Genomic DNA, 56,271 nt, shown 5'->3' with positions numbered 1-56,271 from the left:
CAAGCAATGTAGCGGGAGCTCTTCAGGGCGGCGGCGGAACAAATCCACCGATATCCATTTATAGGGCCACCGGAAACAATGTGCTTGAACTGGATAATATCGCTTCAACTAAAATCTCGCGAGATATGTATTTTGCCCATGCCAATCTGATTGTCATAGGTGAGGAACTAGCAAAAGAAGAGGGCCTCAACGATATTTTCGACGCATTTGAGCGCTCACCGGAATTCAGGGCAACTACGAGGGTGGTGATTGCCCGGGGTGTGAAAGCAAGGGATATTGTCGAAACGTTAACCGCAATCGATAAGGTATCTGCTGAGAAAGTCATTAAAACGATTGAAACCACTGAAAAAACCCAGGGGAAAAATATTAGCATCAATCTCCAAGAAGTGATCAAGAATCTGCTTAGTACCGGAAAAGAACCGATAATAAGTGGTTTTACCGTGAAAGGAAACACAGGTAAAGAAGATAAAATGGAGAATACCATGTCCTCTGATATTGAGGCAAACCCTAATGCAGTAGGGATAGGTGTTTTTAAAGATGGCAAATTGATTGACTGGCTGGATGGCGCTAAGGCAATAGGGTCAATGTGGGTATTGGATAGGATTGAAAATACCCATTTAAACATTGATTGGGAGGGTAAAAAAGACGCAGTCACCTATTCGGTTATTCGCCAAAAAACCAACGTCGGAGCAAAATTGGTAAACGGCAAACCGAAAATATCGATAAAGGTCCGTGCAGAAGGAGATATCCGGGAGGTGAATGTTCCTGTGAATCTAACCGATACGCATGTTCTGATAGATATTGAAAAGAAGTTAGCGAAAGAATTGAAGAAGGAGATGGAAGATGCGATCGTCCGTGCACAAAAAAATAAATCCGATATTTTTGGCTTTGGTGAACTCATGCACGAATCCCACCCGAAAGAATGGAAAAAAATCGAAAAGAACTGGGATGATGATGCTTTTCCCAAGCTTGAAGTGGATGTGCAGGTAGAGACTTTCATTCGCCGTACCGGATTACGTAATAAGCCATTTCTTTCAAATTTAAAAAAGAAAGATCAATAATGGAAAGGAAGTGGCATCCTCATGGAAAAGGCAAAAATCAGCGGTTACCAGCTGTTCGTTCTTATTTTCCTGTTTGAAATGGGCAGTGCACTTTTAGTTCCGCTTGCAGGTGAAGCCAAGCAGGCTGCTTGGCTAGTCATCCTTATTGCGATGATAGGCGGATTTTTATTATTTTTCATTTATTATGGCCTTTGTCGATACTACCCTGAGCAGCTGTTAACAGAGTTTGTAAAACATATATTGGGGAATTTTCTAGGCAGGATCGTAGCTTTTCTATACATCCTTTATTTCATCTATCTTGCTGCAAGGGTGCTGAGGGATTTCGGAGATACACTGCTTACTTTTGCCTATCCTCATATTCCGTTATTTGTTGCGAACGCTGCATTCATTTTAGTCGTGGTGTATACGGTCCGTAAAGGGATAGAAGTATTGGTGAGGACGGGGGAACTATTCTTTGTCTTGGAGAATTTACTTTTAATGACCTTCATGCTTCTGATTATTGCTTCAGGCATGATCCATTTAAACAACTTAAAACCCATTTTTGAAATCAGCGGGACAGAGATGATGAAAATGGGTTTCACTAAAACCGTTTTCTTTCCATTTGGCGAGATCATAGTGTTTTTAATGATTTTTCCTTATTTGAACGAACCTCAGCGACTGAAAAAAATTGGGATAGGGGGCTTGGCGACAAGCGGTATTTTTCTCGCGATAATAATGGCTGTGAATATTGCTGTACTTGGGGTGGACCTTACGACACGTTCGCAATACCCTCTTCTTACCCTCATTCAGTCAATAGAGGTCGCTGGCTTTCTTGAACGTCTCGATGTGTACTTCTTGTTTTTGTTGATGATTGGCGGGTTCATCAAGATAAGTGTATTTACTTATGTTGCGGTAACGGGTACGGCGAATGTTTTCAATGTTAAACAGCCCTCCAGACTTGCATACCCTGTTGGCATGGTCATTTTATTGATTTCGATTATTATGGCAAGCAGCTATACGGAACATATCTATGAAGGGCTAGATGCCGTACCAAATTACATCCATCTGCCATTTCAGGTGATCATCCCGTTGCTTCTCTTGATCATTGCCTTTTTTAAGAATCGAAAAAAAAGGAAGACAAGCACCAAAAAAAGTTCCTAAAAGGTGGAATTGATGAGAAATGAAAATGTTTGGTATTACAGTTTTGATCCTAGCCCCTTTAGTGGTCATATCTTTAGGTATGGATATATTATTGGGATTTGATTTGGATAATTCAATAAAGCATGCCTTTAACCCATTTTTGGTGAAGGACCCCGCTGAACTTATCCTTTTTCTCATTCTTCTTGCATTCCTTGTGTTCAGCTTCTTTTATCGAAAAAAAAAGAAAGGCAATACCAAAGGACAACAATGATGGTGCAAATTCCCCTTGCTGAAATAGAGATGAACTCCGAATATGGGAGTTTGTCTTTTTGCTTTTTTACAACCCCGTAAACCCATTTCATAGTATGATGATAAAATGAGCTTACTTTTCAGCGGAATGTAAAATCACTCAACAACAATACCTCGGGAGGAGGACGGCAATTTGGATATCAAGTTGAATCAAAAAATCATAAAAGACATGTGCGGGGCCGTCTCCTTCAAAAGAGGGGAAGCTTTTCATCGTGCCAATAAAGTGACATTTGAAAGTTACCGACCTGATGGTTGTGAAGCAACGGTTAAAGGAAAGGAAGACTTCCATGTCAAGATCGAAGTGGATGCTGTCGGCGGATTTCAGACGAAATGCAGCTGTCCTACGCTAGCTTCCTTCCAAAGGGATTGCCAGCATATTGCAGCCGTCCTGCTGTCGGTTTACGACCATCAGCGAGATGGAACGATAAATGTACCTCGTTCTGATGCTTCAGCCAATGATAAATTGTCAGAGGGCTTGCTGACCCTTTTCAATAATCAGCCTGTACGCAAAAGCGTTCATCAGCGCCACTTTGAAAAAAGAAAGATGATTGATGCAGAATTTACGTGTAAACCTGTAAGGATAGGCACGGATCAATATATGTTAGGAATGGAAATGAAAATCGGTTCTTTCAATGTGGCGAATGTCCGGGATTTCCTGAAGCGAGTTAAAGAAGGAAAGCCTGCCCAAGTTTCCCTTGCATTTATATATGATCCGGTATTGCATTGTTTTCAGAATGAAAATGATTCCGTGCTTCAGGAGCTCATTACAGTAGTATCGGATGAAAAAGTCTATGTTGACGCCCTGAAGGATAAATCTGAATATACATTGAATAATCAATTATTACTTTTGCCTCCATCTTCTTTTCGAAGGCTTGTACCCATCCTTGAAAGAGCACCATTGGTAAAGCTATCCCATGGGAGCCATACATTCAATGGTTTTCGTTTATCCAGCGGACCGCTTCCTTTACAGTTTGACTTTACCCAAAGCGAGGGAAAGGGTTATCAACTGAATATTAAAGGGTTGAATGAGATGATCGTCATGAATGCATATAAAATGGTTCTATTCGAAGGGAATTTGGTTCAGCTCGAAAACGAGGATTGCCAACGCCTTTCAGAATTGAAGCAAATGCTGGAGAATTCGGGCATGAATCGAATTCCAATCCATCATGACCAACTGGAATTATTCCTCGACAAAGTGGTGCCAGGTTTGAAAAGACTAGGTGAAGTCCGTATAGCAAGGTCCATCACCGAACTGTTTTTGAAGACACCGCTGGTTGCAAAGCTATTCTTGGATCGAGTGAAAAACAGGCTGCTTGCGGGGCTGGAATTCCACTATGAAAATATCGTGATCAACCCTTTGGAAAAACAGGAATCCAAGGCAGTCTCCATGCTCATAAGGGATGTGGAGAAGGAAGCTGAGATACTAAAGCTTATGGAGGATAGCCTGTTTGCCAAGACTGATGGCGGCTATGTCTTGCATAACGAAGAGTTGGAGTATGAGTTTTTGTACCATATCGTTCCGAAACTTCAAAAGCTGGTACAAATCTATGCCACGACCGCTGTAAGAAACCGGATTTCCCGTGGGAATGCTGCACCGCGCATTAGGGTGAAAATCAAAAAAGAACGGACTGATTGGCTGGAATTCAAATTTGAAATGGATGCGATTCCCGATAAACAAATTCGCGAGGTCTTAGCAGCGCTTGAAGAAAAAAGGAAGTATTATCGTTTAAGGAATGGATCGCTGCTTTCCCTTGAAACAAGGGAGTTCGAGGAAATCAATCGGTTTCTGAATGCACTTCCCGTTCAGGATGAAAACCTGGAAAGCAGTCTGAACATGCCAATCGTAAAAGGGCTGCAACTCCTTGATTCCGTGAATGATAGTCAGACATTCACAATGGAGGAATCATTCCGTCAGTTTTTGGATAACATCAGGAATCCGGGTGCCTTGGAGTTCGAGGTGCCAAATAGTCTGGGACCGATCTTGCGCGATTATCAAAAAAACGGCTACAAATGGATGAAAATACTTGCCCAATACGGTTTTGGCGGGATACTTGCTGATGATATGGGACTGGGAAAAACACTGCAAAGCATCACGTTCATTTTATCGGAGCTGCCTGACATCAGGAAGAAAAGGGTTCCTGCGCTTATTATCTGCCCATCATCATTAACCTATAATTGGCTGAGTGAATTCACTAAATTCGCTCCTGAAATACAAGCCGTCGTCGTGGATGGCCACAAATCGGAAAGGTCGAAGCTGCTTAAGGAAGTAATGGACGTGGATGTAGTGATCACCTCTTATCCATTGCTCCGGAAGGACATCACCTTGTTTGAAAAAGAGGAATTCCATACGGTGTTTTTCGATGAGGCACAGGCCTTTAAGAACCCGGGGACACAAACTGCACGAGCGGCCAAGAAGATAAAAGCGGACCATCGCTTCGCGTTGACCGGTACGCCCATCGAGAATTCACTAGAAGAGCTCTGGTCCCTTTTTCACGTGGTATTCCCTGAACTATTCATGGGGTTAAAGGAGTATAGTAACCTCTCAAGGAAGAAGATTTCACGTAGGATCCGTCCATTTTTGCTGCGGAGAATGAAAGAGGATGTGCTTGCGGAACTTCCAGGAAAAATCGAGTCGCTTGAATCGATGGAACTGCTTCCTGATCAGAAGAAGCTGTACGCGGCCTATCTGGCGAAGCTGCGGCATGATACACTGAAACACCTGGACAAGGATACACTCCGGAAAAATCGGATCAGGATCCTTGCTGGCCTGACCCGACTCCGGCAGATTTGCTGTCACCCCGCCTTGTTTGTGGACGGTTATAAAGGTAGCTCGGCAAAATATGAGCAGCTGATGCAAATTGTTGAGGAATCGAAGCTTTCCGGAAGACGGGTGCTGATTTTCTCGCAATTTACAAAAATGCTGCAAATTATCGGCAGGGATTTGGCTATTAAAGGACAGCCCTTTTTCTACTTGGATGGACAAACCCCATCAAAGGAACGTGTGGAAATCTGCAATCGGTTTAATGCAGGAGAACGGGATATATTCCTCATTTCATTGAAAGCGGGCGGCACGGGTCTCAATCTTACGGGGGCCGATACAGTCATTCTATACGACCTTTGGTGGAATCCCGCAGTTGAAGAACAAGCTGCGGACCGTGCCCATCGAATGGGGCAGAAGAATGTGGTTCAGGTCATCAAACTTGTTGCCCGTGGCACAATCGAAGAAAAAATGAATGAACTGCAAGAGAAAAAGAGACACCTTATTGAAGAAATCATCGACCCTGATGAAAAGTCGTCATCTGCACTAACAGAAGAGGATATCAGGGAAATCTTGATGATATAGGGATAGGGCTGCCGTTTTCCTACAACTTTAAAAGATTGGGTAGCATATTGCCAGCCCAAGAAGGCCGCCAACTAATTGGCGGCCTATTATATAGAAGGGTAGCATGAATTCATATATCCGGGCAAACCAACAACTAAATCGATTTCTTCATGCCGCACTCCCTGCATTTACGAATATATACATAATCCTTGACCGAACTCTCGAACTGGGCTTTCCCGCAATTGTCACACCGTCCACTAACGATGTCAGGATGGTCATTGTAATCATAAATGATTGTGGTGTCATATTCCTTTTTTTCTTCTGGAATTTCTTCAGACAAAGTAAAATCACCTTCACTAATTTATTTAACTCATGTATCATACCAAAAATTCAATGGAGCAGGTAGGTGGTTTGCAATAAAACGGGAATTCAGTGGGGGCGGTCACCTATGAAACCAGTTTTAATCCCACTGCCGCACCTAGGACCATGGCAATAAAAACGACCCTTCTCCAATCTTTGGATTCCCCATATAAGAGCATCCCGATAATCGCTCCGCCAGATGCGCCGATCCCTGTCCAGATTGCGTAAGCCGTCCCCATCGGCAAGGTTTGCATAGCATAAGCAAGAAATAGAAAACTTACTCCAAATCCGATGAATAACAGCATTAAGGATTGCCAATTTCGGTCTTTATGCAATTTATTTATCATCGCAACCCCGAACATTTCGAATAGTCCCGCTAAAATTAAAGAGATCCAAGCCATTAGGATTCATCCCCTTCCTCGACCTTATCGTCAGTCACTAGTTTCAACCCGATTACCCCTGATAATAATAGGAGGATCAATAGCGTTTTGCTCAGTTTGAAAGATTCTCCGAAGAAAATGATTTCGGAAAGAACGGTTCCGGCCGTTCCCATACCTACAAAAACGGCATATACCGTTCCGACAGGGAGCCTCCTGCCAGCCATTATCATCATATAAAAACTGATGATGATGGAAATGACCGTTCCAGTCCACGTCCAAAAATCATCTGCATGTTTTAAGCCAATCACCCAAAAAACTTCAAAAAAAGCTGCAATGAAAACTTTAATCCAATTTGCACTCATGAAAAATAACACCTCCAATTTTATTCTTTACAAAAAAAACAAAAAAAGCCAAAGAGATAACCGTTAAACAGTTTTCTCCCAGGCTTTTATCCTTCCGTGACACAGCAAGCTGTGAGTTTTCTCTCGGACCAGACCAGTAATTGGATATACTGCGGAACCCTAGAAAACATTTGAATTATGCAATTTACATTTCATTATACATACTTTTTGAATTAACTCAAGGTAAAAGTTTTGTCAACTCGAAAGCCCTTGATCCATCCATTCACCTTTTTGAGTCATGCCCAATTTGCCTAATATTCGCATTCGTCTTGTAACGTTTCCACTATGGATGACTTAATATATCCCAAGGTTTTTAGTTTAGATGGAATGAGGGCAAATCATGGCTCCTGAATATAACATCAGAAAAAATGCACAACATCTTTCTGAAAAGGAAAAAAGGAACTATATCAATGCGGTTTTGGAGTTAAAAGAAAAAGGTATATATGATCGGTACGTAGCGTGGCATGCTGCCGCAGGAAGGGTTCAAACCCCTCCCGTAAAGCGCCCGATAGCAGGGAACGCTCCAACAGAATCGACCCGCAGTAATAATGACCTGTCAATGGAAAAAAGAACCTAGTCTATACCAATAAAGGTACAGATTAGGTTCTTTTTTGACTTGCTATTCAGGCACTCACTGTCCGTTTCCGGGATGGACCTTCTTTTTTATGTGATACATAGCTATGCAGGATCATTCCTATGATAACTACAAAGATGCCGAACCACGATAACGGAGAAGGGATCGGTAAAGATAGGAATAGTAATTCGCCAGCCAGGGCAAAAAGGACCTCCATCGACTGTGTAGCTTCGACTGAAGCTAATTTCTGCATATTTCCACTTACCAAATCGGTCGCTTTGAAAAAAAGGACCGTGGCAATGACACCTGAAAATAGTGCTACCAAAAGGGATTGGAAACTCTGCATCTTCGTCGGTGCCCCTACTGTGAAGAAACCGTACAATGAAAGCAGGAACCAGAATGGCAGGCTCGCCAAAGTCATTCCCAATACACGCTGGTAAGCATCTAAACGTCCTTCGGATACTTCCATCATTTTGCGATTCCCCAGGGGGTATGCAAACGAGGCGATGACGATGGGAATCACTCCCAACCAAAGATTGGCCATTGAAATGTGCTTGGTGTGTTCCAATTGCATCAGGATGATCCCAAGCAGAATGATCATCGACATGAGGAGGCCTTTCACAGATACCTTTCCTCTTTGCCTTTCGAGCCCATCTTTCGTTTGGACATTTTCAAAAAATAGCGGGGCAAGTAAAGCACCCGAAATGATCGTGATCTGCCAAGTGCCGGCGATTAGCCAGCCAGGTGAGTAGGCGGAAGCAAAGCATAAAGGAGCATAAAACAACCCGAATCCGACAAAACTCCAGAGCAACCAAGGCCCCGGCCGTTCTTTCATCACTCGTAAAAGGGGACGCAGGTTTTTTCTGCTTAATACGATACACAACAGGAAAGGCACCATAAAGATGTAACGCAGCGAAGCACTCCATATCCAACTTCCACCAGACAACTCCATGGCCTGATTTAAAACAAACGTAAACGCAAAAAAGAAAGCAGAACAAATACCTAATATAATCGGACGCAATTGACTCACCTCAATCTGTTTTATGAGCCAGTAATTAGCCAAACTCTGGAAGTGTGGCAATCGTTTCGGCTTTCCAAGTATTAAAAAAGTTTAAAATACACTCACGTTCAACTGCGTCAAAGGCAGAAGAATGAATTTTCGAAATATAATAAGCCATCAGTTTTAATATTCCTTCAAATGTAAAAGAAAATCAACTGGATTCTTTTAGACTATTGAAATTCCATCTCCATCATTCGACATGGTATCGAAAGAATGGTTGTGGAAAATAAAATGGAAACGTTGTCATTTTCATGATCAAATTAACAATAAGTTCCATTAGATTAATCGAGAAACCGCGGTATGACGCGTTTTATAAAGGGTTTACTGTGAATTTATATAAAAATCATATAAAGGCAGATAATATATGAGGATACGAGAATTGACGAAAATGGTAGGGAGTGGTATCTTTATAGAAGTGCAAATAATGTCGAATGGTGACGAAATATATAGATGCAACATTCGAAAGAAAAATAGTGGGGTAAATTAAATGAAATCTACAGGTATTGTACGTAAAGTTGACGAATTAGGACGGGTAGTCATTCCAATTGAATTACGCCGTACATTAGGAATTAATGAGAAAGACGCCTTGGAGATCTATGTAGAACAAGAGCGCATCATTCTTCAAAAATATAAACCGAACATGACTTGTCAGGTAACAGGTGAAGTGTCAGATGACAATATGAAACTTGCTGCCGGAAAATTAATACTTAGCCCTGAAGGTGCCGAACTTCTAATTAAAGAAATTCAAGCCAGCATGGAAACTGTTTAATAAAATCATCCGGAGTGTAGGGAAAAGAAAATTTTCCCTGCACCTTTTTTAATTAAATGGCGAAATGATAAAAATGGTTCGATTCACGGAAGAAACCAATTCTTTCGTAAAGTTTTTGTGCTTTTACATTATCTTTACCTGTCTCGAGCGAAACCCCTTTGGCACCTGTTTCCCGAGCAAAAGCGATGGCTGCGTTCAACAACTCCTCGCCAAATCCCTTTTTGCGGGCGGACTCCTTCACGAATAAATCATTCAATATCCATGAACGCATCATACTCACAGATGAAAAAGAAGGATATAATTGCACAAAACCAATAGGATTCCCTTCATCAAAGGCCATAAAAACGACAGACTCTCCATTTGTCAGCCTTTCTCTTAAAAATTCCCTTGCACGATCAGGATCAGATGTTTGCTCATAAAACACTCTGTATAAATCAAAAAGTTCTGTCAGAGATTCGAGTTCAAGTAATGTCGCTTTCTGAATGCTCATATTTGGAAACCCCCATTTTTAGAATACTCTTAATTTACCATTTGTTTCTGTTTAATGATATATTCAGAACCCAATTTTAGCGCCAAAATTCAGGATGGAGCCTCTAAAAGGATCCATCCTGAATTTTTTTATAATTAAGAGGGCTTTTAAACACAACTCGAGCAGTAAACTTGGGGGATATAAGCGTTACTCGTGAGTTTATAGCAAATACTCGTAAGTCTGGTCGATTTACTCGTGAATTTATAGCAAATACTCGTGAGTTTGTTCGATTTACTCGTGAAATTGGAGCAAATACTCATGAATTTGGTTGATTTACTCGTGAAATTGGAGCAAATACTCGTGAATTTGGTTGATTTACTCGTGAAATTGGAGCAAATACTCGTGAATTTGGTCGATTTACTCGTGAATTGAGAGCAAATACTCGTGAATTTGGTTGATTTACTCGTGAATTTGGAACAAATACTCGTGAATATAGTCAATTTACTCGTGAAATGAGCAGTACTCTTAGAATTAAGCAGCAAACTCATGAGATATGAGCATTTACTCGTGAGTTTATAGCAAATACTCGTAAGTTTGGTTGATTTACACGTGAATTGAGAGCAAATACTCGTGAGTTTGGTCGATTTACTCGTGAATTGAGCATTTACAAATAAACAGGCTTTCAATCACCAATCCTTTTTTTTCCTTACTGTAATGGTTTAGCTTCTAAACCGCCTGTGTTAAGGATATGTACCTTTACGTTTATATCATGTATCGAATCCTTATCCAGGAAATCAGTCGGTTCTTTAATATGATTTTCTTGCCAGTATTTTGTCTCTTTGATATAAAGGATCTTGCCTAAGCTAAGTGGGTCTGCGTTCTTTTGAATTCCGGTTTGGAAGGTTGCTTGGATTTCTTTTTTTATTTGACTTTCGAATTTTCGTTTTATTTTATCGATATCCATTTGGGTATCAAGCCCAAGTATTCTACCTGATACGTCAACTTCAATATCGAATTTGTACTTTCCATCCTTGAGAACAGGTTTTATTTTATGGTGTGGATGGGAGAACGATGCATAGATGTCTTGCTTATTCATGATAATGTTTACGGGAGTTTTGTTGGTCCTTTTGGTGAGCCAGCGTACACCGCTCAGTTCCTTTTCAGAGAACCAGGGTTGGGACACTTTATAGTAAATGACAAATGCGCCATCCATATAGAGGCTCTTTCGATTTTTATCTTTTTCTTTCCAAACTTTATCGTTCCAGGATATGGAGGGTAAGATGGTTGTAGATGCTTTTTCCCTCTGGTTAGAATAATACCTTTGGACCGTAATGGGTTCGATGAATGATCTGCTCCGATAGACATCTTCTGGTAAATATAATGTTGTGTATAAAGGCGACAAATTAAAATAACCATTAATGGAGAAGAGCTCATCCATGGAACTTTTTGTGCCAAAGATATTGGCTGAGTACCTAAGTAATTGGTTTCTGTATATATAATCCACAATTTCTGTGCTTTGCTGCTTTAAAACATTTTCACTGATGACAAATGTGGAAACATGGCCTATATAAAGAGACTGTTGAGTATCGCGCATTAGTTTATTAATGGCGATTGAGATGGAACCGCCTTTTTGTTTCCCTACATATACGGGGGGACTTTGCGTAGGCTTGGCCTCCGTTTTAGCTACCGCAGCGAAGTCTACAAGTTGCGTATAAACAATGTACTCCCCATCCTTGAAATCAATCCCGATGGCCGTTATATAATGAAAGTCCTGAATCGTTTTTTCATCCCAACAGCCTGAAAGTAAAAGGATTAAAGGTAGGGTCAAGCAAATTTTACAGATGCGGAACATGCCTTACTGCCCCTTTCTGGTCTTATCATCTGCTGCCAAGGATCGTTTGCTTATGGAATTCCATGGCCTCTTTATGAATGAATCCAGGATTTTTGTGAATTTTGGTGGGTTCATTCCGCCAATATATGAAACCCCGAATGAATCAAGCCTGGATAGTAAAGTGACAATGGAAAGGAAACCGATTATCAAGCCGTAGATTCCATAAATGCAGCTAAGTAACAACACAAACATACGCAAAATCGTTACGGCGCCTGTTAAAGACTGGTTTACAAGGGTATAGGATGCGACAGAGGTCACTGCTGTTACCACAAGCATGGTTTGTGAGGTCAGCCCTGCTCTTATTGCGGCATCACCGACAATGAGACCACCTACAACTGCAACTGTCTGTCCAACCGCTTTAGGTAACCTGACTCCGGATTCACGGAATAATTCAAATAAAATGAGCATGAGAATGAATTCCATGGTGGCAGATAAGGGGAGCCCTAGCCTAGAAAGGGTTATGGTAGCTAGTAACGGAAACGGCACTTGTTCAATATTGAAAGCGGAAATGGATATCCAAAACCCCGGCAATAAAATCGTTATTCCAATCCCCAAAAAACGAAGAAGTCTCTCAAGGCTTACAAATAGATAAGGGAGATTCGAATCTTCTGCGGTTTTTATTTGCAATAGTAATGTAGAAGGAGCTACGATTATCGTTGGCATCCCGTCCACGATCAGAATGAATCTTCCTTGATTGAGTGCTTCCACTACAAAATCAGGACGACTCGTATAATGAGTTAGTGGAAAAATACTATATTTACTGTTTGTGATCAATTCCTCCAATTGTTGGCTGCTAACCAATATATCAATATCAATGTTATTAATTTTCGACCTTACATTTTTAACCAGTTCCTTATTGATGATGTCATCCATATACATCAGTGCGACTTTCGTTTGACTGCGCCTGCCGACGATAAAGTCTTCATAGGCAAGCGATTTGGTTTTTAGCCGCTTTCTGATTAAAGCGGTATTGATGGATATGTCCTCGACAAATCCATCTCTTGGACCTCTTACCGAGACCTCGAAGGAAGACTCCTCAGGCTGCCGGTTCGGAACATTGGACAAATTTATTGAAAATAAACCTTGGGTTGATGGTATGAATAATAAGGCATACCCAGAGAAAATCAGCTGTTGGACGTTATTGAATTCGCTATCAATGGTTACTTTCGTCAGATCTATCAAGGGTTTTAGCTTGTTTATAGCTTCTTCTTCATCGATTTTCTCATCCAATTCCATCATCTTGTTTAACTTTTCCAAAATTCCCTCGTTCAATAAGCTGATATCGGCCATACCCGAGCAATAAAAAATAAGGACAGGAATGCTTCTTTCGGTTTCTCCGATATAAATCGTGTCAAACATAATATCTGAGCTTGAACTGAATAACTCCCGAAATGTCTCCTCCCTTAATTCAGGCGGGTGTGGTTCATTTTTGGATCGTTTCATTCGCATGTCGTTTACCCTCCTTAGAACTGATGAAAGTGCCGATAAACAAAAAGGTGGACAAAAGTAACAGGAAATAAAAAGCGCCAGGATAGTAGAATGTCTGACTTACATGCAAGAACTTGAAATTACTGTAGGGTACGATGGAGATGACGACCATGAGAAAGCCTACAGCGAAAAGGATTCCGAGCTTCATATTATTAGTTTTTCCTTTAAAGACTTCCGTTATTAAGAATAACGCCAGTGAAACACGGATATAGGCTCCTGCAAGCCATTGATAAATGGAAAAGAAGTCTGTATGTTCGATATATTTTCCAATTGTCAGCAGGCGCCACTGTTCATAGGCGGGGTACCTCATGGCTTCTGCTAAGGTGGGTCCGAACTCGGCGATAGCAGCTGTTAGTGGGCCCAAAAGTAGAAACACTAAACCGAGACATAAGAAAACCAAAGATTTCCGACTGAACTTATCCGAAAGTTTTTCTTGAAAAAAGGCGATTAAAATCAGTTCGGCAAGACCATAACCAGTATATTGAAAGGTTTTAACGCCATGGAAATAGCCATTCTCGAAAAGGGGAAGGAGGTGGCTGTAGTCTTTTGTCGGTATATTTCCGGTCGCAACGAAAATCCCAAGAATGACGACTATTGGTAATAATACAGAAGAGCAAATGGCGATGGAGCGCATACCTGAATGGGCAAGGAAGATGCATAGCAGTGTAAACGGAATGATAATGGCTAAACTTGGGGTTTCAAAAAGAAAGCTTGTAGTGATCCAATCAATCGTTTCCTTGGTCGTTGCCAATACAAGGCTGATCAAATAAATCACAATAAAGAATAAAGCGATATTTTTAATAGGTTTCCCAAATCTATTTTCAAGCCAATCCGTCAAGGATTGATTATTCATATTCTTGATTATCCTCGATAATATGTAGACCCAAATCGGTATCATTCCAATAGTAAGGATGGAAAAAAACCAAGCGTCCCTTCCGCCGGTGGATAGGAGGAAAGGGATCAAAATAACGTGATCAAGAAGGCCGATTGATAAAAAGAAGATGCTAAGGGTTTGTATCGAACTAATTTTCTTCAAGATGATCCTATCCCCATTTCCATTGTTTAAAGATTGGATTGATGCACATGGCATTCTTTTGTTATGGTTGCTAAATGTGGAAATAGTATACATGCTAATGATGTGGATTAATATTCCTGAGGATCAATGAAAACAGGATTGCAAAGCCAAGAATTGCCGGTAAAAAAGGTTTGTCTCAATCGATAAAGAATATATAATGGATGCTATTTTTATCGAACATCAAGGGGGAATGAAGATGGATTTAAGATACCCGATAGGAAAGTTTCAGTTTGACGGGGAAATTACTAATCTTGTGGCCGAGGGATGGATCAGGGAGATTGAAGCTTTGCCAGGGATGCTGCGGGAGACAGTGGGTAACATGGATGATGAGCAGCTTGATACGGCTTATCGACCTGGAGGATGGACGGTCCGCCAAGTGGTGCATCATGTTGCTGATAGTCATATGAATGCGTATATTCGCTTTAAATTGGCCCTTACGGAAGAAAGTCCGGTCATTAAGCCGTACGAAGAGGGGCAATGGGCAGAGATGTCTGATTATGATTTGCCGATTGAAATTTCTCTATCACTGCTCGAAGCCGTACATATCCGAATGTGCAAACTTTTATCGGGTCTTCATGCAGACGACCTAAGCCGAACATTCATCCATCCTGATTCGGGAGAGGTGACGGTAGGTGAAAATATAGGCATTTATGCATGGCATGGACGCCATCATCTTGCTCATATTACTTCTTTATCAAAGCGCCAGGGATGGTGAATATAACTGTATCTCCTGAAAGGTTGTGATTACTGTGAATGCAGATGTGAAAGTCGAACAATTAACATCAATCGAATACCATCTTAATGAACTTTCCGACCTTTTGGTCCAAGTTGTTAATGATGGCGCGTCAATTGGTTTTTTACCTCCCATGAAACGGTCCGAGGCCATTGACTATTGGGAGAGTGTCATTAATCATGATGTGATTCTGTTTGTCGCTAAATTACAGGGTGAGATAGTCGGGAGCATACAGTTACATTTATGTTCAAAGCAAAACGGCGGCCATCGGGCGGAAATCGCAAAATTAATGACGCATACTGGTTATAGGCGAAAAGGTATAGGCCGTTCACTCATGCACCAGTCTGAGGAGAGAGCCAAGCAGGAGCGGCGGACATTATTGGTCCTTGATACAAGAGAAGGGGATCCTTCTAATTTCCTGTATAATTCATTGGGATATATTCAGGCAGGGAGCATTCCTGATTTTGCGAAATCTGCAAATGGTGAATTCCATCCGACCATTTTTTATTATAAAAATATGATTGGGTAACGAAATTGAATGGGGGAATCTAGGTGCAAGCAGTAATCGAAAAAGAAGGTAAAGGAATCATCGCAAGATTCGATCGCCAGCTTCATCATTCGGTGGAAAAGGTATGGGGTGCTTTAACGGAGAATGATAAGGTGGAAAAGTGGATGTCCAACCTGGAAATGAAGGACCTTCGAAAAGGCGGGACGATAAAATTCAATTTCAATAATGGGTCAGGGGAATCTTTTGATATGAAGATAAGGGATTTTCGGGAATCTGCCGTTTTAGATTTTGAATGGGGGGAAGGCTGGGTTCGTTTCGAGGTATCCCCTGAAAAGGATGGATGCTCATTAGTATTGAAAGAATCCATCACGCCGGTTAATGATCATACATCAAAAGATTTGGCAGGCTGGCATGTTTGCCTCGATATGTTAAGTGATTTACTGGATGGTCAATATCAGGACTTTCCAATGGATGAATGGGAAAAATGGCATAAGGAATATATCGTCGCCGTTAAACGTATTGGTGGATGAATGACATGCAGTTGGTTACATAAGACGGCCTTAAACCGAAGTGATGCTTCTGCTATGAAGGAAGTTTTTTATTGTTATTCCAGTTGGTGACATGTTAATATTATTTTAACTTTTAAGAAATGGAGGTTTTCCTTGTGACATTTATCAGACTGCGTTTCCTATCTTTGAACCGTTAATTGAATACGTTCAAGGGCTCTGCATGTCCGCAGGGTAAATGGGAATGGTCTGTCTATTTTTAAGGAAACCTCATTTTACGATTTGTGAAAAAAGTTGGGACGATTCTATCCTCTTTTTTTGCTGTCCAGCTGAAGCATAAAACCTTTGTGGATCAAGGGCTTTCGCTATACAAGCTGGTTTTTAAAAAATAGAAAAGGATATTAAGGGGAGAAACTCCACTTATCCAAGACAGGTTATTTTGGATTCGTGTCATTTCTCCAATTAATTGACCAACCGAAGGCCAGTGAGGGATTATTGTTTTCCGTGATGATCAGTTCCTCTCAGGTTTCCGTTAGATAGGTTTTTATCCATTTACTCTAAACACAGGCAGATAGCCTGTGTTTTTTTTGGGGCATTATTAAAAATAGAATGGGGTGTTTGTAAGATGGAATCATTAAATGAACAAGTAAAGGAAAAGTGGAAAAAGAATATCATTCTCTTTCTAGGCAGTCAGACCATATCGCTCTTTGGATCGTCATTGGTTCAGTATGCCATCATGTGGTATATCACATTGAATACACAGTCGGGTGTCATGATGACGATATCCATCGTTTGTGGTTTCGTGCCTACCTTTATACTATCGCCAATCGCGGGGGTATGGGCGGATCGCTACAATCGGAAGATGCTGATCATACTTTCGGATTCATTGATTGCCTTTTCAACCCTGATATTGGCCATCTTGTTTTTAATCGGATACGATGAGCTTTGGCTGCTTTTCGTCATGTCAGCCGTCCGCGCAATCGGAACTGGAATCCAAACTCCGGCTGTCGGGGCCATTCTTCCGCAGCTTGTGCCGGAGGATAAGCTTACTAAGGTGAACGGGACAAATGGAAGCATTCAAGCGCTCGTGATGCTCGTCTCCCCCATGGTGAGCGGAGCGCTGCTTACGATGGCTTCAATCGAAACCATTTTCTTCATAGATGTGATCACTGCTGCAATTGCCATCTTCACATTACTGGCATTTTTGAAAATTCCAGCCCATGCGAAGGCATTACAAAAGCAAACAACCAGCTATTTCACCGATTTGAAAGAAGGATTCAGTTATATCAGAAATCACGACTTTCTTAAGAAGTTTTTTGTTTTTTTCGCATTTTTCTTTGTGCTAGCCGCACCTGTTGCATTTCTTACACCGCTACAGGTCACACGCTCTTTCGGGAATGATGTTTGGCGGTTGACTGCGATAGAAATCACCTTTGCCATCGGTATGATGATAGGCGGGATTTTCATGGCTTCCTGGGGAGGCTTTAAAAATAAGATCCATACGATGACACTTGCGAGCCTTATGATCGGGGCCTGTACATTCGCGCTTGGAATCATCCCCGTTTTCTGGATTTACTTAATCATCATGGGAGTAGTCGGATTGGCGATGCCCATCTTTAATACGCCGTCCATGGTCTTATTACAGGAGAAAGTCGAGGAGGATCTTCTCGGGAGGGTTTTCGGTGTTTTAGGGATGATCTCGACTTCGATGATGCCGCTGGGCATGCTTGTATTCGGACCGGTATCCGATATCATTAAAATTGAATGGCTGCTTATAGGAACTGGTGTATTGTTGTTCATTCAAGGTTTTTTCTTACTGGGAAGCAAAGTGTTGATCGAAGCTGGAAAACCGATTACGAAAGATTCCCCCGAGTAAAGGGTACACAGAACGCCTATCAGGATGAAGGACATCGGGATTAGAGGGTTAGCTGAAAAGGACTTGTCTTAATGGGATGTTGTGAATATAAAAGGTTATTAGATAGTTGGCAGTGCTCTTGTGGAAAGGTAATTGGCGGATCGAGGTGGAATCTGCATGAAAATCAACATTAGACCGGTAAGGGGGAAAAGATGAATTTTTTGGGGAAATTATTTAATTGGATGGTAGTTATCGGAATGATTCTGCTAATAGGGCGACTGGTTACGGTGGTGTTTTTATTTCTGGACATCCCATTCACGACTTTTTTTAAGGACTACAGTCTCATTTCGATCATCATTTTAATAATAGGTGCAATTGGTCAGCAATTCACCAAGCCGGATAAAAAGTAAAAGGAGTTATCACCTTTCCTTCTCACGGAAATGATCAGCTTCGAGTTCAAAAGACGGCATATTCTATTGTCGGTCCCAGAATGCAGTCAAACTCGATGAAATCGAGTCTTACTGCATTTTTTCATTTGGAAAACGTTTCAATTGTTTTCAGAAATCCGCTCCCTTTCGCCGATTGTCTGCCAAGCCTCCTCGCCGCAAGCGGCTAGCCAGTTATTCGGCAGGAGTGTCGCAAATTTCTTCAATTTAAAAGAAAAACAAAGTTGATTGGAAAGGGTATGCGAGACTCCCACGGAAACCAATCACGTTTAAAATGTACTTCATTTTCTCGGATCATTTTCACTGGCATGCATTTCATGCATAATTTCATTCTGTTTTTCGCAGCTTACACAGTTAATAAATGATTTGGAGCATACGCTGGGGGAATTCCAGGTAAAGAACTAGGGGATAACATAAGCGCTGCAAAAGGGGAGGCCACTAAAGTGGTTTCCCCTTTTTTGTTGTATGGCCATTTTATCATTCTGCAGGCACTTATCCCTGATTCGCTGAACGTTGCATTTCTCTTTAGTGGATAAAATCACTAGAAATACAAAAGTACAATTTAGAGGGACTGGTCAAGTATCCATGCTTTTTTTACGAAGGGGAATAATATATAGGAATCGGACATGTAGGGTCCAATGGCTCAAGACCCAAAAAGCGGGACTATTTTTGGGTTTGTCATGACAAGGAGAGTCATACCAATAACATATTAAAGCGGTGTATATGCCATAGATTCATAGAAATGTGGGGAAGGCCATTTAAGCTTTCCCCTTGTTTACTTTTGCTAGATGAGGGGTGATACCAATGGATTCGGGTTCCTGATCAAGTATCCATCGCCTTCGTAATCAATTTCCGTTTGATCTGTAAAATGGGAGTCCGATGGATCTATCAACATTTTTATATCATGTAAAATCAGTATTTCCTCGTGATCCTTTTTAGAGATTGCCAAACTTAATGTGTAGTTCATCTGGTTACAGCAAGGTCTGTTTATGCCAAACCTCACATACGTTTCCCCTCCAAAACTATGTTGCATATCTTTAATAGCCTGCTGGGCTTTCTCTGTCATTTTTATCAAGATGTTCACTCCAATATCGTTAGGCTCTTCATAGGGCACCCGTATATGTACAACTTTATCATGACCGGAAAAAAAACCGATAACATTCTTATCTTTAGATGTTTCTAATGTAACTTTACCCATATGATTGCACGATTAATAAATGAATAAATTGCGCTGTCCCATGATCTTCTTTGAATCTTCGCTTTCCAAAAGTATATCCACTATGAACCTTTTTCTATCTCCATAACCTTACATTTAAAGGATAAATGCAAACAGTGGGTATTATGGTTTGTTTTTAGGTCGTTTGATAAACGATGGTCAATTAATAGGCTAAAGGTATCGGTTTATTCACCGATAATACACTCGTGGTGAGCATTAAGGTATATTTCCATAGATTGATGATAGGGTAAAAGGTTTGTATAGAACTGGTTCAGCTTCTTATAATGGAGTATTTATTGGAAAATCGTAAATTTTAAAATATTTGAGCGTATAAAGGAAGGGTTTAAATGTTTAAAGGGAAATTAAGCGTTATAGTACTTACATTGGTATTCATGGTTAGTTTCACTTTTTTACCTGGTTTAAAGGCCGAGGCGGCAGATCGTGTGCATACTGTGATTTCTGGCGAAACGGTAGAATCGATTGCCGACACTTATGATATATCGGCGGAGCAATTAATGAAATCGAATGGTTTACCGGATGATAAGTTATTTGTGGGCCAAAAGTTGACGATCATTCTAACGGATTATACTCCTTCCATCTATCAATGGTCGGAGAGAGGAAAACAAATAGCGAACTATGCGAAATCCTTTATAGGGTTTAAAAAGACAGCTGGAGAGGAGACGCCTGAAAAAGGGTTTGATTCGAGCGGATTGATTCATTGGGTGCTTTCCCAGCAAAATGTGCCGGTCGACCGTTTGACAGTAGATGGTTTTTATAAGCAAGGGATGGATACAGCCACTCCGAAAACTGGGGATATTATATTCTTTCTGGAAAAAGACAGCTTAAAAGTCGTGACTGCGGGTATTTATGTCGGCGAAAACCAATTTGTCAATTCTGGATATGGTGCAGAAACGGTTCAGGTGAGATCCACTACAGAAGATTACTTTGCAAAATACCAAGTGGCGTACAAAACATACACGCCTAAAGGGGAGCATATCGTCCAAACGGGAGAAACGCTTAATAGTATATCGGAGCATTACAGCATTTCCATGAGTACGATCAAAAGCCGTAACGCGTTAAGAACTGATGAGTTGATGAAAGGGCAGTATCTTCAACTATACAGCAACCCGTTATATCCGTTTTATGTAAACCAGGAGGCTGCCTATGATAAAGCATATGATGTCATCAAGTATGCATATACTTTACGCGGATTCACTTATGTTTTCGGGGGAGAAGATCCGATGATAGGAATGGACTGCAGCGGGTTCATTTATTGGGTCATGAAGGAGCAGGGCCTATCAGTAAAACGAGATTCCGCAGCAGATTACTTCTCATTGGTGCCCAAAATCGAAAATCCAAAGGCAGGGGATTTAGTATTTTTTAGGGATACAGGAACTAGGCTAGGTGTGACCCATGTAGGTATTTATCTAGGTGATGGCCGTTTTCTCAATACAACGGAAAACACCGGCGTTCATATCTCCAATCTTTCGTCAGGTTATTTTGCCGAGAAATTCGAAAGCTTCGGTCAAGTTGAAAGCCTCATCGACTAAAAAGATCATTCAATCTCTTTATATGCTAGAGTCGCTTTTTCAATGGCAGTAACGAACCGTTTAAAAAGATCACAGTGATTGACCCTGTTCTTACTAGTAAAGTCATCACCTTTGAAAAAGCTTTTTCTAAGCTTTGTGGAAAGTTCCAATTGCACGCCTGCACCCGTTTTGGATGTGTTGGTGATGTTGTTTCCTTTCATGCCTGAAAGGTGCTGCGGTGCATGATCAGTTTGAAATCCAGCTTTGTTAAGGCATTGCTGAATAAGGTTCTTATAGGGTTCGTTCCTTCCGCCAATGTAAACCAGCGCATTATGTACGTCGTAGTGGCCATGGATGGATAGGGTGGTCTGTGCGTTCGCTGCCATTGAAACGCCGATCGGTTCATTGAACAAGCGGGATGTTATATGGAGGACCTGGTTGCCCCTTGGTTTAAGTCCTTCGAATAGATAGGTGCTTGCACAAAGTCTCTCTCCAAGTGCGGCTGCAATCTCGCTGGTTCCCGGTTCGATGTTCCCGCCATGTATGGCTAGAACTGCAATATCAGGGTTCCTGTGATGAACGATGATGCGGTAATCGAGGTCTTCTTGTTCATTTTTCTGCAGTTCAAAAAAATCAGTATAGTTATTTTCAATCATGGTTATCCTCCATATCTCTAGTGTATTTAATCTTCCATACCGTTGACGGCAAAAATAAAAAAAGCGGGGATGCCCCAGCTTTTTTATTCTTCGACAGTCGTATATTGTTCTATTTTCTTTTGCTCGTCGGGTGTTAAAGTTTCTGTCCATTTAAACGTATTCATGGTCACAAGCAGGGCTGCTACAAGAAGAACAGGTATAACCCAGCTTGTTATTTTTTTTACGATATTCATATTCAAAATCCCCTTATACATCGATAAAATTCATATGATATTTAGAAAAGGAGGGGCTGGATTGCACTTTTATTGCTGAGCTTTCCAGCTTCCATTTCTTCTTTTATCCCCAGCTCCGGATAATCGTCCATTTTTCTCGTTTTTAACGAGAACTTGAACCCCGCCATAATACATGGGGGAAATCTTCTGGATGACTTCATATCCTGAATCTTCCAAGTTGGATATCATTTCATCCGAAAGCCTGGATTCCGTATAAATCTTCTTTCCATCAAAGACGAACCGATTACGGTCGACGATATCCTGAAATGAGCCTTCATTCTCTGTATAAGAATAAAGGACCTGCATCAATATTTGCGGAATCCTATCACCGCCTGGTGAGCCGATCCCAATCGATTCCTGCCCTGGTTTCTTGAGAATGGTTGGTGCCGTGAACGTTCTAGACCGTTTATAGGCCTCTTGGGAATTTAAGTCGGACCCAAAATTTTTCAATTGATCGTTAAGGAAAAATCCATTCGTATAATCACCAGATCCGAAAAAGTTACTGAGCGTATTTGTTGTGGAAACGACAGTGCCATACTTGTCCATGATCACAAAGTGTGTCGTACTCTCATGTTCTTCGGAGCCATTCGATTCTTTATCTTCCCATTTTTCACTTTTGATCTTACTTTTAAGATTATCCAAGTGAATGGGGGAGAGCAATTTTTCCGCCTTAGAGTGACTTATTCTATCTCCAATGTGGTCGGACCGATCTTGATAAGCAGTATCTGTGATGCCTCCCAAGACTTTCATATAAGCTGATTTGCTTGAAGAATCACCTAGGTTCATTTCCTCGGCTAGTTTTAACATTTCAAGAACTGTGATTCCTGAAAAGGGTGGAGGGGCGGTAAAAACATCATAACCGGCAAATGTTCCTTGGACCGGCTTATGTTCTTTAACCTCATAGCGCTTTAAATCCATCAAGTCGATATCTGATTCTCTTTTAATATCTCGCGCAATTTCCCCTTTATAAAAACCATCAGGACCATCCTTTTGAATCTGCTTCAATGTTTCAGCAAGTCTTTCTTGGACGAGGGTTTTGCCTGGTTCAATGGCATCACCATCAGGATAAAAAGGTGAAGTCGCATCGGAAGATATCCTTGGCTGAGCTGCTTCTAAGCGTGATGATAACGATTCGTCGACTTCAAATCCGCCTTCAGCCAACTCTATCGCTGGCTGAAGAAGATCTGCCATTGGTACGCTCCCATACTTATCACTTATAACCTGCATGCCGGCCACTAAGCCTGGAATCCCTGTATCGTGTCTTGAACTCGGGTCTTCTGGAGAGGATTCACGATAATCGATAAAATTGGGATCGCCGGATTCCGGGGCAATCAGCATACCGCCACCGCCACCCACGCCAGATCCATAAGGTTCAACTACACCTAATACATAAGATACGGCAATGGCAGCATCCGCCGCCGTTCCGCCGTTTTCCAATATATCCATCCCGACATCTATTGCGATTGGGTTGGAAGAACTGACCCCATATGATTGAGCGTTTTTACTATCTATCGGTTCATTCGTGTCAGAAATAGGGGGTGTCTTCGAACATCCAGCAATATATATGAGCATGGTAAGGGATATAATCACTTTTCTCGTCATACGGTTAATCATCGGTTGATCCCCCTTTTCGTTGAGCTTCTAAGTTGTGTGTCTTTTTTCTTCACGTAGTAGTAACAAAGCGTTCTTTACTGAATGGGTTGTATGTTCTGTTGTTTAACTTGTGCTGCTTTTTTCTCTTGTACAGCTTTCTTTTCCATTGCTGCTTTCGCTGCTTTTTCTTCTTTCTCACGTTGTGCCTTATGGTGGATTATCTTCTTGTGATCCAAGGTAATCTCGATGCGATCCTCTTTTTTCGACCATTGGGCTTTTTCACTCGTTTCCTTCGTCAACTGACGGTAAACACGTGATTTGTCGATTGAAGAGGTAGCTGGTCTTGGTGTGGCTTCTTCAATTTGCAGTGGAACGACATCGATTGTAGCTTTACCGTCTTCAGCTAAATGGTATTGAACCATGGCTGAATCCTTTGTCCGTGTCCAGCCTTGATCGAATATGAAGTTTCCTAAGCTATAGAAAACGATTCCATCTTTATAAACATCAAACGATTGAAGTACATGGGGGTGATGGCCGATGATGATGTCAGCCCCCGCATCGATGATAGCTTTAGCCAAGTCTTTTTGCCGGGTGGTTGTAGATGTTGAATACTCTTGCCCCCAGTGCATATTCACGACAACCAAGTCTGCGTTGCCTTGCTTGGCATCACTTGCTTTTCCGATCATTTCAAATAATAAATCAGGGTTGGAGTTCAATAGGCCGGCTTGATTATGTTTTGGCACGGCATCCTTACCGTAAACATCTGTGAAGCCAAGTGTTGCGACACGAACGCCATTAACATCCGCATAGTCGATGCTAGCTTTAGCTTCTTCAGTGTTCGACCCAACACCGACATAGTGCATGCCCGCATTTTTGAATTCATCAATCGTGTCAAGGAGTCCCTGTTCTTCAAAGTCCTTCATATGGTTATTGGCCAAAGTCATCACAGAGAAGCCAGCATCTTTAACGGCTTGCACACCACTAGTATTGGAGTTTAAATGGATGGGCGTATCAGCTTCCTTGTAGTTGGCTGCCTCTTCTTTTAAAGCTGGGTGTTCATAATTCCCACTGACATAGTCTGAATCGGAAAAATAGGGCTTCATATAACGGAAAAGGTATTCATATCCGTACTTTTCCGTCACTTCTTCAACATTACGCCCCATCATTACATCACCGACCATGGTCATCGTCAATGGTTGCTCGGATTTTGAAGCGGTTGTTTTCACTTCCTCAGCCCGTCCCATCCAAGTGGTAATGACTAAAGCGATCAGTAATATAGGTAGTATGATTCCAGTGTATTTAAGATTCTTTTTCTTCGTACGTTTAATAAAGATAAGTGTTTTTTCTTTTGCATTTAAAGTCCGTTTCATTTTTTGCACCTCAGAATAGGTAGTACACGTTCATTAATCCGAAAGTCAAGCCGGATAATAAAAGCGTGCTGCCAAGTGTCAATGGCATTCCTTGTCTTTGAATGGTATTCGCTATCAAACCGGGAACGATTATACCGATTCCCCGAAACTCGAATATTTCAAATGGCATGACGGGGTAGACGAAGTCCAATAGGAGTTTCAAGCAAATCCCTGTCACCATCATGGCTGCGAATTTTCTTCTTCCATATAAAATCACCCATCTTGAAAGGCCGTGAGTGACGATTAAATAAGTTACGACACTAATGATCAGGATGGTCAGCATGATTTCCCATTGATCAAATACTAATGCCAAATAACCTGGCACAATAAGTCCTGCGGGTACGACACCCGTTTTTTCTGAAAATATAAGGCTAAGCGTTACTCCCAGCACTAGGGCTACATATAAATCCGATCCAAACATTAAGGTTCCTCCTACTTAACTCGCTTTTTGCTTTGTTTTAGATTTCATGAAGGCTTCAATTAATGGTTCCGCTGCACCGTGAATATTCCCGACACCGTAGACGATTCGATTTTTCATCAATGGGCGGAGACGTGCCACGATTTCTTCAGTTGACCAGTTTTCTAAATCCCAATATTCTTTTGTATCCAATTTACCTTGCTCGAATGCTTTTGTGATCGGTGAAGTGGTTTCACCAATGGCAATGACGATTTCAGATTTTATGTAAGGCAATACATCTCTTGCAAACTGCTCTGTACGGTCCACACGGTCGGCACGGCAGTTCATGATGACGATAGGAGGTTCTGTGCTGTATCCGAACGTATTGACGCGTTCCCAGATGTTCAGCGTCGATGATGCGTCATTTGCAGCAAACCCATTGACAAAGAAAGTTGGCTGGATGGAATCCCCGAATTTGGTGATCCTCATGGCACCTGGATCGGGATGCGCATTTAACATGCCGCGAAAAGCTGTTTTCTCATCGATGCCCAAAGCTTCTGCAACGGCCAACGCCAGTGAAGCGTTATCCGGAAATACCATATAGTCGAATTCGCGTAAGAATTCTTCCGAAATTCTTGAATTATCAGCAACGATTACTTTAGAGTTGCGTTCTTTGGCAATTTGCTTGAAAAAGTCCAAATATTCACTTTCGATGGTTATTAAGTGACCGTTATAGGGTATGGTAGCAGTGAAAGCTTCTGCAACCTCATCCAAGGTCGGTCCCATGACATCCATATGGTCTTCCAATACATTCACGATGACCCCAATGTTTGCTTGGATCATTTTATTTTGGAAGATTAGTTGATAGTCAGGCTGAACGGCCATACATTCACAAACCAGTGCTTCCGTGCCTAAATCGGCAACTTCTTTAACTACACGCCTTTGTTCTCCAATGTTGGGTCCTTCTGGGCGGCGTTTAATCGGTTTTTCTTTGTCGGTAAACCAATAGATCATTCTTGCTGATGTTCCGGTTGTTTTACCTACAGTTTTGTACTTAGCTTCCTGTATCACCCCTGTAATTAGACGCGTTACAGTTGATTTCCCTCGAATTCCATTCACATTCACACGTACCGGGATGGAGTCGAGACGCTTCTGATGGCGTTTTTGTTCGAATATGCCATAGCCAAGCAAAAAGATCGCACAAATAAATATTGGTGCCATTTTTTAACCTCTCTTTTTTTAAATATTTGATTTACTGAATACACACTACATGATTTTAAACTTAATAGGCAATAGTCAATTATTCTATTGTAATATAGTTAATGTCAGCTTTTTCAAATAAATGTATATAGAAGTGTAATAGTATCTAAAGGGATAAAATGCTTTATGAGTACAAAGAAATGGCTAAAAAACACGTAAACCTTGGAATATTTACACTAAAATATGGAAAGTGTAATAAAAGCCCATTTTGAACAGCATCAAAATAGTTTCATGAGCATTTGAACCCAATTCATTTTGGCTATATTTATATAATTATTTGTTTTTAAAAGTGAGGTTTATTACAGAATGATAATTGTTTATACCCATTTATTTGACCTAAATGTAACAATATTTATGCATCTGTCATTCAATGTAAGATATTGCACCTATCGACTCAATTAGTTGGACTCTTTTGAATATGGACAAAGATGAGTAAAAGAACACATCTCTTTTTTTTGTTATTTTTTGGTTTTTCCATTGAAAAATACCCATGGGCCTATAAAGTGATCTTTTCCTTTAACATGAAATAAACTAAAGTTCATCCAATTTTTTAAAAAAATACCTAGTTTCTTCTATTGATATAGTGTTAATAGAAGAATGAAAAATAAAAAAAGCTCAGATGTATATCTGAGCTTTCGGCTTATATATTTTAAATGAATCCGAATGGGTTATAACCCCGTTTGTGGGTTAGGAGCTACAACATTAGTGGCTGATTATGGAAGGGATCTGTTTAACTGGATTTCTTTCTATCGGAAATCTCAAGGTTGGAGCCTTTTTTACCGCCATCAATTACATAAAATCTAGGAGCTAATCTCCTTTTTCCTTGATTTTCAGGATTCATCTTCATATAATTTTCGTATTCTTTGCGAAAGAATTCTTCGGTTTCCCGTTCCATTGCTTTTCTTTCGTTAAAATCTGCGATGAATTTGAAAAAACGTTTCATATGAATTCCTCCTTATGGGGTTAAAAGGTCTTAGTTTAATAGTAACATATTGTTGGTGAAGTTTAACCTTTTTTGCGATTTTGTAGAAAAATTTATGATTTTGTGTGAATAAAGTTGTGAATGGTGTGGTTTGAATGAAAGTATGCAATGGATCCTTACTGATTATAGGTACCCGTGCATTGTGTTGAAGTGAACTGTCCGGATCAAGTGAATCCGTGTACCGGGATTTGCCGTATGCAGGTATTGGAAATGATGATTATTTCAGTTAAAATATTCCTGTAATAATATTTATTATACACTAAATATTCTGAAAACAAACGAAAATATTCACATCTAACCACTTTTGATTGATTTGTCTTTTGATGAATCATTAATGTGTATAGTGTTTTATTCCCCGAATATACGAAAACGAAACAATTCACATCATGGAGGGAAAATAAGCAATTTCCCGTATTCAAGTGACGGGAAATTGCTAGTATCATAATTTGAATTTCTTAACCTGTTCAGTCAGCAGTTCAGCTGACGATGCAAGTTCACTGGCATGGTTAGTGATTTCATCCATTGAAGAGCTGGATTGTTGGGCGGAGGCGGAGACTTGTTCGATTCCTGCCGCGGACTCTTCGGAAACGGCTGCGATATCTTCGATAGCCTGATTGATTTTTTTACTATTAGTAGAGATATATTTCAATTCATCTGTAATATGCTGTATTTTCATGCCTATATTCCCGACAGAGTGATTGATTGTTTCAAAGGTTCGTCCAGTGAGCGTAATCTGTTTCGTGCCTTCATCCACTTGTGTATAACCATCTTCCAGGGAGTGGACGACCGTTTTTGAACCTGTTTGTATAGCGGAGACAATATCGGTGATGTCCCCAACCGAGTGTGTGACCTCTTCAGCGAGTTTACGCACTTCAGCTGCGACGACGGCAAAGCCCTTGCCATGTTCACCTGCGCGTGCAGCTTCTATGGCCGCATTCAGCGCCAATAGATTGGTTTGATTGGATATATCCTTGATGACCAGCACAAGCTGCGAGATTTCCTGTGATTGAGAATCGAGTCCTTTCACTTGCTCAACGGCATTTTTGACAATCCCATCAATAATCTCCATTTGTTGGACTGAACTGCGCATTAAAGTGGTGCCCTCCTTAGTCAAGGAAAGGATCTCGGTTGAACTTTGAGATACTTCCACTCCTTCAAGATGGGCCTCCACGATCTTGCCTGTGAAATCATCCATCATGCGAACCATTTCAGCTGCCCGGTTGGCTTGTGACTCCGAACCTTCCGAAAGTTCGTACATGGTAGTCGCTATCTGCCTGTTGCCCTGTTGGACTTCATTTGCCGATTGAGTCAGATCCTCGCTTTGGCTGGAAACGGATTCGGATACAACCAGCATTTTTTCGATCGTATCACGAAGGTTTTTCTGCATTTGGTTGGCGGATACCGTTAATTCGCCTATTTCATCCTTGGACTTTTGCTCCAGGGGCTCATGATTCAGCTGCCCATCAGCTATCATTCTCATTCTGTCCCTGATTTTAAGGAGAGGGGTGGTAATGAGGTTGGCAGTCACAAGCGCGAGCAGAAGGCCGATAATGACAGCCGCAATCGAGATGATGATACTTGTCGTCTTGACCGATTTCCCACTTGCGATCACGCTTTCCCCTGAAGCGACAATCAATTCCTCACGTTCCAAAGTCAGCTCCTTGAGCCTTCCGTCACTTCATCGCCGACCGGTGCCACTTCATTTTTGAGTATTTCTTTAGCTCTTTCTTCATTTCCTTTATCATATTGAGTAAATACCCGGTCTACAATCATCGTCCTCCAATCCACGCTTTTCTCGATCAATTCCTTCGCTTTATCAGAATCGCTTATGGCCAAAAGATCCTCTTGGATGGCCTTGCTATCCTCTGTATATTGTAAAAACCTTTCTTTATAACTCTCGTCGCCATATAAAATATAGGCTCTTGCTAGTGCGGTTCTTTGTGCTAAATTATATAGTAGCTTTTCGTCTTGGATAAGAAGTGGAAGTTCCTCATCAATGATATCCTGAGACTGTTTAAGTGACTTGTTGCTGCTATAAATATTGAATGCTCCTAAGATGATACATAAAGATATGATGAGTGAAAATGCCACCAATATCTTTCCTTTAATGCTTTTCAAATTAATGGTCCCCTTTATCGATATTTTATTCACTCTTTTTTATCGGATGGATAATGGGATATTTAAGCAGAAGAGGAGATGATCAAGCTTTCCAATAGGCCTAATTTTCAATAAATATAAACATCTTGATTTCTTTTTGTTTTCAAGTTACTATTGACTTGGAAAAATATTATATTCCGCGTTAAGGCGGAAGAGGTTCTAGCTACCCTCTCAAAAAAACTAAGGAGAAACAGTGCTCTATTCTTAGGGTGCTGTTTTTTTCCGTAAAAAGGAGTTTTATAGAAATGAAGAAGAAAGAAAAGGCAGTGGTTGTGTTTAGCGGAGGGCAGGATAGTACGACATGCCTGTTCTGGGCAATGGAGAGATATGAGCAAGTGGAAGCGGTAACGTTTGATTATAATCAGCGGCACAGCCTGGAAATCGAATGCGCTCAAAAGATTGCCAATGAATTGGGCGTGCACCATCATATTCTTGACATGTCGCTGCTGAACCAACTGGCACCGAATGCGTTGACAAGAAGTGATATTGCAGTGGAGGACGGAGAAGACGGGGAATTGCCGTCGACGTTCGTACCAGGGAGGAATTTGCTGTTCCTTTCGTTTGCCGGAGTGTTGGCCAGTCAGATTGGCGCTAAACACATTGTCACCGGTGTCTGTGAAACGGATTTCAGCGGATATCCGGACTGCCGTGATGTATTCATTAAATCGTTGAACGTGACCTTGAACTTGTCGATGGACCAGTCATTCGTGATTGATACGCCGCTTATGTGGCTTAATAAAGAGGAAACATGGGAGCTTGCGGATCAGCTCGGAGCGTTCGACTTTGTTCGCGAAAAGACCCTGACATGCTATAACGGAATCATATCCGATGGCTGTGGAGATTGCCCGGCATGTAAGTTGCGGAAAAAAGGACTGGATGACTATGTAAGCAGACGGAAGGTGCTTTCATGATGTACGGTTTTACTATAGTGGATAAACTCCAAAAAATAGATGAAGATATTCAGCGCAGCCAATTGAAATATACCACCAAGAGGGTTCTGGTCAGTAAGGAGTTCACCTTTGACGCGGCGCACCACCTACATGACTATGAAGGAAAATGCAAGAACTTGCATGGCCACACGTATAAGGTCATTTTCGGCTTGAGCGGGTATACGGATTCACGTGGTTTGATGATAGATTTCGGGGACATCAAGGATATATGGAAAAATGAAATTGAAGTCCACCTTGATCATCGTTATTTGAATGAAACCTTGCCACTCATGAATACAACGGCTGAAAATATGGTTGTCTGGATTTATGAAAAAATGGCCGAAGCCCTTTCATTAAAAGATTATGAGGGTGCTAGAGTCGAATTTGTCCGACTATACGAAACGCCGACAAGTTATGCCGAAGCCAGACGGGAGTGGATGGAAAGTGAGTAAACTCCCGGTTATGGAAATCTTCGGACCGACCATCCAAGGTGAGGGAATGGTCATTGGCCAAAAAACCATGTTCGTTCGGACGGCAGGCTGCGATTATTCCTGTGCCTGGTGTGATTCCGCATTTACTTGGGATGGCACCGGTAAGGAAGATACCGTCCAAATGACTGCCGAAGAAATATGGGATGAGCTGAAGCGAATTGGGGGTTCCGGCTTTTCGTTCGTGACGATATCAGGCGGAAACCCGGCACTGCTGAAAAACCTAAATGGCTTGGTAGAAATCTTACATGAAAATAAAATGAAAATAGGTGTGGAAACACAAGGGAGCCGATGGCAGGATTGGTTTCTTGATATTGATGAACTGACCATTTCACCTAAGCCGCCGAGCTCAAGAATGAACACGGACTTTACGGTACTTGACCGAATCATATCGAACCTTGCCAATCGAAACCCTGAAAACCATGTCTCATTGAAAGTAGTCGTCTTTAACGAAGAAGATTACCAGTATGCCAAAAGTGTGCATGGCCGTTACCCGGATATTCCATTTTATCTGCAGGTCGGCAATGATGACAGCACGACGGCTGATGATAATCAATTGATCAGCGGTCTTTTGAAGAAATACGAAGAGTTAATAGATAAAGTGATAGCCGATGATGATTTGAATGATGTGAAAGTGCTGCCCCAGCTGCATACCTATATATGGGGTAACAAGCGAGGCGTGTAAAGAAAAGAGAGCAGGAGGCAGTGTGATGTGTAATCACACTGCCTTTTACATGTGGAAAGCTTCCTATACCTTTTGAAGGTGTGTAGCTTTGAAGGATGATGTGTATTTAAGGCCATACCCAAATAAGCGGTCCATTCCAATATGTGCGGTCCAAATTAAACCAATCATCATACATGCATCCGACTTTAGAAAAACGGCACGGTATAAGTGTGGAAAAAGTTATAAACTTTTGCTCCAACTCGTTCATCGATCGAATAGGTCAACATGGAAACATCAGGCAACAAAATCAATAAAAGGAAAATCCACCAGCTGAATTCAAATAACGAATAGACGTAAATCATCGCTAAAAGGACCATGAGTCCTTCGATATGAAGGAATTTCTTTACCATTTAAAAGCCTCCTGAAATTCAATTAACCATTGGTCAATGATATTCATGAAAAATTAAATAATGTTCTTGATGATATTTTTTACGTGAAAATCAGCTAAACCTTTTACATCCGGATAAGATAGATCAGAATTAATATAAAACGTTATGAATCCGTGAAGAGACAGGAAAATGGACCATATGGATGCAGGATTCAGTTTGTTGTCGGTAAGGTCTGTCAAGGACTGGATTAGCTTTTCGTAGGTCTTATTGGAATCGATTTGAAGTAAATGCTGAATTTCTTTTTCCTTGGATAAAAACATGATGGAATAATGATTCTGTTGGGTTAAACCGAACTCTATGAAGCACAATAAAATCTTCTCCATTTTTCGGGAAGGGTCATTTTCCGACATGATGATATCATCGATTAAAGTATTTAAAACGGAAAAATCCGTTTTAACCAAACTATAAAATATTTCTGCCTTATTTTTAAAGTGATAATAAATGGCTCCATGGCTGCAATCCAATGATTTAGCCAATTGTCTCATTGAGACGTTCGAATACCCTTCGGTGGCAAAAAGATGTCTAGCTTCATTCAATACCATTTCCCTGGATAATTCTTTACCTGCCGATTTCCTTGGCGACATTATAGCACCCCCTTATTTATTGACCACTGGTTAATTAGGATGATATCGTACTGATTTTCAAATGTCAAATATTAGAAATTCTTCTGAATAAATGTTTTTTTAGTGGGGACTTTTCCATTGGAAGCGACCGAAAGGAACACTTGCTGTCTTACGGTTCAAGGGGAGGATAAAGTTGCAAAGGCAGCAGTGGGCGAAGATGCAGAATCCATTTCCAGTTCCCCTAACCAGAAATTTGAATGTCCTTGTAACTGAAAAAGGGAACCCGCTATATAATATATGAGCTTGTCTTATTTTTTTAACCAGTTATATCCTTTTGTGGTAGTATAAGGTTATACGGATAGCTTGAAAGGGATGAATAAATGAAAATGAAATTCGGTATTTTGTCTTCAATTATCATAGTCTTGACTGCTTTTTTTTTATTCACTAAACCTTATAAAAATAAAACAAAACCTGTAGAAGACATTTTTGAAGTGTATCCGACAGATCAGGTAATAAAAACAAATGAAATGATATTCATAGAGGGTATTGATGAGGTCAATCCAGGGAATATCGATTTGAATGATGAAGAGGAGTTAGAAAAATTGGCAAGGAAGCAATATGAGCAAAATGAAAAGGGGGAAATAATTTTCACAGAAGAAAATCAGTGAAATCACCTGCCTGTAATGAGTAAACTAATGGGGGAGGTGGCAGTTATTGATAGTTTCGGATAGTATCTATGGGAAACACATTGTAGAGGGAGTTCTCGAAGAGCTGATAGTAAGCAAACCGCTCCAAAGATTGAAGGGGATACATCAAGGAGGGGCAAGTTATTTAGTTAATGAGAAGTGGGACGCCACACGGTTTGACCATTCAATAGGTGTGATGCTTTTAATAAAATCGCTTGGTGGGTCATTGGAGGAACAAATCGCGGGCTTGCTGCATGACGTATCCCACACTGCATTCTCACATGTAATTGATTTCGTTCTGGATTGTAAGGATGAAGATTATCATGAAAAAATATATGAACATGTCATTATGGAATCCGAAATCCCCTCGATACTGAAGAGGTATGGATATGAATGTGAAGATATTTTTCAATCAAAATGGGAATTGCTTGAACAGCCAGCACCTGAGTTATGCGCCGATCGGGTAGATTATACTCTCCGGGATATGTATCAATACGGACATATCACACTGGAATCCGTTCATGACTTTCTAGACCATGTAACCATAATTAATGGAAGGATGTATTTGGATAATATTGAATCGGCAGAATGGTTTGTAGAAACGTATTACAGCGAAGTTATTGATTTTTTCATGGACCCTCTTAATATATATGGCTATGATATCTTGGCAAAGACCTTAAAATTGGCTTTGGCTAACAACCTGATCAGCCTTGATGACTTACTAGGTACAGATGAAGAAGTCATGTCCTTATTAAGCTCCACTGAAGACCATGAAGTGCAAAATCTGATAAAACGGATCCATGGTAACGTAAAGCTGAAAGAAGATCAATTGGACTACGATATTCATCTGAAAAATAAAGTGCGGCTCATTGATCCTTCCGTTATTCAAGGAACCCATTTAGTAAGAGCTTCCAATTTATCGGAAAAAGTCCAGGACATGGGGGTTAAAGCCCATAAAAGAGCTTCGAAGGGAATGTATCTAAAAGTGATATCCGATTAAATCCCGGTCAAACCATACGGAAAGTGAAAAACTCAAGGGTGACATCCATCCTTGAGTTTTTTCTCCGTTTAATACGGAAAAATCAAGAAAATTATATCGTCTAACCAAGACTTGTAAGCCTTCTTTTTTTGAACTTCGAAGAAAAAGCCTTTATTTAGTTGGGCACGCCCAACTGCCATTGATTCTTACCAGCACCCTTTAATAACTAAAAAACTATTGATGCTCTCAAATTATTAACGCCATTTTCTAAATAACCCTTTAAACAGGTTAATGTATATACCCAACCTTCTTTTTGTCCTATCATTTTGTTTATTATTTCAGGGTCATCTTCATTCAAACCGGATTCTTTTACTTCAATAATTGTACTCGTATTATCCAACTCTTTAAGTGTGATGGTAACAACCGTTTCTTGATCATTTCCTCCCCACGAAAACACGATTTTCCTATTTTTCTCGACTTCTAAAACATGGATTACCACTTCAGCATCGTATTCGTCATATCTCAATGTAGGCGTCCGGCCTTGTTCCCATCTTTCTGAACTCGATGAGAACCAAAAATTCCCGATTTTTTCAGGGTTCACTATGGCTTCAAACACCTCATTAGTTGGCTTGACTATTTTAAATTTCGTAGTTATTTGAGTATCCATACTGAATCAACTCTCTTTCAATGTGTTTTTATCGTTCTCCACTAACAACTGATTTTCCCGATCTACATAGATTGGCGGCAAGGTCCGTCCAGTTTCAAGCAAGCTCTTCAGGTTACTTAGAATGGCAGGCCATCCATTATTTAAGCCTTTAAAGGTATTGTCATCGTATACGAAATCTGTCTCCAATAGCTCCTCATGCTTTAGCGTTAACTTCACGGTTGAACCATCCATTGGCTGTAGTTCAAAGGTGACACGTGTAGGCTGGTCGCGAGGGGGTTCGTCTCCTGCCATGTTCCATGTAAACGAGAGCAGGTGCAACGGCTCACACTTATGTACAATACCATGATCAGTAACCCGCCCATCTTGCAGCAAATATTCAACGGTTGAGCCTTCTTGCCAATCAGACTGGACTTGGCATCCGAAATGATACTTTTTCGTGAATTCACCACTCGTCAGGGCTTCCCAAAGCTTCTCTGGCGTGGTTGCGATATAAATAGGATAGACAAACGTCGTTTTTTTCATTATTCTTTTTCCTCCTCGCGTTTATACTTTTGTCATTACTCTTAAGACCGTGGCCAAATGAGTTTCTTCTTTTACAAGGAAAGACCGTAACATAACTCTATCAATGATTGTCCGCTTTTCATATAGCTGGTCAAGCAGTTTTCTGCGACAAGAATCGGCAAAAGTCCTAAAGTGATATCAAAGTGGGATGTTCGTATTAATTTCACTACGTACAAAGCTTTGGAAAAATGGATATTGACTTAACGATTCGGCAAATGAAAACCTTGGTTTCGCACCATTCCCAGCGACTAAATCGAAATCACGAAGCAACAGGGAAACTTCTTGATTTCCAATCGTTTTCAAGCTACGATAATTAAGGAAAATGATAATCCGCTCGGGCGGAAGAGGTTCTAGCTACCCTCTCAAAAAAACTAAGGGGAACGGTGCTCTTTCTTAGGGTGCTGTTTTTTCTGTATAAGGAGAATGTAAGAAATGTTAAGAGTTCTATTGTATTTAGTATCCATCGTCACGGCGAATGTGGTTACGGCAGCTTTTGAGCCATTGCACTTTGGTATGTTCATCATTCCTATGGGTACATTGCTCATCGGGGGAACCTTCATCTTTCGAGATCTGGTCCAAAATAAATTCGGCCGCGCGAAAACCTATATGTGCATCATTACCGCACTGATTTTATCTGCATGTGTATCATTTTTATTAGGAGATACATTATTGATTGTATTTGCTTCCGCATTATCTTTCGTGGTGGCAGAAACAGCGGATACTGAAATTTATACCCGGTTAAAGCTCCCGATGAGTTGGAGGGTGTTTTACAGCGGGATCGTTGGAGGATTTTTCGATTCAGTGATATTTGTCGTGATTGGCCTAAGTCCACTGGGTGCCAATATATTGCCATGGGAAGCTGTACCCGCTGCGGTTATCGGCCAAATCATCGTTAAAACAGTCATTCAGTCAATCGGTGCCACATTGTTGGGCCGAATCAACGTAAGGCTGGAGAAGCGAGTAGTCTCCGGTTGAATGCTAGGAGGGATGCACTCGATGGATGGAACCAAAAAGGAAGAAGACAAATGCTATTGCCTCGAGGCCTTTCGTGAAAAATATGGCCCGCATGTTCAAGGGGATTGTATGAAGCTCTCCTGCGCCAATTATCGGAAGCATAAAGGAATAGACAAAAAAGGACCTAATTAGGTCCTTTTTTTACGTCATCGGAGTAACTTACGAGTAAACGTATTCGCGAGTAAACAGCGCGAAATCATGGGTGCAGCACGAACTCACGAGTAAAACAGCAAAATTCACGAGTAAACGTGCGAAATTCGCGAGTAAACAGCACAAACCCAAGAGTGGCGCACGAACTCACGAGTAAACCAGCGCGAAATCATGAGTGCAGCACGAACTCACGAGTAAATAGCATGAATTCACGAGTAAATGCTCCAAACTCACGAGTAAACCAGCAAAACTCACGAGTAAACGTGTAAAATTCGCGAGTAAACAGCACAAACCCAAGAGTGCAGCACGAATTCACGAGTTAAACAGCGCGAAATCATGGGTGCAGCACGAACTCACGAGTAAATAGCATGAATTCATGGGTGCAACACGAATTCGCGAGTAAATAGCATGAATTCACGAGTAAATGCTCCAAACTCACGAGTAAACCAGCAAAACTCACGAGTAAACGTGCGAAATTCGCGAGTAAACCAGCGTGAAATCATGAGTGCAGCATGAACTCACGAGTAAATAGCACGAACTCACGAGTAAATGCTCCAAACTCACGAGTAAAACAGCAAAATTCACGAGTAAACGTACGAAATTCACGAGTAAACAGCACAAACCCAAGAGTGCAGCACGAATTCACGAGTTAAACAGCTCGAAATCATGGGTGCAGTACGAACTCACGAGTAAATAGCACGAATCTCACGAGTAAACAGCGCGAAATCATGAGTGCAGCACGAACTCACGAGTAAATGCTCCAAACTCACGAGTAAACAGCTCGAAATCATGAGTGCAGCACGAATTCACGAGTAAATAGCATGAATTCACGAGTAAATGCTCCAAACTCACGAGTAAAACAGCAAAACTCACGAGTAAACGTGCGAAATTCGCGAGTAAACAGCACAAACCCAAGAGTGCAGCACGAATTCACGAGTAAAACAGCAAAATTCACGAGTAAACGTGCGAAATTCGCGAGTAAACAGCACAAACCCAAGAGTGCAGCACGAATTCGCGAGTAAACAGCACAAACCCAAGAGTGCAGCACGAATTCGCGAGTAAACAGCACAAACCCAAGAGTGCAGCACGAATTCGCGAGTAAACAGCACAAACCCAAGAGTACAGCATGAATTCGCGAGTAAACAGCACAAACCCAAGAGTACAGCATGAATTCGCGAGTAAACAGCAAAAAAAGCTTCTTCCACCGTTCCAATAATGGGTGCGGGAAGCTTTTTATCTTGTTTTTGGTCAGAATTGCTCTGCGCTTTTCCGAACTAACTTTTCCAGGGTGAAAAAGCATTTCCGTTTCCGTTCAAGTTCGGTTTGTCCAGTTTCCGTGACATGATAATATTTCCTGCGACTTGATTCGGACTCTTTCCAATGGCCTTCTATGAATTCCTTTTTTTCCAACCGTTTAAGGGCGGGGTAGAGGGTGCCTTCACTGATTTCGTATTTGCCCATGCTCATTTCTCTCAAGATCTTTGTGATTTCATAGCCATATAGCTTTTTTTGTGAAAGAAGTGAAAGCAAAAGGAGGTCAATGCTTCCCTTCATTAGTTCTTTATCCAAATAAAATCGCCTCCTTTTCATTTTAAAAGTGTAATACTTTGTGCATCGTAACACAAGGTGCATTTTACTTTTCTTAAAAAAAATGGTTAAATGACGATTGCTAAATAGAATCAATCATAGTAAAATGTGCTTCGGAACGGATGAGTTGTAAAGCGTGTGGTAAGGATATTATATACATGATTTAATTGTTTTAATGAAAATACGGAATAGGATAGAAGAAATCCCACTCAAGGGGTATTAATTGATTTTTTTTTGAAAATCATTTAGATTCTATTTATCAACAAGAGCAGAAAGAAGGTCCTAGAAAGATGAAAGTGAAAGCACCTGAATCATTCACATATAGAGGTGGAAATAGAGCTGTTCTTTTACTTCACGGGTTTACCGGAAGTACAGGAGATATGAAGAAATTAGGGAAATACCTGCATGATCGCGACTATACTTGTCACGGGCCTCTTTATAGAGGGCACGGAGTATCAGCCGAGGAACTTGCTAAAACAGGTCCAAAGGAATGGTGGGAAGATGTAGTCAATGGCTATAAATTCCTCAAAGAGGAAGGTTACGAGGAAATTGCTGTTATGGGAATTTCTTTAGGAGGATTGTTCTCATTGAAAGTGGGAATTGAACTTCCTGTAAAAGGCGTAGTTTCAATGTGTGCCCCGACACAAGGAAAAAGTAGCGATCGACAAAAAAACCGCTTGCTCAATTATGCACAGGCCTATAAGAAGTTTGAAGGCAAAGATGCTGACCAAATTGCTGCAGAAGTGAAGCTGTTGGAAGAAGACCCGATGACTTCACTGAAAGATGTGGTGAATGTAATAAATGAGACGGGTGAAAATTTAGATCTGATTACATCACCAACTCTTGTTTTACAAGGGCGCTTGGATGATCCTGACTATACGAATAGTGCTACAGCGATTTTCAATGAAGTCGATACGCAGCATAAACACTTGATATGGTATGAAAACTCTGGTCATATAATCACATTAGGTAAAGAACGTGAGCAGGTTTATGAGGATGTGTACAAGTTCTTAAATACTCTGAATTGGTCGGAGTAATATTTTCTTGAAGGTATGAATGTGATATTATCCCCTTTTAAGTTTGAAAGTGTAAAAGCCGACATTTTATATGTAGGTGTTACACTTCCATCTTGAGGGGATTTTATTTTGGGAAAATCGGGCTGCCATTAGGGTCTGACTATAATAAGTTATACTGGTAAGCTCCAAGTATTTATTTGTAGAAAAAGACCTTTACGTTATTGTTATTATCGATGGTTGCTAATAAAATATCGTTTACATCCGCATGGTATGTTATTTTGATTTTGTTTTTCAGCCATTCTTCGTCTTTACCGCCTCGATTTAATTCTTTAAAATCAATCTTCCCCTCTTTAATGATCGTTTTAGGAAAAGTGAAGGCATTTGTTGCTAGATGCATATCTGCTGGGGTTACCGCTTCATATTGTGGATCTAAAAACAATGAAATGGTACCACCCGGTTCCCATAGTGCGAGGGACACTTTTTGAATATCTTCGACTTTTTCTTTTCTTAATTCCGATAATAAAAAATCGATGGAGATTCGGGCCCTTGCTAAGCTTTTGTAAATGATTTGTCCATTTTCGATAAGTGGAAAGGGGGCGGAGTCAAAAAACCTTCGGAGTTTGCCCCACTTAAGACCCGTAAACACACTAATTATATATAAAATCACTAAAACAAAGGTCGTAATCATTGAGCCCTTCAAACCTAACTGTTCATCAGACAAAGGGTGGGCAAGAATGTTTCCAATAATTAATGCCATTATGAAATCAAGTAATCTTAACTGGGAAATGGCTCGCTGCCCCATCAATTTAACCGAAAAAAGTAAAAAGATGAAGGCTATAATGGCTCTCAAAGTCCATTGAATTGCAGTAAGAGTTTCCTGGCTATTATAAAAATCCACCCGAAATTCACGTCCTTATTTCCTTATAATAAATGAGATGTATTATTTAGTATGAAGCATTGAATCAAGGATTATCACAACTTGGGAAGTTTAGTTGTGTTTGTTGCTTATCCTTTACCAAATTTGTGTAGCGGCAAGACCCTTAGACAACAATGTCATTGAGGAAACTTTAAATCTTGAAGTGAACTCGGCTAAAACAGGTCTATTCTTGGATAGCAACATCGCTATCATGCAGGTGTTTTTTATTGTGGATGGGTGGGACACGCCACTTCATAAGTATTACCCAACTTGGGCCCTCTGAGACTTTCCCTTTCATTTCCTAATTGTTTTCAAAAAATTTATATTAATATAACAATTGTAAAACGTATTGTAATTGAAAATAAACTGCTTTAAAATGATATCTTTCCTAGAGAAATTTATTTTAAAAAATATCCTTGTATAGTATCAGTGACAATGGTCTGATAGTTTCTACCTGGCAGCCGTAATAATGCCGGACTACAAGGAAGTATGAAAATAGAAGAGATGAACAGGTTTATGTTGGTTCAGTTAAAAAGTTTTATCCAGCATCTAGTGTTTCAATGAAGGCTCTTACTTTTTCACACTTTCTTCCTGCGGCTGAAAGTGTAAAAAGGTAAGGGCTTTTTTATATAAAGAAAATGAATGGGAAATGATATAACCAAAGGGGATGAAAGCATGTATTTCTTATTGAATATACTAGGTGTTTTAGTTGTAATGGGCATCGTTTACCTTTGTTCACCTAATAAAAGGAACGTTAAGTGGAAAGCCATTCTTACCTTGCTGGTTCTTGAATTGCTTATCACATGGTTCATGTTATCGACTAAAATAGGGGCGTGGGTCATTAATCTGATCGCTTCCTTCTTCACCTGGTTGATTGAATGTGCAAATGAAGGGATTTCTTTTGTCTTTCCTTCATTAATGGCAAATGAACAAGTGGATTTCTTTTTCAGCGCATTGATGCCAATTATTTTCATCATCACGTTTTTTGATGTTTTATCGTATTTCGGTATACTTACCTGGATCATTGACAAAGTGGGATGGCTCATCTCAAAAGTATCCGGTTTGCCAAAACTGGAGAGTTTCTTTTCGATTCAGATGATGTTCCTTGGGAATACCGAGGCACTTGCCGTTCTGCGCCTTCAACTTAGTGCGATTAAAGATCAGCGACTTTTGACATTTGGAATCATGAGCATGAGCAGCATCAGTGGTTCAATCATTGGAGCCTACTTATCAATGGTACCGGCAACCTATGTTTTTGTAGCCATACCATTGAACTGCATAAATGCCTTGCTGATCGCTAACATGCTAAATCCTGTCGATGTCAGTAAAGAAGAAGACGTCGTTTATGTACCTTCTAAAGAGGAACGTAAGGATTTCTTTTCCACCATTTCTAACAGTATGCTGGTTGGGGCCAAAATGGTCTTCGTCATCATGGCCATGGTTATCGGTTATGTGGCGTTAACGGCCAGCGTAAACGGCATTTTCGGTTTCTTTGTGGATGGCTTGACCATTCAAAAGATTTTCTCTGTCATTTTCAGTCCATTTGCATTCCTGCTTGGACTATCTGGACATGATGCCATGTACGTCGCTCAATTGATGGGAATCAAGCTTGCCACGAATGAGTTCGTTGCCTTGCTCGATTTAAAAGATAAAGTCAGTACACTGCCTCCGCATACAGTTGCTGTGGCTGTCACTTATCTGACGTCATTTGCCAACTTCAGTACAGTGGGCATGATTTATGGAACATTCAATTCCATCCTCAATGATGAGAAATCGAACATTATCGGAAGGAATGTTTGGAAACTGTTGGTTAGCGGGATGGCTGTTTCCTTGTTAAGTGCCATGGTCGTTGGATTATTCGTTTGGTGATATTTTATTAAAAACAAGAGAAAAAAAAGCTGTGCAGGATTTCCACATGCACAGCTTTTTTTGTTTATTTCCTTAAATAGTTCTCCGTATAATATGGTTTTTCTTCACCATCGAAGGCAACTCCGACACCGAGGGATTGAAAATCCTTCTGTAATTTGTTTTCCCGGTGTCCAATGGAATTCATCAGGCCTTCATGGGCAAAGATACTGCTATTTTGACCGGCAGCCAGGTTTTCCCCAGCCATTCGAAAATTGATTTTGTCATCTTCCATCCGGTCGAACGGGGATTCTCCTTCAAGGTTTGTATGGTTGAAGTATTGATTCACGGCCATATCTTTACTGTGATCCTGTGCAGTGACCTTCACTTGTTTATCCCATGAAAGCACGGAGAGATCATGATTGACCCGTGATGCATTGGTCAAATCGAATAATTGATATTCAAAGCCTTTCTTTAACCCGGGGCTGGCTTCTGCAAAATAGCTGCTCTTTTGCTTTTCGAGGTTTGCATCGATGATTTGGATTGATGTGACTGTATTTTTCTCATGTTTGTCGTAAAAAATGGTTACATAGCTCTTATCCATTTCAAACATATCGTATTCCCCATCGCTTCGAATCTGGTAATAGACGTTTCCTTTAAGCAATTTCGTAACAGGCTCCCCCAATTTCCCTGTCACACTTTCTTTAGGGGTGCCGCGTTTAATCCCTTCTTTTGAGGAAATCAAATCTTGGTTCGTATATAAACCAACAACTTTATTGTTGGTATCGTAGGCAACCATGAAAAAGTTTTGATAATTTTCGTGATAGGCGAACCAGTCCACGCCATATTCATTCCGCGTATTCCGCTTTGCTTCACCAGCGAGTTTTTCTACGGCATCCTTCGTGTCGCCTATTTCAATATTACGGACTGAAAAGGATGCATCAGCAGGTGCTTCCAGTGCTGGTTTTTTCACTTTTTCCGATTCCTGCGGTTCTTTTTCCGAAGCGGTATCCAATGTTTCCTTAAGCGAACTTATCAGGTTGCTGACTCCAGCACTCAGTTTTTCCAAGGCAGTTGAAACCTCGGGCCCGTTTATAAAGGTGCGAACATCGGATGCAAAGGAACCAACCCCCGCCTTGAATCCAGACTCCTGAATATCTTTACCATATCCATACCAAAATCCACCGAGTAGGAGTATAAGAACCACACTATTAAACAATTTCCGCAAATCGTTCACTCCTGCTCTATCTGGGATATAGAATCCCGATTATTGAAAGATCATTTGCAGCACACTTAAAACAGGTGGGGCACATAAAAAGAAGAGTGAACACATGATGAGTATTCGGGATGCCGTTTTTGGAAGCTTTTCCTTCCCTTTTCCCGAATACCAGCCACTGAACTGAAGTTTATTTCTATACCAGACAAACAATAAAATGAGTATCGCTATCGAGCCTAGCCAGCCATACTGATTCATATTAACTCCTATGTTTATATATATGCCGTTTACAATGATCGAAATGATCGATCCGGCTATCCCGAATATTAATATGATGCGTATCAATTCTAATATGACTCTCATATGTCACTCCTTGGTTTCACCATTATACTCATTCGTCTACAAAATAAAAACTTTAAGTGATCAACACTTCCTGCTTGATCAGATAAAAGAGTTTGGATATCAAATGGTATTACATATTATACCAAAAAGTAAGAAAGGAATAAAACGGGTGACTCTTACTAAAGTGAAATTTTATTTACATGCACACCAATTATATATTTGCATTTATGATAAATTAAGGCGGAATGCTTATGGATAACAAAACTCAGCTGGCTTTAATTCTTATTTTCATACCTCTCGTAGTTAAATTAGTTTAAACAAAAAAGATGATTGATGGTTCATCCAAAAAAAACGGAATCCCTTTGTGGACGCCGTTTTTTTATTTTGAATTACTTCAATTGATCATTCAATACACTTTCCTCGAGAACGGAAAACTTATCACCATACACTCTGGTAATGTGATTTTCTCCCCACGTACATAGTGCGGATAGGATGCTTTCGAGGCTTTGTCCATACTCACTTAGTTCATATTCCACTTTTGGGGGGACTTGGTTATAAACGATCCGATTGATGACACCGTCCTGTTCCAACTCCCGCAATTGTTGGGTCAACATTTTTTGGGTGATGTTTGGCATTAGGCGCTTCAATTCACTAGTCCGCTTTTTTCCGTGGGTCAAATGGCAGAGGATTACGCATTTCCACTTCCCGCCCAGTACTTCCAGTGTCGCTTCAACGGATATATTGTACTTCTTTTTTTGCATGATTTGCATACTCTCCTTATTTTATAGGAACTTTAAGGTACCTATATTACTTTAAAGTACGTACTGTTTTTTATTTGTATTATATCTCATAATAACATTTGCACACCGAATTCCACTGTACCATTTATAAAAAAAGTTGCTTAGGCAATTTCAATGATAGTACAAAACAACAAGAAGGAGAAGAGGATATGATTTCAAATAAAAATAGAAGTACATGGGCATTGCTCGCTTTAGCGATCAGCGCCTTTGCGATTGGAACCACCGAGTTCATCAGCGTGGGATTATTACCGCTCATTTCTAAAGATTTACACATTACAGTCACGACGGCGGGGTTGACGGTATCTCTATACGCCTTGGGGGTCATGTTCGGGGCACCTATCCTTACATCCCTGACATCGAATATGTCGAGAAAGACCTTATTGCTTTGGATCATGGTCGTGTTCATTGCCGGAAATGCATTGGCGGCTTCTGCGACCACGATCAGTGTATTATTGATCGCACGTGTCATTTCAGCGCTTGCACATGGTATCTTCATGTCGATCGGCGCTACGATTGCGGCTGATTTGGTCCCTGAAAACCGCAGGGCGAGTGCCATCGCCATCATGTTCACAGGTCTAACGGTGGCAACGGTGACCGGAGTTCCGTTTGGAACCTTCATCGGGCAGCAATTCGGCTGGAGATTCGCTTTCATCATCATTGTGGCAATCGGCCTGATAGCTTTCATCGGGAATGGCATCCTTGTCCCATCCGATTTAAGAAAAGCTGCACGGACCACGTTCCGTGACCAAATCAAATTGGTGACAAATGGCCGATTGCTGTTAGTATTCATCATTACAGCGTTAGGATACGGAGGTACATTCGTTGTCTTCACGTACCTGTCGCCATTACTTCAGGAAGTAACAGGGTTTAAAGAAGGAACTGTGGCCTTGATTTTGCTAGTATATGGAGTAGCCATAGCAATAGGGAATACTCTCGGCGGGAAATTGGCCAATCGCAATCCTATTAATGCCCTATTCTATATGTTTCTTATACAAGCCATTGTACTGGTGGTCTTGACCTTCACGGCACCGTTTAAGATAGCTGGTTTAATTACGATCATTTTAATGGGATTGTTTGCTTTCATGAATGTTCCAGGGCTTCAAGTCTATGTCGTCATGTTAGCGGAGCGTTTCGTGCCGAGTGCAGTGGACGTGGCGTCAGCCATCAATATTGCCGCCTTCAATGCGGGAATCGCCATTGGTGCCTACTTAGGAGGGGTGATTACGGATTCGATTGGACTGATCCATACAGCGTGGATAGGTGGAGTCATGGTGTTTGCTGCAGTGATTTTAACAGGCTGGAGCCGGGCCTTGGAAAGTAAAGACCGTACCAAGGGAACTGACAAAATAGCATAGGAATGAAGAAGTGATGCATGTTAGAAAAAGCATGTTCCATTTCTTGAAAAGCGTATAGAGTATCAAAACCCTACTATCATTGCATCCCTTCAGCGAATGATGGAAGGTTCCTTGAAGGGATGTAATGATACTGATACTTAAGCGCATTACAATCTATAAAAACAATGAAGAAAAAATTTGGAGGTAGAGTGATAATGGTGAAAAATTTACAAGATACAACAACGTTGCATAACGGCGTTAAAATGCCTTGGTTCGGATTGGGCGTATTTAAAGTGGAAGAAGGACCTGAGCTGGTAAATGCAGTTAAAGTGGCCATTAAACATGGTTATCGCAGCATCGATACGGCTGCGATTTATGAAAATGAAGAAGGGGTTGGACAAGGAATCCGTGAGGGATTGAAAGAAGCTGGAATCTCCAGGGAAGAATTATTCGTAACATCAAAAGTCTGGAATGCTGATTTGGGATATGAATCAACAATCGCGGCTTACGAAAAAAGCTTAAAGAAACTTGGCTTGGAGTACTTGGATTTATATCTTATCCATTGGCCAGTGGAAGGGAAATATAAAGAAGCTTGGAGAGCGTTGGAAACTCTTTATAAAGAAGGAAAAGTGAAAGCGATCGGTGTGAGCAATTTCCAGATTCACCATCTTGAAGATTTAATGAAAGATGCAGAAGTGAAGCCGATGGTCAATCAAGTAGAATGCCATCCGCGTTTAACTCAAAAAGAAGTTCAGGCGTTTTGTAAGGAACAAGGAATACAACTTGAAGCATGGTCTCCTTTGATGCAAGGTGAACTGCTGGATAATGAAGTATTACAAGCAATTGCGACCAACCATGGCAAGTCTGTTGCACAAGTCATTTTACGCTGGGATTTACAAAATGGGATTGTAACGATTCCAAAATCCACTAAAGAACATCGCATTGTAGAAAACTCATCTGTATTCGATTTTGAATTGACGGAAGAAGAAATGAACCAAATTGATGGATTGAATCAAAATCACCGTGTAGGTCCAGATCCTGATAATTTCGACTTTTAATCATGTAAGTAGGAGAGAGACGGGCCTATCCGTCTTTCTCCTTTTTTAATTGGATGTCGGCAACGAAGGGGATGGGCATGCAAAGCAAAAAAGGCCTCAAATTGAATGGGGCACAAAATTTCACATCATACATCGCCATTGATTCATTCATTCTCCTGGAGACCGTTTTTTGCATCCACGAATAGTTTCAGTACTGTGTCAATATCACTGTTTTTTAAGGACTTTTCCAATGTTTCATTAACGGTATCGAGGATTTCCTGAAGCCTTACCTCACCGCGGTCCGTTATGATTGCACACACTCCGCGACGGTCGTCTTCATATCCAAGCCTTTGGATGACACCGCAGCTTTTATTTTCCATTCTAACAGACAGCCTGGACATCGCACTTTGGCTTAAACCGACCAATTGCTGCAATTCGAGGAGCCTCAGTTTTTTTTCTGGTGTTTTCGATAAAAATAATAAGACATAAAATTCGTTTAAAGTCGTTTGGTGTCTTGCTTGCAGCATTCGATCAAGCTCATTGGAGAGCTCGGCATGAACACGTGTAAACGATAGCCATGTATTGATAAGGTTCTGTTCACTGGACATTTATATTCGCCTTCCTCTGCTTACTTCCATTAAATATAACACATATTAAATGAAGTGTACCAACAGACGATAGCGTTTACAATGACAGCATCGGGTGTTGGGGAATCTGATTAGTTGACACAGTATTATCCAGATGATATAAATGCATGTGCATGCATTATATAAAAAAGGAGATAAAATTATGAAAGATTTATTTTCACCTTATCGCATAAATGAACTTGAACTTAAAAATAGGATCGTCATGCCGCCGATGTGCCAATACTCCGTCGAAGCGGAAGATGGTATCCCGACAAACTGGCATCAGCAGCATTATGTAAGCAGGGCAGTTGGCGGCACGGGATTAATTATAGTGGAAATGACCGATGTAGAGCCTGATGGACGTATTTCGAATCGCGATCTTGGATTATGGTCCGACGATCAAATTGATGCTTTCTCCAAAATTGTTAAGGAAGTACATCAATACGGGTCAAAAATTGGGATACAAATTGCCCATGCAGGACGTAAAGCGCAAGATGCCGAAACTCCGGTGGCACCATCAGCCATAGCATTTGATGAAACGTTTAAAACACCAAGAGCTTTAGAAACGGAAGAAGTAAAGGAAATGGTCGATAAATTCCGTGCTTCCGTCAGAAGGGCTGTTCAAGCAGGATTTGACGTAATTGAACTTCATGGTGCACATGGGTATTTAATCCACCAATTCACATCACCGCTTACGAATAAACGTGAAGACGAATACGGAAAAGACCTGACTAAATTTGGAGTGGAAGTCATTAAAGCAGTGAAAAGCGAAATGCCTGCCGACATGCCTTTAATCATGCGCATATCTGCAAAGGAATACGTTGAAGGCGGATATGGTCTTGAAGAAAGCATTGCATTTTCAAAAGTCTTTAAAGAAGCAGGCGTGGATATGTTCCATGTAAGCTCTGGTGGAGAAGGTCCGATTGGGGCAGACGGAAGACCGGGTACGCATGCCAGCTATCAAACGCCGTTGGCCAGGGAAATTAAAAAAGCTTTGGATATTCCGGTTATTGCTGTTGGCCGATTAGATGATCCGATTCTTGCAAATTCAATCATCGGTAATGAAGAAGCCGATTTAGTAGCCGTAGGCAGAGGGATGCTGCGAAACCCTTACTGGGCACTTGAAGCGTCTAAAGCTTTGAATAAAGAAACGGAGATCCCTAAACAATATCAACTGGGATTCAAGCATTGATATAGATTCAATCCTGAAAACGTCAGCGAATAATTTTATTCGCTGGCGTATTTAGTTGGATCAAATTATCGATGGGAAATTTCATCAGGAGATCCATTAGGTGATGTTTATCTGGAAATTTTGTTATAATGAATAAGATAAATCAAACGATAATTCGAGGTGCTAATTATGGAAGATATCAAAATCATTACAACTGAAGAAGTGGAAGCCATGCTTGAGGCAGGCGAAGCGATGGAACTTGTCGATGTTCGTGAAGACGAAGAAGTGCAAGAGGGAATGATCGAAGGAGCGAAGCATATTCGCATGAATGATATCCCGGAAAATCTTGACTATTTTGATAAAGAAAAAGAATATATTTTTATCTGCCGTTCTGGACGCCGCAGTGAAAATGTATGCCATTATCTTCAGGAACAAGGATATAAAGTGGCAAACATGGTTGGCGGAATGCTTGAGTGGGACGGCGAAGTCATCGTTAAGTGAAGTTCTTTAAAAAAACCTGTTACTTTTGTAAGCGGAAATCCAAGAATGTTACGGCATATCTGAATGAAGAAAGAAAAAAGATCGCGGTTTGTTCACAATGCCGTGAATATGCGGAAAGACGCGCATTTTTGAAGGCGTGAAAAAAAGGTCCTTTCATCATGAAAGGGCTTTTTTTCATTATGGACATTTTCGATAAAACTTTCCCGTTCACCTGTACGCGTTCCATTAGGGCCCTGGAAGCAAACGTTATATGTTAAAATTAGGTTGTTGAAATCAGAAAATATAGAAAAAGGAGAGTTGAAGAATGAATGTTCATAAAATAGCGGTCATTGCGGGTGACGGTATAGGTCCTGAGGTGATTAATGAAGGTGTGAAGGTCCTTAAAGAAGTGGCTGGAATTGCCGGGGATTTTTCTTTTGAGTTCACATATTTTCCATGGGGCTGTGAATATTATCTTGAGCACGGCAAAATGCTGCCCGACGACGGACTGGAACAACTGATGAAGTTTGACGCCGTGTATCTTGGGGCGGTCGGTTATCCTGGTGTCCCTGATCATATTTCATTACGTGAACTCCTGCTGAAAATCAGAAAGCAATTTGACCAATATGTGAATGTTCGACCAGTCAAATTGCTTCAAGGTGCACCTTGTCCATTAAAAGACGTGACTCGTGACCAAATCGATATGGTTGTCATCCGTGAAAACAGTGAAGGGGAATATTCCGGTGCCGGTGATTGGCTTTTTAAAGGCAAGCCAGAAGAAGTCGTCCTGCAGACTGGGGTCTTTTCACGAAAAGGAACGGAGAGAATCATCCGTTATGCGTATGAACTGGCGCGTAAGACAGGAAGGACGCTAACGAGTATAAGCAAGGCAAACGCATTGAATTATTCAATGGTCTTTTGGGATCAGGTTTTTGAAGAAGTCGGACAGGAGTATCCGGATGTAGAAACGAATTCCTATCTGGTCGATGCAGCGAGCATGTTTTTTGTCAAACAGCCCGAACGATTTCAAATCGTTGTCACTTCCAATTTGTTTGGTGACATCATCACGGATTTAGGTGCGGCCATTGCAGGGGGGATGGGACTGGCAGCAGGAGCCAATTTAAACCCGGAACGGATTTATCCTTCGATGTTCGAACCGATTCATGGCTCAGCCCCGGATATTGCACATCAAGGCATCGCCAATCCACTTGCGGCCATATGGTCCGCCAGTCAGATTCTCGATTTCTTCGGGCATGAGGATTGGGGAGCAAAAGTGTTGGGCGTGATCGAACGGGTGATGGTCGATAAAAAGTCGCTGACACCCGATATGGGCGGGGGAGCCTCTACAGAAGAAGTCGGGGATGAAGTGGTTGCATTATTATCCACTTTACAAAAAAATCGAGTATAATCCTCATGAAAAATGGGCATCCTGCACAATAACTATCATTATAGTAAAAGGGCAGGGGAAAGCCGATGATTCAAGTTAAATTATTCGATTATGAGCATGAAAAGGATCTAGAGGATGAAATGAACGTTTTCTTGGAAGACATCCGTGATAATCAAATCGTCGATATCAAGTACAATGTCGCCACTACAGGTGAAGAGGAAGAGGAACAGATTTACTGTTTTAGTGCGATGATCATCTATAAGAAAAAATAAAGGAGGCTTTGCCCTACCTTTATCCGTACATATAATCAACATGAGACTACCTATTGCTGCAAGGCGGGCAAACCAAGGTAGTCTTTTTCCGTGAATGCCAAGAAAGTGGACTCCCAAAACCTCTTGCGTTTCAGGGAAGGGAGAATTATTCGGTGTGGAAAGTTAGGATGATGTAGCTTCCCCGCCGTTGACATGAAGTGTTTGTCCTGTCACAAAACGGGAATCATCGGAAGCGAGATAGACAAAGGTGGGAGCCAGTTCGAATGGCTGGCCTTGACGCTCCATCGGGTTCTCGACCTGTGTCACTTCGTCTGCCGAGAAACTTGCCGGGATGAGGGGTGTCCAAAACCTTCCAGGCGCAATGGCGTTCACCCGTATGCCTTGATCGACAAGACTATTTGCCAAGGCACGGGTAAAACCAATGTTGGCCCCTTTAGTCGCCGTGTAATCAATTAATTGCTTATTCCCATTAAACGTCACGACGGAGGATGTATTAATGATGGAGGAACCAGCTTTTAAATGGGGAAGGGCAGCACGGGTCGTGTAGAAGTGGGAATAGATATTCACTTTAAAGGTATCATCGAATTGCTCATCCGTAATATCAAGCAAGCTTAATTGCTGAAATTGAATACCCACATGGTTACAAAGAATATCGAGCTTCCCGAATGTTTCGATGGTGTCTTCCACGATATCGATACATTGCTGTTTATCCCTTAAGTCACCAGGCAGCAGTAAGCAACGTTGTCCAAGCTCTTCAATTCTCGTTTTAGTCCGATTGGCATCCTCATGTTCATCCAGATAAGCGATGGAGACATCTGCGCCTTCTTTAGCAAAAGCGATGGCAGCCGCCGCACCAATCCCACTGTCACCGCCAGTTATCAATGCCACCTTTCCTGTTAATTTTCCGCTTCCTCTATAATTGGGATTTTCAATGATGGGCCGGGGCACCATTAATTTTTCCACACCAGGTTGGCGGAATTGGCGTTGCTCCGGAACTGTAATGGGAACGTCTTGATAACGAGTGATCTTTCCATAATTCGGATGCATGGGATAGCCTTTTTCTGATGATTTCTTTTTCTTATCTTCTGCCATGAGGAGTCCTCCTAAAAGAATTTAGTCGGATTACTTTATGTCGATCAGGTAAGTGCCGTGCATGAAGAACATGTTTGGGTACGGGCTCGTTGCCGTGCAGTTTCGAATATGCTGTAGGGGAGAAAAAAAGTTTTTGGAGGCCTCTATATGCCCTATTATTATAGTGAAGAAGTGAAGTTGCTATTGGTCGAACAATCCGATGAAAAAGTGGAGTTGTTATATGATTCCAACCCAAATACCTTTGAATTGCCCCTCATAGGACCAAGACCGCCCTATTATTATAACCCGCGCTATGTGCCGTATTATCCTGTGATTTAAGTACGTACATCAAAAAGGAAAAAGGCATTTAAGAACGAGTCTGCTGTATTGGGCTGCCTTGGTCTTTTGATGAGTGGACTTGAAGCAGCCTCAGTTCGACTTCCCAATCAAAAAAGAGTAGGCATAAATTAGGAATAACCAATAAAATTCTTCTGTGAATTTTACAAACACAGAGATAATGGGTAAAGTTAAACATAATACATAGTGCGGACTGGTGTATTTAAAGGGGAGATTCATTTTGGATAACAATATGAGACAACTAATAGAAACTATACAGCAATCGGATGGGGGCCATATCTTATACTGTTTTAATGAATTGGAAGCCTACGTAGAAAATGAAGCAACATTCATCATTGCCGGTGTTGAACAGGGAGACCACATCCTGATTGTCGAAAATGACCGTATCTTTCCTTTGGTGTACAAAAAATTGCAGCTTCATTTAAATGAGGAGCAATTGGAGAAAGTGCATCTTATTAATAATTTTGATTTTTATTGTTTTCATGGAGACTTCCATCCTTCGACGATGGTTAATTATTTCTTGGAAAATATCGATACATACTCTAAACGGAATCAACTCGTGCGGACATGGGGACATGTTGAATGGGGCCATGACGATCAAGTCAGCGTAGCAATAGGTGAATATGAAAAAGGAATCGATAAATTGATCAAAGAACGAGGGTTGATTTCTGTTTGTGCGTATGATGACTGCAGAGTGCCTTCCGAACTAAAAGCAAACTTGATCAAGCATCATGGGGTCCTGGTAACCGATGAAAAAATTACGATATTGGCTAACGGATAGAACAAAGGGGAGAGTTATTTTGGAAAGTTTTACTGAACGGGTGATTAAAATCATTCAACATATCCCTTCCGGTAATGTGATGACATATGGTCAAATTGGACAGCTCGCCGGAAGTCCGCGCGGTGCAAGGCAGGTCGTAAGGATCCTTCATTCAAGCAGCAAAAAACATGACCTTCCCTGGCATCGGGTAATCAATGCAAAAGGAGAAATCGGTATAAAAGCGGACGGCGCCGCAGAACACCAGAAAGCGATGCTCGAGAGTGAAGGCGTCATATTCACGAAACGGAATACCATTGACCTCGAAGCTTTTCGCTATCATCCAGAACTTTTTAACGGAATGTCGGAATAAAAGAAGTGGTGGCAAGTGCGCCTACGCCGGAAATGCGAAATCACATCTAAAAGAGGCAATCCAAATGGATTAGCCTCTTTTAGAATTATGAACGGGCATATATGGCAGCATTCATTCCGGCGAGTCTTCCGGTTACTAATGCCGAGGTGATATTGTAGCCGCCTGTGTATCCGTGTATATCCAGGATTTCACCGCAGAAATACAGTCCATCCATTAGTTTGGATGCCATTTCTTTTGGGTGAATTTCTTTGACGGATACGCCGCCGCCCGTGACGAAGGCTTTTTCCAGCGGCTGGGTGCCGTGTACTCCGAATTGGAAGTCCTTGCATAGTTCAGCAAAGCGGCGGATTTTTTCATTTGATATCGTCGCTCCTTGTTCTTGAAGGTCGATGCCGCTACGCTCAAGCAGGAAGTGAAGGTATCGTTCAGGAACTAAACCTTTTAAGGTGTTCTTAATGGCTTTTTTCGGTTCGGCTTTGATTTCCTTCATGATGTCTTGAAAAACCTCTTCCTTGTTTCTGTCCGGAAGGGCATCGAGTTTCATTGGCACTTCCGATAGGTTCCATTTTTTCATCGCTTTCACGACGAATTGGCTGCATCTTAGAACAGCTGGACCGGAGACGCCAAAATGGGTGAAGAGCATATCCATTTGGTGTGTAATCAGGGCCTTGCCTTTTGGGTTAAGGACACTCAATGAAACATCCCGAAGTGCGAGACCTTGAAGCATTCGATTTTTAATGAATGTTTCATGGCTTAGTACGGGAACTTCAGTTGGGAACAGTTCGGTAATCGTATGCCCCGCCTTCTTAGCCCATGCGTATCCGTCGCCGGTTGAACCGGTGTGAGGAACTGATTTTCCACCGACTGCTATCACGACTGCATCCGTGTCAATGGTCTGTCCATCTTTTAACCGGACACCGCTTGTTTTTCCATGTTCATAGAGAACTTCCGCAACTGGGGAGTTCTTATAGATTGTTACTTTTAAATTCGACAGGCGCGTCAGTAGCGCATCCACGACACTTTGCGCTTTATCGTTGACCGGGAACATCCGCCCATGGTCCTCTTCTTTGAGGGCCACGCCCAATTTTTCAAAGAATTGAATAATGTCTTCATTATTAAACTCTGAGAAAGCACTGTATAGAAATCGCCCGTTTCCAGGGATATGCTGAATGATTTCATCGATTGAGAGCCTGTTCGTCACGTTGCAGCGTCCGCCGCCCGAGATTGCAAGTTTCCTGCCAAGCTTCTCGCCTTTATCCACTAACAATACATGGGCGCCCTTTTCCCCGGCCGCTATTGCTGCCATCAATCCGGAAGGACCACCGCCAATTACCACTACATCATATTTCAAATTGATCACCACTTTATCATTTTCAGTCCCTTCATTATATAGCAAGTGCCCGTCAGATTGCGAATGTAGAAAAAAAGGAATTATTTGTTTGTGTATTATCTTCGAAAACGATAAACTTGATTGTAGTTTTCTATAGAAAAAATACTTTAATATGATAAGATAAAGAGCGTGTGAAACGTAACTGACAGAGGCAGGAAGGGATTAGATGTCATCTAAGTTTTTAAAAGGGGCTTTTATATTAACGCTGGGAGCGATTATTTCCAAGGTACTTGGTTTATTTTACGTCATCCCATTTGAACATATGGTTGGGAATAAAGGGGCTACCCTGTATCAATATGGGTACGTTCCATATACCATTTTCATTAGCTTTGCAACGGCAGGCATGCCGCTTGCTGTTTCTAAATTCATTTCGAAGTATAATGCGCTCGAGGAATACGCCGTCGGTGAGAAGTTATTTAAATCGAGTCTGAAATTAATGGTTGTCACCGGTTTTCTCGCTTTTTTGGTTCTTTATACGATGGCACCGATGTTTACTGGAGTCTTCGGGGTCAAGAAGGAAGATGTCAGTGATGTCACGGAGATCATACGGGCAGTCAGCTTCGCCTTGATTTTTGTACCGTTCATGAGTATCATCCGCGGCTTCTTTCAAGGTCATGAAGCGATGGAACCAACGGCCATCTCTCAGGTTGTCGAACAAATTGTCCGCATTGTGTTCCTTCTGGCCGGTGTGTATGTTGTTTTAAATGTCTTGGATGGAGAGTTAGTGAAGGCCATCCAAATGGCTACATTCGCGGCGACGGTTGGGGCTGTCGGCGGTTTAGTGGTGTTATTTTGGTATTGGAAAAAACAAAAACCCCATTTGGACAGCTTGATGAAGAAAGACCGGGGGACGATGGACATTTCCCTGAAGGAAATCTATAAAGAAATATTTCTGTCGTCGATTCCTTTCATATTCGTCGGAATCGCGATGCCAATGTTTCAGTTGGCGGACTTGCTGTCTTTCAATAAGGCGATGTCGGCCATCGGGCTGCAGCATGTCGCAGAAGATGCCCTTGGGGTGTTGAATGTATATGCCCAAAAGCTTGTCTTGATTCCCATGACGCTTGCAACCGGGTTTTCAATGGCGCTTCTGCCCTCGGTGACGAAGGCTTATGTAAGCGAGGATTCGGAAGAGTTAAACCGCCAGCTGAACCAAGCCTTCCAGATTTTGTTGTTCATTACGATCCCTGCGGTCGTTGGCATGTCGGTACTGGCCGATCCAATCTATAGTGCCTTTTATAGCCATGATCCACTAGGAATCAGTGTCCTGAAGGCATATGCGCCCGTTTCCATCTTGTTTGCACTTTTTTCCGTTTCGGCGGCCGTTTTACAAGGCATCAATCAGCA

Annotated in this window: 68 protein-coding genes, 1 pseudogene and 4 riboswitches (2 of these 73 only partly in view); of the genes and pseudogenes, 33 read left to right on the top strand and 36 right to left on the bottom strand. The window is 41.3% G+C overall.

Annotation, left to right across the window (positions count from 1 at the left end):
* The 4 genes from QUF78_RS20805 to QUF78_RS20790 form a co-directional block, all read left to right on the top strand.
* Nucleotides 1–1,061 carry the 3' portion of a Ger(x)C family spore germination protein gene (locus QUF78_RS20805; protein WP_289326146.1) on the top strand. Its footprint begins 163 nt before the window's first position, so 1,061 of the gene's 1,224 nt are visible here — the last part of the coding sequence; its start codon lies beyond the left edge, outside the window; its stop codon occupies nt 1,059–1,061.
* Nucleotides 1,062–1,082: 21 nt separating this feature from the next.
* Entirely contained in the window at nt 1,083–2,201 is a 1,119-nt protein-coding gene (locus QUF78_RS20800; protein ID WP_289326145.1) for a GerAB/ArcD/ProY family transporter, read from the top strand.
* Between the two features lie 19 nt (nt 2,202–2,220).
* Nucleotides 2,221–2,451 carry a YczF family membrane protein gene (locus QUF78_RS20795; RefSeq protein ID WP_289326144.1) on the top strand — a complete coding sequence of 77 codons (231 nt, stop codon included), beginning with the start codon at nt 2,221–2,223 and terminating at the stop codon, nt 2,449–2,451.
* Between the two features lie 171 nt (nt 2,452–2,622).
* Nucleotides 2,623–5,832, top strand: a complete 3,210-nt coding sequence (locus tag QUF78_RS20790; RefSeq protein WP_289326143.1) for a DEAD/DEAH box helicase — start codon at nt 2,623–2,625, stop codon at nt 5,830–5,832.
* A 133-nt stretch (nt 5,833–5,965) separates the two neighbouring features.
* On the opposite strand, the gene QUF78_RS20785 is transcribed toward QUF78_RS20790, so the two are convergent.
* The 3 genes from QUF78_RS20785 to QUF78_RS20775 form a co-directional block, all read right to left on the bottom strand.
* Entirely contained in the window at nt 5,966–6,151 is a 186-nt protein-coding gene (locus tag QUF78_RS20785) for a DUF8096 family protein (protein ID WP_289326142.1), read from the bottom strand.
* A 106-nt stretch (nt 6,152–6,257) separates the two neighbouring features.
* Entirely contained in the window at nt 6,258–6,572 is a 315-nt protein-coding gene (locus tag QUF78_RS20780; protein WP_289326141.1) for a DMT family transporter, read from the bottom strand.
* The gene (locus tag QUF78_RS20775; protein ID WP_289326140.1) at nt 6,572–6,913 is read right to left on the bottom strand and encodes a DMT family transporter; all 342 of its coding nucleotides are present in this window, start codon (nt 6,911–6,913) and stop codon (nt 6,572–6,574) included. The genes QUF78_RS20780 and QUF78_RS20775 overlap by 1 nt, the downstream gene beginning before the upstream one ends.
* A 73-nt stretch (nt 6,914–6,986) precedes the next feature.
* Nucleotides 6,987–7,087: riboswitch (guanidine-I (ykkC/yxkD leader) on the bottom strand.
* Nucleotides 7,088–7,292: 205 nt separating this feature from the next.
* Here QUF78_RS20775 and QUF78_RS20770 point away from each other — a divergent pair.
* Nucleotides 7,293–7,529, top strand: a complete 237-nt coding sequence (locus tag QUF78_RS20770) for a hypothetical protein (RefSeq protein WP_289326139.1) — start codon at nt 7,293–7,295, stop codon at nt 7,527–7,529.
* Between the two features lie 46 nt (nt 7,530–7,575).
* Here the strand turns inward: QUF78_RS20770 and QUF78_RS20765 are convergent, their stop codons facing one another.
* Nucleotides 7,576–8,571 carry a DMT family transporter gene (locus tag QUF78_RS20765; RefSeq protein WP_421157118.1) on the bottom strand — a complete coding sequence of 332 codons (996 nt, stop codon included), beginning with the start codon at nt 8,569–8,571 and terminating at the stop codon, nt 7,576–7,578.
* Nucleotides 8,572–9,073: 502 nt separating this feature from the next.
* Here QUF78_RS20765 and QUF78_RS20760 point away from each other — a divergent pair.
* Entirely contained in the window at nt 9,074–9,355 is a 282-nt protein-coding gene (locus QUF78_RS20760) for a transition state genes transcriptional regulator AbrB (RefSeq protein WP_289315227.1), read from the top strand.
* A 52-nt stretch (nt 9,356–9,407) separates the two neighbouring features.
* Here QUF78_RS20760 and QUF78_RS20755 read toward each other — a convergent pair whose 3' ends face one another.
* Complete coding sequence (locus QUF78_RS20755; RefSeq protein ID WP_289326138.1) at nt 9,408–9,845, bottom strand: GNAT family N-acetyltransferase; 438 nt, start codon at nt 9,843–9,845, stop codon at nt 9,408–9,410.
* Nucleotides 9,846–10,100: 255 nt separating this feature from the next.
* On the opposite strand from QUF78_RS20755, the gene QUF78_RS20750 reads away from it, so the two are divergent.
* Complete coding sequence (locus QUF78_RS20750; RefSeq protein ID WP_289326137.1) at nt 10,101–10,256, top strand: hypothetical protein; 156 nt, start codon at nt 10,101–10,103, stop codon at nt 10,254–10,256.
* Nucleotides 10,257–10,530: 274 nt separating this feature from the next.
* Here QUF78_RS20750 and QUF78_RS20745 read toward each other — a convergent pair whose 3' ends face one another.
* The 3 genes from QUF78_RS20745 to QUF78_RS20735 are packed head-to-tail and all read right to left on the bottom strand — an operon-like array spanning nt 10,531 to nt 14,293.
* Complete coding sequence (locus QUF78_RS20745; RefSeq protein ID WP_289326136.1) at nt 10,531–11,676, bottom strand: Ger(x)C family spore germination protein; 1,146 nt, start codon at nt 11,674–11,676, stop codon at nt 10,531–10,533.
* Nucleotides 11,677–11,679: 3 nt separating this feature from the next.
* Nucleotides 11,680–13,164, bottom strand: coding sequence for a spore germination protein (locus tag QUF78_RS20740; RefSeq protein ID WP_289326135.1), 1,485 nt, complete (start codon nt 13,162–13,164; stop codon nt 11,680–11,682).
* Entirely contained in the window at nt 13,139–14,293 is a 1,155-nt protein-coding gene (locus tag QUF78_RS20735) for a GerAB/ArcD/ProY family transporter (RefSeq protein ID WP_289327369.1), read from the bottom strand. Before QUF78_RS20735 ends, QUF78_RS20740 begins: the two co-directional genes overlap by 26 nt.
* Nucleotides 14,294–14,474: 181 nt before the next feature.
* On the opposite strand from QUF78_RS20735, the gene QUF78_RS20730 reads away from it, so the two are divergent.
* The 5 genes from QUF78_RS20730 (at nt 14,475) to QUF78_RS20710 (ending at nt 18,290) form a co-directional block, all read left to right on the top strand.
* On the top strand, nt 14,475–14,993 hold the full coding sequence (locus QUF78_RS20730) for a YfiT family bacillithiol transferase (RefSeq protein ID WP_483313858.1): 519 nt from the start codon (nt 14,475–14,477) through the stop codon (nt 14,991–14,993).
* Nucleotides 14,994–15,027: 34 nt separating this feature from the next.
* Complete coding sequence (locus QUF78_RS20725) at nt 15,028–15,540, top strand: GNAT family N-acetyltransferase (RefSeq protein WP_289326134.1); 513 nt, start codon at nt 15,028–15,030, stop codon at nt 15,538–15,540.
* A 23-nt stretch (nt 15,541–15,563) separates the two neighbouring features.
* Nucleotides 15,564–16,049 carry an SRPBCC family protein gene (locus QUF78_RS20720; protein ID WP_289326133.1) on the top strand — a complete coding sequence of 162 codons (486 nt, stop codon included), beginning with the start codon at nt 15,564–15,566 and terminating at the stop codon, nt 16,047–16,049.
* Between the two features lie 601 nt (nt 16,050–16,650).
* Nucleotides 16,651–17,901, top strand: coding sequence for an MFS transporter (locus QUF78_RS20715; RefSeq protein WP_289326132.1), 1,251 nt, complete (start codon nt 16,651–16,653; stop codon nt 17,899–17,901).
* 191 nt (nt 17,902–18,092) lie between these two features.
* A complete protein-coding gene (locus tag QUF78_RS20710; protein WP_289326131.1) occupies nt 18,093–18,290 on the top strand; it encodes a hypothetical protein in 198 nt (65 codons plus the stop codon).
* Between the two features lie 820 nt (nt 18,291–19,110).
* On the opposite strand, the gene QUF78_RS20705 is transcribed toward QUF78_RS20710, so the two are convergent.
* Nucleotides 19,111–19,524: a HesB/IscA family protein gene (locus tag QUF78_RS20705; protein ID WP_289326130.1), complete on the bottom strand. Its 414-nt coding sequence runs from the start codon at nt 19,522–19,524 to the stop codon at nt 19,111–19,113.
* Nucleotides 19,525–19,889: 365 nt separating this feature from the next.
* Here QUF78_RS20705 and QUF78_RS20700 point away from each other — a divergent pair, with 365 nt between their 5' ends.
* The gene (locus tag QUF78_RS20700; RefSeq protein ID WP_289326129.1) at nt 19,890–21,092 is read left to right on the top strand and encodes a C40 family peptidase; all 1,203 of its coding nucleotides are present in this window, start codon (nt 19,890–19,892) and stop codon (nt 21,090–21,092) included.
* Nucleotides 21,093–21,097: 5 nt separating this feature from the next.
* On the opposite strand, the gene QUF78_RS20695 is transcribed toward QUF78_RS20700, so the two are convergent.
* The 9 genes from QUF78_RS20695 to QUF78_RS20655 form a co-directional block, all read right to left on the bottom strand.
* The gene (locus QUF78_RS20695) at nt 21,098–21,727 is read right to left on the bottom strand and encodes a poly-gamma-glutamate hydrolase family protein (RefSeq protein WP_289326128.1); all 630 of its coding nucleotides are present in this window, start codon (nt 21,725–21,727) and stop codon (nt 21,098–21,100) included.
* 83 nt (nt 21,728–21,810) lie between these two features.
* Complete coding sequence (locus QUF78_RS20690; RefSeq protein WP_289326127.1) at nt 21,811–21,960, bottom strand: CapE family protein; 150 nt, start codon at nt 21,958–21,960, stop codon at nt 21,811–21,813.
* Nucleotides 21,961–22,029: 69 nt separating this feature from the next.
* A complete protein-coding gene (locus QUF78_RS20685) occupies nt 22,030–23,613 on the bottom strand; it encodes a gamma-glutamyltransferase family protein (protein WP_289326126.1) in 1,584 nt (527 codons plus the stop codon).
* 74 nt (nt 23,614–23,687) lie between these two features.
* Complete coding sequence (locus tag QUF78_RS20680) at nt 23,688–24,962, bottom strand: CapA family protein (protein ID WP_289326125.1); 1,275 nt, start codon at nt 24,960–24,962, stop codon at nt 23,688–23,690.
* Nucleotides 24,963–24,972: 10 nt separating this feature from the next.
* Nucleotides 24,973–25,422, bottom strand: a complete 450-nt coding sequence (pgsC, locus tag QUF78_RS20675) for a poly-gamma-glutamate biosynthesis protein PgsC (RefSeq protein WP_063232582.1) — start codon at nt 25,420–25,422, stop codon at nt 24,973–24,975.
* Nucleotides 25,423–25,437: 15 nt separating this feature from the next.
* Nucleotides 25,438–26,619, bottom strand: coding sequence for a poly-gamma-glutamate synthase PgsB (gene pgsB / locus QUF78_RS20670; RefSeq protein ID WP_289315245.1), 1,182 nt, complete (start codon nt 26,617–26,619; stop codon nt 25,438–25,440).
* A gap of 769 nt (nt 26,620–27,388) precedes the next feature.
* A complete protein-coding gene (locus QUF78_RS20665) occupies nt 27,389–27,601 on the bottom strand; it encodes a hypothetical protein (protein ID WP_289326124.1) in 213 nt (70 codons plus the stop codon).
* Nucleotides 27,602–28,079: 478 nt separating this feature from the next.
* Nucleotides 28,080–29,291 (bottom strand): methyl-accepting chemotaxis protein, encoded by a 1,212-nt coding sequence (locus tag QUF78_RS20660; protein ID WP_289326123.1) that lies wholly within the window; start codon nt 29,289–29,291, stop codon nt 28,080–28,082.
* Between the two features lie 2 nt (nt 29,292–29,293).
* Entirely contained in the window at nt 29,294–29,758 is a 465-nt protein-coding gene (locus QUF78_RS20655; RefSeq protein WP_289326122.1) for a CHASE3 domain-containing protein, read from the bottom strand.
* Nucleotides 29,759–29,944: 186 nt separating this feature from the next.
* A riboswitch (PreQ1 riboswitch) is annotated at nt 29,945–29,987 on the top strand.
* A gap of 55 nt (nt 29,988–30,042) precedes the next feature.
* On the opposite strand from QUF78_RS20655, the gene queC reads away from it, so the two are divergent.
* The 3 genes from queC to queE are packed head-to-tail and all read left to right on the top strand — an operon-like array spanning nt 30,043 to nt 31,899.
* On the top strand, nt 30,043–30,708 hold the full coding sequence (gene queC / locus QUF78_RS20650) for a 7-cyano-7-deazaguanine synthase QueC (protein WP_289326121.1): 666 nt from the start codon (nt 30,043–30,045) through the stop codon (nt 30,706–30,708).
* Nucleotides 30,708–31,178, top strand: coding sequence for a 6-carboxytetrahydropterin synthase QueD (gene queD, locus QUF78_RS20645; RefSeq protein ID WP_289326120.1), 471 nt, complete (start codon nt 30,708–30,710; stop codon nt 31,176–31,178). Before queC ends, queD begins: the two co-directional genes overlap by 1 nt.
* On the top strand, nt 31,171–31,899 hold the full coding sequence (gene queE, locus QUF78_RS20640; protein WP_289326119.1) for a 7-carboxy-7-deazaguanine synthase QueE: 729 nt from the start codon (nt 31,171–31,173) through the stop codon (nt 31,897–31,899). The genes queD and queE overlap by 8 nt, the downstream gene beginning before the upstream one ends.
* Nucleotides 31,900–31,962: 63 nt before the next feature.
* Here the strand turns inward: queE and QUF78_RS20635 are convergent.
* Nucleotides 31,963–32,288 (bottom strand): annotated as a pseudogene (locus QUF78_RS20635) (DUF4260 domain-containing protein).
* Nucleotides 32,289–32,341: 53 nt separating this feature from the next.
* On the bottom strand, nt 32,342–32,911 hold the full coding sequence (locus QUF78_RS20630; RefSeq protein ID WP_289326118.1) for a TetR/AcrR family transcriptional regulator: 570 nt from the start codon (nt 32,909–32,911) through the stop codon (nt 32,342–32,344).
* A 359-nt stretch (nt 32,912–33,270) separates the two neighbouring features.
* Between QUF78_RS20630 and QUF78_RS20625 the strand changes: the two genes are divergently transcribed.
* Nucleotides 33,271–33,558 (top strand): hypothetical protein, encoded by a 288-nt coding sequence (locus QUF78_RS20625; protein WP_289326117.1) that lies wholly within the window; start codon nt 33,271–33,273, stop codon nt 33,556–33,558.
* 46 nt (nt 33,559–33,604) lie between these two features.
* A complete protein-coding gene (locus tag QUF78_RS20620) occupies nt 33,605–34,576 on the top strand; it encodes an HD domain-containing protein (RefSeq protein WP_289326116.1) in 972 nt (323 codons plus the stop codon).
* A 205-nt stretch (nt 34,577–34,781) separates the two neighbouring features.
* Here QUF78_RS20620 and QUF78_RS20615 read toward each other — a convergent pair whose 3' ends face one another.
* The 3 genes from QUF78_RS20615 to QUF78_RS20605 form a co-directional block, all read right to left on the bottom strand.
* On the bottom strand, nt 34,782–35,222 hold the full coding sequence (locus tag QUF78_RS20615; RefSeq protein WP_289326115.1) for an SRPBCC family protein: 441 nt from the start codon (nt 35,220–35,222) through the stop codon (nt 34,782–34,784).
* A gap of 6 nt (nt 35,223–35,228) precedes the next feature.
* Nucleotides 35,229–35,744, bottom strand: coding sequence for an SRPBCC family protein (locus QUF78_RS20610; RefSeq protein WP_289326114.1), 516 nt, complete (start codon nt 35,742–35,744; stop codon nt 35,229–35,231).
* 177 nt (nt 35,745–35,921) lie between these two features.
* On the bottom strand, nt 35,922–36,086 hold the full coding sequence (locus QUF78_RS20605) for a hypothetical protein (RefSeq protein WP_289326113.1): 165 nt from the start codon (nt 36,084–36,086) through the stop codon (nt 35,922–35,924).
* A gap of 35 nt (nt 36,087–36,121) precedes the next feature.
* Nucleotides 36,122–36,164, top strand: a riboswitch (PreQ1 riboswitch).
* Nucleotides 36,165–36,215: 51 nt separating this feature from the next.
* On the opposite strand from QUF78_RS20605, the gene QUF78_RS20600 reads away from it, so the two are divergent.
* Both QUF78_RS20600 and QUF78_RS20595 read left to right on the top strand, forming a co-directional pair.
* Nucleotides 36,216–36,758 (top strand): VUT family protein, encoded by a 543-nt coding sequence (locus QUF78_RS20600; protein WP_289326112.1) that lies wholly within the window; start codon nt 36,216–36,218, stop codon nt 36,756–36,758.
* A gap of 21 nt (nt 36,759–36,779) precedes the next feature.
* Entirely contained in the window at nt 36,780–36,929 is a 150-nt protein-coding gene (locus tag QUF78_RS20595; protein ID WP_289326111.1) for a hypothetical protein, read from the top strand.
* A 27-nt stretch (nt 36,930–36,956) separates the two neighbouring features.
* On the opposite strand, the gene QUF78_RS20590 is transcribed toward QUF78_RS20595, so the two are convergent.
* The 6 genes from QUF78_RS20590 to QUF78_RS20565 all read right to left on the bottom strand — a co-directional run bounded on the left by QUF78_RS20590 (nt 36,957) and on the right by QUF78_RS20565 (nt 38,516).
* Complete coding sequence (locus QUF78_RS20590; RefSeq protein ID WP_289326110.1) at nt 36,957–37,079, bottom strand: hypothetical protein; 123 nt, start codon at nt 37,077–37,079, stop codon at nt 36,957–36,959.
* Between the two features lie 15 nt (nt 37,080–37,094).
* The gene (locus QUF78_RS20585; RefSeq protein ID WP_289326109.1) at nt 37,095–37,244 is read right to left on the bottom strand and encodes a hypothetical protein; all 150 of its coding nucleotides are present in this window, start codon (nt 37,242–37,244) and stop codon (nt 37,095–37,097) included.
* Between the two features lie 37 nt (nt 37,245–37,281).
* On the bottom strand, nt 37,282–37,407 hold the full coding sequence (locus QUF78_RS20580) for a hypothetical protein (protein ID WP_289326108.1): 126 nt from the start codon (nt 37,405–37,407) through the stop codon (nt 37,282–37,284).
* Nucleotides 37,404–37,553: a hypothetical protein gene (locus QUF78_RS20575; RefSeq protein WP_289326107.1), complete on the bottom strand. Its 150-nt coding sequence runs from the start codon at nt 37,551–37,553 to the stop codon at nt 37,404–37,406. Before QUF78_RS20575 ends, QUF78_RS20580 begins: the two co-directional genes overlap by 4 nt.
* Before the next feature lie 181 nt (nt 37,554–37,734).
* Nucleotides 37,735–38,160: a hypothetical protein gene (locus QUF78_RS20570; RefSeq protein ID WP_289326106.1), complete on the bottom strand. Its 426-nt coding sequence runs from the start codon at nt 38,158–38,160 to the stop codon at nt 37,735–37,737.
* Between the two features lie 35 nt (nt 38,161–38,195).
* Complete coding sequence (locus QUF78_RS20565) at nt 38,196–38,516, bottom strand: PadR family transcriptional regulator (RefSeq protein ID WP_289315262.1); 321 nt, start codon at nt 38,514–38,516, stop codon at nt 38,196–38,198.
* 308 nt (nt 38,517–38,824) lie between these two features.
* On the opposite strand from QUF78_RS20565, the gene QUF78_RS20560 reads away from it, so the two are divergent.
* On the top strand, nt 38,825–39,571 hold the full coding sequence (locus tag QUF78_RS20560; RefSeq protein WP_289326105.1) for an alpha/beta hydrolase: 747 nt from the start codon (nt 38,825–38,827) through the stop codon (nt 39,569–39,571).
* A gap of 172 nt (nt 39,572–39,743) precedes the next feature.
* Here QUF78_RS20560 and QUF78_RS20555 read toward each other — a convergent pair whose 3' ends face one another.
* Entirely contained in the window at nt 39,744–40,448 is a 705-nt protein-coding gene (locus QUF78_RS20555) for a DUF421 domain-containing protein (protein ID WP_289326104.1), read from the bottom strand.
* Between the two features lie 103 nt (nt 40,449–40,551).
* On the opposite strand from QUF78_RS20555, the gene QUF78_RS20550 reads away from it, so the two are divergent.
* A complete protein-coding gene (locus tag QUF78_RS20550) occupies nt 40,552–40,749 on the top strand; it encodes a hypothetical protein (protein WP_289326103.1) in 198 nt (65 codons plus the stop codon).
* A gap of 113 nt (nt 40,750–40,862) precedes the next feature.
* Nucleotides 40,863–40,966, top strand: a riboswitch (purine riboswitch).
* Between the two features lie 175 nt (nt 40,967–41,141).
* On the top strand, nt 41,142–42,335 hold the full coding sequence (locus tag QUF78_RS20545; protein WP_289327367.1) for a nucleoside transporter C-terminal domain-containing protein: 1,194 nt from the start codon (nt 41,142–41,144) through the stop codon (nt 42,333–42,335).
* Between the two features lie 64 nt (nt 42,336–42,399).
* Here QUF78_RS20545 and QUF78_RS20540 read toward each other — a convergent pair whose 3' ends face one another.
* From QUF78_RS20540 to QUF78_RS20530, 3 genes are all read right to left on the bottom strand, one after another.
* A complete protein-coding gene (locus QUF78_RS20540) occupies nt 42,400–43,518 on the bottom strand; it encodes a CAP domain-containing protein (RefSeq protein WP_289326102.1) in 1,119 nt (372 codons plus the stop codon).
* 60 nt (nt 43,519–43,578) lie between these two features.
* The gene (locus QUF78_RS20535; protein ID WP_289326101.1) at nt 43,579–43,890 is read right to left on the bottom strand and encodes a hypothetical protein; all 312 of its coding nucleotides are present in this window, start codon (nt 43,888–43,890) and stop codon (nt 43,579–43,581) included.
* A 368-nt stretch (nt 43,891–44,258) separates the two neighbouring features.
* Nucleotides 44,259–44,630, bottom strand: a complete 372-nt coding sequence (locus QUF78_RS20530; RefSeq protein WP_063232600.1) for a winged helix-turn-helix transcriptional regulator — start codon at nt 44,628–44,630, stop codon at nt 44,259–44,261.
* A 188-nt stretch (nt 44,631–44,818) separates the two neighbouring features.
* On the opposite strand from QUF78_RS20530, the gene QUF78_RS20525 reads away from it, so the two are divergent.
* Nucleotides 44,819–46,024 (top strand): MFS transporter, encoded by a 1,206-nt coding sequence (locus QUF78_RS20525; RefSeq protein ID WP_289326100.1) that lies wholly within the window; start codon nt 44,819–44,821, stop codon nt 46,022–46,024.
* 194 nt (nt 46,025–46,218) lie between these two features.
* Entirely contained in the window at nt 46,219–47,061 is an 843-nt protein-coding gene (locus QUF78_RS20520) for an aldo/keto reductase (protein ID WP_289326099.1), read from the top strand.
* A gap of 143 nt (nt 47,062–47,204) precedes the next feature.
* Here the strand turns inward: QUF78_RS20520 and QUF78_RS20515 are convergent, their stop codons facing one another.
* Nucleotides 47,205–47,648 (bottom strand): MarR family winged helix-turn-helix transcriptional regulator, encoded by a 444-nt coding sequence (locus QUF78_RS20515; RefSeq protein ID WP_289326098.1) that lies wholly within the window; start codon nt 47,646–47,648, stop codon nt 47,205–47,207.
* A 181-nt stretch (nt 47,649–47,829) separates the two neighbouring features.
* Between QUF78_RS20515 and QUF78_RS20510 the strand changes: the two genes are divergently transcribed.
* The 4 genes from QUF78_RS20510 to QUF78_RS20495 all read left to right on the top strand — a co-directional run bounded on the left by QUF78_RS20510 (nt 47,830) and on the right by QUF78_RS20495 (nt 50,976).
* Entirely contained in the window at nt 47,830–48,858 is a 1,029-nt protein-coding gene (locus QUF78_RS20510) for an NADH:flavin oxidoreductase/NADH oxidase (protein ID WP_289326097.1), read from the top strand.
* Between the two features lie 168 nt (nt 48,859–49,026).
* On the top strand, nt 49,027–49,338 hold the full coding sequence (locus QUF78_RS20505; RefSeq protein WP_289326096.1) for a rhodanese-like domain-containing protein: 312 nt from the start codon (nt 49,027–49,029) through the stop codon (nt 49,336–49,338).
* Nucleotides 49,339–49,642: 304 nt separating this feature from the next.
* A complete protein-coding gene (locus tag QUF78_RS20500) occupies nt 49,643–50,725 on the top strand; it encodes a tartrate dehydrogenase (RefSeq protein WP_289326095.1) in 1,083 nt (360 codons plus the stop codon).
* Between the two features lie 65 nt (nt 50,726–50,790).
* Nucleotides 50,791–50,976: a sporulation protein Cse60 gene (locus QUF78_RS20495; protein WP_057913195.1), complete on the top strand. Its 186-nt coding sequence runs from the start codon at nt 50,791–50,793 to the stop codon at nt 50,974–50,976.
* 162 nt (nt 50,977–51,138) lie between these two features.
* Here the strand turns inward: QUF78_RS20495 and QUF78_RS20490 are convergent, their stop codons facing one another.
* On the bottom strand, nt 51,139–52,068 hold the full coding sequence (locus QUF78_RS20490; protein ID WP_289326094.1) for an SDR family oxidoreductase: 930 nt from the start codon (nt 52,066–52,068) through the stop codon (nt 51,139–51,141).
* A gap of 147 nt (nt 52,069–52,215) precedes the next feature.
* Here QUF78_RS20490 and QUF78_RS20485 point away from each other — a divergent pair, with 147 nt between their 5' ends.
* The 3 genes from QUF78_RS20485 to QUF78_RS20475 all read left to right on the top strand — a co-directional run bounded on the left by QUF78_RS20485 (nt 52,216) and on the right by QUF78_RS20475 (nt 53,534).
* Nucleotides 52,216–52,386, top strand: coding sequence for a hypothetical protein (locus QUF78_RS20485; RefSeq protein ID WP_169803975.1), 171 nt, complete (start codon nt 52,216–52,218; stop codon nt 52,384–52,386).
* A gap of 238 nt (nt 52,387–52,624) precedes the next feature.
* The gene (locus QUF78_RS20480; RefSeq protein WP_289326093.1) at nt 52,625–53,185 is read left to right on the top strand and encodes an MEDS domain-containing protein; all 561 of its coding nucleotides are present in this window, start codon (nt 52,625–52,627) and stop codon (nt 53,183–53,185) included.
* A gap of 19 nt (nt 53,186–53,204) precedes the next feature.
* Entirely contained in the window at nt 53,205–53,534 is a 330-nt protein-coding gene (locus QUF78_RS20475) for an MGMT family protein (RefSeq protein ID WP_483313857.1), read from the top strand.
* Nucleotides 53,535–53,619: 85 nt separating this feature from the next.
* Here QUF78_RS20475 and QUF78_RS20470 read toward each other — a convergent pair whose 3' ends face one another.
* Nucleotides 53,620–54,885: a BaiN/RdsA family NAD(P)/FAD-dependent oxidoreductase gene (locus QUF78_RS20470; protein WP_289326091.1), complete on the bottom strand. Its 1,266-nt coding sequence runs from the start codon at nt 54,883–54,885 to the stop codon at nt 53,620–53,622.
* A gap of 205 nt (nt 54,886–55,090) precedes the next feature.
* Between QUF78_RS20470 and QUF78_RS20465 the strand changes: the two genes are divergently transcribed.
* On the top strand, nt 55,091–56,271 hold the 5' portion of the coding sequence (locus tag QUF78_RS20465; protein ID WP_289326090.1) for a putative polysaccharide biosynthesis protein. The gene runs 421 nt beyond the window's last position; 1,181 of the gene's 1,602 nt are visible here — the first part of the coding sequence; its start codon is at nt 55,091–55,093; the stop codon falls past the right edge of the window.

Origin of the sequence: Peribacillus sp. ACCC06369 (assembly GCF_030348945.1) — a bacterium.
Lineage (GTDB): Bacteria > Bacillota > Bacilli > Bacillales > DSM-1321 > Peribacillus.
This window is presented reverse-complemented; position numbering and strand designations above follow the sequence as displayed.

Excerpts from the sequence above, each read along its gene's own strand:
- QUF78_RS20695 (WP_289326128.1), bottom strand. The coding sequence starts at position 21,727 with ATGATTGAAAATAACTATACTGATTTTTTTGAACTGCAGAAAAATGAA.
- QUF78_RS20530 (WP_063232600.1), bottom strand. The coding sequence starts at position 44,630 with ATGCAAAAAAAGAAGTACAATATATCCGTTGAAGCGACACTGGAAGTA.
- QUF78_RS20630 (WP_289326118.1), bottom strand. The coding sequence starts at position 32,911 with ATGTCGCCAAGGAAATCGGCAGGTAAAGAATTATCCAGGGAAATGGTA.
- QUF78_RS20560 (WP_289326105.1), top strand. The coding sequence starts at position 38,825 with ATGAAAGTGAAAGCACCTGAATCATTCACATATAGAGGTGGAAATAGA.
- QUF78_RS20710 (WP_289326131.1), top strand. The coding sequence starts at position 18,093 with ATGAATTTTTTGGGGAAATTATTTAATTGGATGGTAGTTATCGGAATG.
- QUF78_RS20775 (WP_289326140.1), bottom strand. The coding sequence starts at position 6,913 with ATGAGTGCAAATTGGATTAAAGTTTTCATTGCAGCTTTTTTTGAAGTT.
- queD (WP_289326120.1), top strand. The coding sequence starts at position 30,708 with ATGTACGGTTTTACTATAGTGGATAAACTCCAAAAAATAGATGAAGAT.
- QUF78_RS20500 (WP_289326095.1), top strand. The coding sequence starts at position 49,643 with ATGAATGTTCATAAAATAGCGGTCATTGCGGGTGACGGTATAGGTCCT.
- queC (WP_289326121.1), top strand. The coding sequence starts at position 30,043 with ATGAAGAAGAAAGAAAAGGCAGTGGTTGTGTTTAGCGGAGGGCAGGAT.
- QUF78_RS20665 (WP_289326124.1), bottom strand. The coding sequence starts at position 27,601 with ATGAAACGTTTTTTCAAATTCATCGCAGATTTTAACGAAAGAAAAGCA.
- pgsC (WP_063232582.1), bottom strand. The coding sequence starts at position 25,422 with ATGTTTGGATCGGATTTATATGTAGCCCTAGTGCTGGGAGTAACGCTT.
- QUF78_RS20595 (WP_289326111.1), top strand. The coding sequence starts at position 36,780 with ATGGATGGAACCAAAAAGGAAGAAGACAAATGCTATTGCCTCGAGGCC.
- QUF78_RS20740 (WP_289326135.1), bottom strand. The coding sequence starts at position 13,164 with ATGCGAATGAAACGATCCAAAAATGAACCACACCCGCCTGAATTAAGG.
- QUF78_RS20525 (WP_289326100.1), top strand. The coding sequence starts at position 44,819 with ATGATTTCAAATAAAAATAGAAGTACATGGGCATTGCTCGCTTTAGCG.
- QUF78_RS20795 (WP_289326144.1), top strand. The coding sequence starts at position 2,221 with ATGAAAATGTTTGGTATTACAGTTTTGATCCTAGCCCCTTTAGTGGTC.
- QUF78_RS20505 (WP_289326096.1), top strand. The coding sequence starts at position 49,027 with ATGGAAGATATCAAAATCATTACAACTGAAGAAGTGGAAGCCATGCTT.
- QUF78_RS20730 (WP_483313858.1), top strand. The coding sequence starts at position 14,475 with ATGGATTTAAGATACCCGATAGGAAAGTTTCAGTTTGACGGGGAAATT.
- QUF78_RS20690 (WP_289326127.1), bottom strand. The coding sequence starts at position 21,960 with ATGAATATCGTAAAAAAAATAACAAGCTGGGTTATACCTGTTCTTCTT.
- QUF78_RS20510 (WP_289326097.1), top strand. The coding sequence starts at position 47,830 with ATGAAAGATTTATTTTCACCTTATCGCATAAATGAACTTGAACTTAAA.
- QUF78_RS20735 (WP_289327369.1), bottom strand. The coding sequence starts at position 14,293 with ATGCCATGTGCATCAATCCAATCTTTAAACAATGGAAATGGGGATAGG.
- QUF78_RS20520 (WP_289326099.1), top strand. The coding sequence starts at position 46,219 with ATGGTGAAAAATTTACAAGATACAACAACGTTGCATAACGGCGTTAAA.
- QUF78_RS20535 (WP_289326101.1), bottom strand. The coding sequence starts at position 43,890 with ATGAGAGTCATATTAGAATTGATACGCATCATATTAATATTCGGGATA.
- QUF78_RS20625 (WP_289326117.1), top strand. The coding sequence starts at position 33,271 with ATGAAAATGAAATTCGGTATTTTGTCTTCAATTATCATAGTCTTGACT.
- QUF78_RS20705 (WP_289326130.1), bottom strand. The coding sequence starts at position 19,524 with ATGGGTAAAGTTACATTAGAAACATCTAAAGATAAGAATGTTATCGGT.
- QUF78_RS20700 (WP_289326129.1), top strand. The coding sequence starts at position 19,890 with ATGTTTAAAGGGAAATTAAGCGTTATAGTACTTACATTGGTATTCATG.
- QUF78_RS20770 (WP_289326139.1), top strand. The coding sequence starts at position 7,293 with ATGGCTCCTGAATATAACATCAGAAAAAATGCACAACATCTTTCTGAA.
- QUF78_RS20515 (WP_289326098.1), bottom strand. The coding sequence starts at position 47,648 with ATGTCCAGTGAACAGAACCTTATCAATACATGGCTATCGTTTACACGT.
- QUF78_RS20800 (WP_289326145.1), top strand. The coding sequence starts at position 1,083 with ATGGAAAAGGCAAAAATCAGCGGTTACCAGCTGTTCGTTCTTATTTTC.
- pgsB (WP_289315245.1), bottom strand. The coding sequence starts at position 26,619 with ATGGCACCAATATTTATTTGTGCGATCTTTTTGCTTGGCTATGGCATA.
- QUF78_RS20760 (WP_289315227.1), top strand. The coding sequence starts at position 9,074 with ATGAAATCTACAGGTATTGTACGTAAAGTTGACGAATTAGGACGGGTA.
- QUF78_RS20610 (WP_289326114.1), bottom strand. The coding sequence starts at position 35,744 with ATGAAAAAAACGACGTTTGTCTATCCTATTTATATCGCAACCACGCCA.
- QUF78_RS20745 (WP_289326136.1), bottom strand. The coding sequence starts at position 11,676 with ATGTTCCGCATCTGTAAAATTTGCTTGACCCTACCTTTAATCCTTTTA.
- QUF78_RS20600 (WP_289326112.1), top strand. The coding sequence starts at position 36,216 with ATGTTAAGAGTTCTATTGTATTTAGTATCCATCGTCACGGCGAATGTG.
- QUF78_RS20685 (WP_289326126.1), bottom strand. The coding sequence starts at position 23,613 with ATGATTAACCGTATGACGAGAAAAGTGATTATATCCCTTACCATGCTC.
- QUF78_RS20490 (WP_289326094.1), bottom strand. The coding sequence starts at position 52,068 with ATGGCAGAAGATAAGAAAAAGAAATCATCAGAAAAAGGCTATCCCATG.
- QUF78_RS20680 (WP_289326125.1), bottom strand. The coding sequence starts at position 24,962 with ATGAAACGGACTTTAAATGCAAAAGAAAAAACACTTATCTTTATTAAA.
- QUF78_RS20780 (WP_289326141.1), bottom strand. The coding sequence starts at position 6,572 with ATGGCTTGGATCTCTTTAATTTTAGCGGGACTATTCGAAATGTTCGGG.
- QUF78_RS20545 (WP_289327367.1), top strand. The coding sequence starts at position 41,142 with ATGTATTTCTTATTGAATATACTAGGTGTTTTAGTTGTAATGGGCATC.
- QUF78_RS20495 (WP_057913195.1), top strand. The coding sequence starts at position 50,791 with ATGATTCAAGTTAAATTATTCGATTATGAGCATGAAAAGGATCTAGAG.
- QUF78_RS20615 (WP_289326115.1), bottom strand. The coding sequence starts at position 35,222 with ATGGATACTCAAATAACTACGAAATTTAAAATAGTCAAGCCAACTAAT.
- QUF78_RS20715 (WP_289326132.1), top strand. The coding sequence starts at position 16,651 with ATGGAATCATTAAATGAACAAGTAAAGGAAAAGTGGAAAAAGAATATC.
- QUF78_RS20485 (WP_169803975.1), top strand. The coding sequence starts at position 52,216 with ATGCCCTATTATTATAGTGAAGAAGTGAAGTTGCTATTGGTCGAACAA.
- QUF78_RS20755 (WP_289326138.1), bottom strand. The coding sequence starts at position 9,845 with ATGAGCATTCAGAAAGCGACATTACTTGAACTCGAATCTCTGACAGAA.